48 protein-coding genes and 2 pseudogenes (1 of these 50 running past the window's edge) are annotated in these 57,671 nt (G+C 71.5%); 21 read left to right on the top strand and 29 right to left on the bottom strand.

Translation table 11 applies throughout. The annotated features are described in order from the left end of the window. The first annotated feature begins 251 nt into the window (after positions 1–251). From ACZ7KF_RS39955 to ACZ7KF_RS39975, 5 genes are all read left to right on the top strand, one after another. Entirely contained in the window at positions 252–1,034 is a 783-nt protein-coding gene (locus tag ACZ7KF_RS39955; protein WP_471087071.1) for a TIGR03084 family metal-binding protein, read from the top strand. A gap of 136 nt (positions 1,035–1,170) precedes the next feature. Next, entirely contained in the window at positions 1,171–1,494 is a 324-nt protein-coding gene (locus ACZ7KF_RS39960; RefSeq protein WP_471087074.1) for a hypothetical protein, read from the top strand. A gap of 580 nt (positions 1,495–2,074) precedes the next feature. Continuing rightward, positions 2,075–2,920, top strand: a complete 846-nt coding sequence (locus ACZ7KF_RS39965) for an ANTAR domain-containing protein (RefSeq protein WP_471087077.1) — start codon at positions 2,075–2,077, stop codon at positions 2,918–2,920. A 503-nt stretch (positions 2,921–3,423) separates the two neighbouring features. Beyond that, the gene (locus ACZ7KF_RS39970; protein ID WP_471087080.1) at positions 3,424–3,825 is read left to right on the top strand and encodes a hypothetical protein; all 402 of its coding nucleotides are present in this window, start codon (positions 3,424–3,426) and stop codon (positions 3,823–3,825) included. 428 nt (positions 3,826–4,253) lie between these two features. Beyond that, the gene (locus ACZ7KF_RS39975; RefSeq protein WP_471087082.1) at positions 4,254–5,900 is read left to right on the top strand and encodes a M4 family metallopeptidase; all 1,647 of its coding nucleotides are present in this window, start codon (positions 4,254–4,256) and stop codon (positions 5,898–5,900) included. A gap of 274 nt (positions 5,901–6,174) precedes the next feature. Here ACZ7KF_RS39975 and ACZ7KF_RS39980 read toward each other — a convergent pair whose 3' ends face one another. Then, the gene (locus tag ACZ7KF_RS39980) at positions 6,175–8,112 is read right to left on the bottom strand and encodes an AfsR/SARP family transcriptional regulator (protein WP_471087085.1); all 1,938 of its coding nucleotides are present in this window, start codon (positions 8,110–8,112) and stop codon (positions 6,175–6,177) included. 111 nt (positions 8,113–8,223) lie between these two features. Between ACZ7KF_RS39980 and ACZ7KF_RS39985 the strand changes: the two genes are divergently transcribed. The 3 genes from ACZ7KF_RS39985 to ACZ7KF_RS39995 all read left to right on the top strand — a co-directional run bounded on the left by ACZ7KF_RS39985 (position 8,224) and on the right by ACZ7KF_RS39995 (position 10,182). Beyond that, positions 8,224–9,102, top strand: a complete 879-nt coding sequence (locus tag ACZ7KF_RS39985) for an alpha/beta fold hydrolase (protein ID WP_471087088.1) — start codon at positions 8,224–8,226, stop codon at positions 9,100–9,102. Between the two features lie 115 nt (positions 9,103–9,217). Further along, the gene (locus ACZ7KF_RS39990; RefSeq protein ID WP_471087091.1) at positions 9,218–9,502 is read left to right on the top strand and encodes an alcohol dehydrogenase catalytic domain-containing protein; all 285 of its coding nucleotides are present in this window, start codon (positions 9,218–9,220) and stop codon (positions 9,500–9,502) included. A gap of 95 nt (positions 9,503–9,597) precedes the next feature. Further along, positions 9,598–10,182: a hypothetical protein gene (locus ACZ7KF_RS39995; RefSeq protein ID WP_471087094.1), complete on the top strand. Its 585-nt coding sequence runs from the start codon at positions 9,598–9,600 to the stop codon at positions 10,180–10,182. 115 nt (positions 10,183–10,297) lie between these two features. On the opposite strand, the gene ACZ7KF_RS40000 is transcribed toward ACZ7KF_RS39995, so the two are convergent. Further along, positions 10,298–10,507 (bottom strand): hypothetical protein, encoded by a 210-nt coding sequence (locus ACZ7KF_RS40000; protein ID WP_471087097.1) that lies wholly within the window; start codon positions 10,505–10,507, stop codon positions 10,298–10,300. Between the two features lie 704 nt (positions 10,508–11,211). Between ACZ7KF_RS40000 and ACZ7KF_RS40005 the strand changes: the two genes are divergently transcribed. From ACZ7KF_RS40005 to ACZ7KF_RS40015, 3 genes are all read left to right on the top strand, one after another. Next, a complete protein-coding gene (locus ACZ7KF_RS40005) occupies positions 11,212–11,487 on the top strand; it encodes a DUF3253 domain-containing protein (RefSeq protein WP_471087100.1) in 276 nt (91 codons plus the stop codon). Between the two features lie 377 nt (positions 11,488–11,864). Beyond that, positions 11,865–12,476: a TetR/AcrR family transcriptional regulator gene (locus ACZ7KF_RS40010; protein ID WP_471087103.1), complete on the top strand. Its 612-nt coding sequence runs from the start codon at positions 11,865–11,867 to the stop codon at positions 12,474–12,476. 47 nt (positions 12,477–12,523) lie between these two features. Then, positions 12,524–13,195, top strand: coding sequence for an enoyl-CoA hydratase-related protein (locus ACZ7KF_RS40015; RefSeq protein ID WP_471087106.1), 672 nt, complete (start codon positions 12,524–12,526; stop codon positions 13,193–13,195). Positions 13,196–13,408: 213 nt separating this feature from the next. Here ACZ7KF_RS40015 and ACZ7KF_RS40020 read toward each other — a convergent pair whose 3' ends face one another. After that, positions 13,409–15,328, bottom strand: coding sequence for a hypothetical protein (locus tag ACZ7KF_RS40020; RefSeq protein WP_471087108.1), 1,920 nt, complete (start codon positions 15,326–15,328; stop codon positions 13,409–13,411). A 136-nt stretch (positions 15,329–15,464) separates the two neighbouring features. After that, complete coding sequence (locus ACZ7KF_RS40025) at positions 15,465–17,129, bottom strand: ricin-type beta-trefoil lectin domain protein (protein WP_471087111.1); 1,665 nt, start codon at positions 17,127–17,129, stop codon at positions 15,465–15,467. Positions 17,130–17,673: 544 nt separating this feature from the next. Between ACZ7KF_RS40025 and ACZ7KF_RS40030 the strand changes: the two are divergent. The 3 genes and pseudogenes from ACZ7KF_RS40030 to ACZ7KF_RS40040 all read left to right on the top strand — a co-directional run. Then, positions 17,674–17,902, top strand: a pseudogene (locus ACZ7KF_RS40030) (telomere-protecting terminal protein Tpg); the annotation flags it as partial. A gap of 82 nt (positions 17,903–17,984) precedes the next feature. Continuing rightward, entirely contained in the window at positions 17,985–19,061 is a 1,077-nt protein-coding gene (locus ACZ7KF_RS40035) for a hypothetical protein (RefSeq protein WP_471087114.1), read from the top strand. Between the two features lie 237 nt (positions 19,062–19,298). Further along, positions 19,299–19,730: a helix-turn-helix domain-containing protein gene (locus ACZ7KF_RS40040; RefSeq protein WP_471087117.1), complete on the top strand. Its 432-nt coding sequence runs from the start codon at positions 19,299–19,301 to the stop codon at positions 19,728–19,730. 77 nt (positions 19,731–19,807) lie between these two features. Here ACZ7KF_RS40040 and ACZ7KF_RS40045 read toward each other — a convergent pair whose 3' ends face one another. Next, positions 19,808–20,410 (bottom strand): ClpP family protease, encoded by a 603-nt coding sequence (locus tag ACZ7KF_RS40045; RefSeq protein ID WP_471087120.1) that lies wholly within the window; start codon positions 20,408–20,410, stop codon positions 19,808–19,810. A 1-nt stretch (position 20,411) separates the two neighbouring features. Further along, positions 20,412–21,050, bottom strand: a complete 639-nt coding sequence (locus ACZ7KF_RS40050) for an ATP-dependent Clp protease proteolytic subunit (RefSeq protein WP_471087123.1) — start codon at positions 21,048–21,050, stop codon at positions 20,412–20,414. Between the two features lie 248 nt (positions 21,051–21,298). Between ACZ7KF_RS40050 and ACZ7KF_RS40055 the strand changes: the two genes are divergently transcribed. After that, positions 21,299–21,778: a hypothetical protein gene (locus ACZ7KF_RS40055; RefSeq protein WP_471087126.1), complete on the top strand. Its 480-nt coding sequence runs from the start codon at positions 21,299–21,301 to the stop codon at positions 21,776–21,778. Positions 21,779–21,835: 57 nt separating this feature from the next. On the opposite strand, the gene ACZ7KF_RS40060 is transcribed toward ACZ7KF_RS40055, so the two are convergent. The 5 genes from ACZ7KF_RS40060 to ACZ7KF_RS40080 all read right to left on the bottom strand — a co-directional run bounded on the left by ACZ7KF_RS40060 (position 21,836) and on the right by ACZ7KF_RS40080 (position 25,160). After that, entirely contained in the window at positions 21,836–22,369 is a 534-nt protein-coding gene (locus ACZ7KF_RS40060) for an STAS domain-containing protein (RefSeq protein ID WP_471087129.1), read from the bottom strand. A 185-nt stretch (positions 22,370–22,554) separates the two neighbouring features. After that, a complete protein-coding gene (locus ACZ7KF_RS40065; RefSeq protein ID WP_471087132.1) occupies positions 22,555–23,073 on the bottom strand; it encodes a hypothetical protein in 519 nt (172 codons plus the stop codon). A gap of 12 nt (positions 23,074–23,085) precedes the next feature. Beyond that, entirely contained in the window at positions 23,086–23,346 is a 261-nt protein-coding gene (locus ACZ7KF_RS40070; RefSeq protein WP_471087135.1) for a hypothetical protein, read from the bottom strand. A gap of 197 nt (positions 23,347–23,543) precedes the next feature. Continuing rightward, a complete protein-coding gene (locus ACZ7KF_RS40075; protein ID WP_471087206.1) occupies positions 23,544–24,104 on the bottom strand; it encodes a CAP domain-containing protein in 561 nt (186 codons plus the stop codon). Positions 24,105–24,329: 225 nt separating this feature from the next. Next, positions 24,330–25,160 carry a dienelactone hydrolase family protein gene (locus tag ACZ7KF_RS40080; protein ID WP_471087137.1) on the bottom strand — a complete coding sequence of 277 codons (831 nt, stop codon included), beginning with the start codon at positions 25,158–25,160 and terminating at the stop codon, positions 24,330–24,332. Between the two features lie 135 nt (positions 25,161–25,295). Here ACZ7KF_RS40080 and ACZ7KF_RS40085 point away from each other — a divergent pair, with 135 nt between their 5' ends. Beyond that, the gene (locus ACZ7KF_RS40085) at positions 25,296–26,345 is read left to right on the top strand and encodes a GlxA family transcriptional regulator (RefSeq protein WP_471087140.1); all 1,050 of its coding nucleotides are present in this window, start codon (positions 25,296–25,298) and stop codon (positions 26,343–26,345) included. A 373-nt stretch (positions 26,346–26,718) separates the two neighbouring features. After that, positions 26,719–28,140 (top strand): DEAD/DEAH box helicase, encoded by a 1,422-nt coding sequence (locus ACZ7KF_RS40090; protein ID WP_471087143.1) that lies wholly within the window; start codon positions 26,719–26,721, stop codon positions 28,138–28,140. Positions 28,141–28,295: 155 nt separating this feature from the next. Here ACZ7KF_RS40090 and ACZ7KF_RS40095 read toward each other — a convergent pair whose 3' ends face one another. The 18 genes from ACZ7KF_RS40095 to ACZ7KF_RS40180 form a co-directional block, all read right to left on the bottom strand. Further along, positions 28,296–28,790: an LGFP repeat-containing protein gene (locus ACZ7KF_RS40095; protein ID WP_471087146.1), complete on the bottom strand. Its 495-nt coding sequence runs from the start codon at positions 28,788–28,790 to the stop codon at positions 28,296–28,298. A 324-nt stretch (positions 28,791–29,114) separates the two neighbouring features. Continuing rightward, positions 29,115–30,059, bottom strand: a complete 945-nt coding sequence (locus ACZ7KF_RS40100) for an aldo/keto reductase (RefSeq protein ID WP_471087149.1) — start codon at positions 30,057–30,059, stop codon at positions 29,115–29,117. 38 nt (positions 30,060–30,097) lie between these two features. Further along, entirely contained in the window at positions 30,098–31,588 is a 1,491-nt protein-coding gene (locus tag ACZ7KF_RS40105; RefSeq protein WP_471087152.1) for a GMC family oxidoreductase, read from the bottom strand. Positions 31,589–31,673: 85 nt separating this feature from the next. After that, positions 31,674–33,614, bottom strand: coding sequence for a radical SAM protein (locus ACZ7KF_RS40110; RefSeq protein ID WP_471087155.1), 1,941 nt, complete (start codon positions 33,612–33,614; stop codon positions 31,674–31,676). Between the two features lie 22 nt (positions 33,615–33,636). Then, positions 33,637–34,566, bottom strand: a complete 930-nt coding sequence (locus tag ACZ7KF_RS40115) for an SDR family oxidoreductase (protein ID WP_471087157.1) — start codon at positions 34,564–34,566, stop codon at positions 33,637–33,639. After that, a complete protein-coding gene (locus ACZ7KF_RS40120; protein ID WP_471087160.1) occupies positions 34,563–35,591 on the bottom strand; it encodes an ROK family protein in 1,029 nt (342 codons plus the stop codon). Before ACZ7KF_RS40120 ends, ACZ7KF_RS40115 begins: the two co-directional genes overlap by 4 nt. Continuing rightward, entirely contained in the window at positions 35,588–35,953 is a 366-nt protein-coding gene (locus ACZ7KF_RS40125) for a cupin domain-containing protein (protein ID WP_471087163.1), read from the bottom strand. The genes ACZ7KF_RS40120 and ACZ7KF_RS40125 overlap by 4 nt, the downstream gene beginning before the upstream one ends. Next, complete coding sequence (locus tag ACZ7KF_RS40130; RefSeq protein WP_471087166.1) at positions 35,946–37,154, bottom strand: sedoheptulose 7-phosphate cyclase; 1,209 nt, start codon at positions 37,152–37,154, stop codon at positions 35,946–35,948. The genes ACZ7KF_RS40125 and ACZ7KF_RS40130 overlap by 8 nt, the downstream gene beginning before the upstream one ends. Then, positions 37,135–39,210, bottom strand: coding sequence for a 4-alpha-glucanotransferase (malQ, locus tag ACZ7KF_RS40135; protein ID WP_471087169.1), 2,076 nt, complete (start codon positions 39,208–39,210; stop codon positions 37,135–37,137). Before malQ ends, ACZ7KF_RS40130 begins: the two co-directional genes overlap by 20 nt. Beyond that, positions 39,207–42,224 (bottom strand): Cof-type HAD-IIB family hydrolase, encoded by a 3,018-nt coding sequence (locus ACZ7KF_RS40140; RefSeq protein ID WP_471087172.1) that lies wholly within the window; start codon positions 42,222–42,224, stop codon positions 39,207–39,209. Before ACZ7KF_RS40140 ends, malQ begins: the two co-directional genes overlap by 4 nt. An 11-nt stretch (positions 42,225–42,235) precedes the next feature. Then, entirely contained in the window at positions 42,236–43,183 is a 948-nt protein-coding gene (locus ACZ7KF_RS40145; protein ID WP_471087175.1) for a carbohydrate kinase family protein, read from the bottom strand. Continuing rightward, the gene (locus ACZ7KF_RS40150; protein WP_471087178.1) at positions 43,180–44,286 is read right to left on the bottom strand and encodes a sugar phosphate nucleotidyltransferase; all 1,107 of its coding nucleotides are present in this window, start codon (positions 44,284–44,286) and stop codon (positions 43,180–43,182) included. Before ACZ7KF_RS40150 ends, ACZ7KF_RS40145 begins: the two co-directional genes overlap by 4 nt. After that, positions 44,279–46,372 carry a glycosyltransferase gene (locus tag ACZ7KF_RS40155; protein ID WP_471087181.1) on the bottom strand — a complete coding sequence of 698 codons (2,094 nt, stop codon included), beginning with the start codon at positions 46,370–46,372 and terminating at the stop codon, positions 44,279–44,281. The genes ACZ7KF_RS40150 and ACZ7KF_RS40155 overlap by 8 nt, the downstream gene beginning before the upstream one ends. Continuing rightward, positions 46,369–47,832 (bottom strand): hypothetical protein, encoded by a 1,464-nt coding sequence (locus tag ACZ7KF_RS40160; protein WP_471087184.1) that lies wholly within the window; start codon positions 47,830–47,832, stop codon positions 46,369–46,371. The genes ACZ7KF_RS40155 and ACZ7KF_RS40160 overlap by 4 nt, the downstream gene beginning before the upstream one ends. Beyond that, a complete protein-coding gene (locus ACZ7KF_RS40165) occupies positions 47,829–48,629 on the bottom strand; it encodes an ABC transporter permease (protein WP_471087187.1) in 801 nt (266 codons plus the stop codon). The genes ACZ7KF_RS40160 and ACZ7KF_RS40165 overlap by 4 nt, the downstream gene beginning before the upstream one ends. Beyond that, a complete protein-coding gene (locus tag ACZ7KF_RS40170; RefSeq protein ID WP_471087190.1) occupies positions 48,626–49,489 on the bottom strand; it encodes an ABC transporter permease in 864 nt (287 codons plus the stop codon). Before ACZ7KF_RS40170 ends, ACZ7KF_RS40165 begins: the two co-directional genes overlap by 4 nt. Next, the gene (locus ACZ7KF_RS40175) at positions 49,486–50,529 is read right to left on the bottom strand and encodes an ABC transporter ATP-binding protein (RefSeq protein WP_471087193.1); all 1,044 of its coding nucleotides are present in this window, start codon (positions 50,527–50,529) and stop codon (positions 49,486–49,488) included. The genes ACZ7KF_RS40170 and ACZ7KF_RS40175 overlap by 4 nt, the downstream gene beginning before the upstream one ends. After that, positions 50,526–51,818, bottom strand: coding sequence for an aspartate aminotransferase family protein (locus ACZ7KF_RS40180; RefSeq protein ID WP_471087196.1), 1,293 nt, complete (start codon positions 51,816–51,818; stop codon positions 50,526–50,528). Before ACZ7KF_RS40180 ends, ACZ7KF_RS40175 begins: the two co-directional genes overlap by 4 nt. Positions 51,819–52,064: 246 nt before the next feature. Between ACZ7KF_RS40180 and ACZ7KF_RS40185 the strand changes: the two genes are divergently transcribed. From ACZ7KF_RS40185 to ACZ7KF_RS40200, 4 genes and pseudogenes are all read left to right on the top strand, one after another. After that, positions 52,065–53,132 carry a glucose-1-phosphate thymidylyltransferase gene (locus tag ACZ7KF_RS40185; RefSeq protein WP_471087199.1) on the top strand — a complete coding sequence of 356 codons (1,068 nt, stop codon included), beginning with the start codon at positions 52,065–52,067 and terminating at the stop codon, positions 53,130–53,132. After that, entirely contained in the window at positions 53,129–54,106 is a 978-nt protein-coding gene (gene rfbB, locus ACZ7KF_RS40190) for a dTDP-glucose 4,6-dehydratase (RefSeq protein WP_471087202.1), read from the top strand. Before ACZ7KF_RS40185 ends, rfbB begins: the two co-directional genes overlap by 4 nt. Before the next feature lie 466 nt (positions 54,107–54,572). Next, a complete protein-coding gene (locus tag ACZ7KF_RS40195) occupies positions 54,573–56,273 on the top strand; it encodes a carbohydrate-binding module family 20 domain-containing protein (RefSeq protein WP_471087204.1) in 1,701 nt (566 codons plus the stop codon). A gap of 148 nt (positions 56,274–56,421) precedes the next feature. Further along, a pseudogene (locus ACZ7KF_RS40200) lies at positions 56,422–57,671 on the top strand (alpha-amylase family glycosyl hydrolase); its annotated part runs 1,846 nt beyond the window's last position; the annotation flags it as partial.

Here is a 57,671-nt window from a genome sequence, read left to right on the forward strand (position 1 = left end):
AGTGGAACCCTGCTCCTCCTGTCTGCGGGGCCGCTGCGCACGGCTCGTGCGTGACACACCGGCCGGACGGGCCCCCGACGGCGTCCTGCCCCGTGTCAGGGCACCGGGTAGGCAACGCGCCCTCCGCCGCCGTCGAGGAAGCACGGTGGTCCCTTGGTGCCACGGGCCCCACCACCGAGTGGGCTGACTCCGGCGGCATCGGAATTGCCCGCACACTTCGTCTCCGCCGTTGGTCAGGAGGGAGTGGCACCATGGCGCACATGTTGAACTACAACCTCGCCGTCCCCGATGTAGACGACGCCGGTGTCCTGTCCGCGCTGGTGGCTGAGGGCGACGAACTCGACGTCCTGGTCAGCGCGGTGGACGACTGGTCCGTGCCGACACCGGCACCGGGCTGGACGGTCGCCCACCAGATAGCCCACCTCGCGTGGGCGGACGCGAACGCACTCATCGCCTTACGCACTCCGGACGCGTTCGGCTCCGAGCTCAGGCGGGCGGAAGCCGAAGGCAGAGGGTACGCGGACAAGGCCGCCGCCGCGGGAGCGGCCAAACCGCGGTCGGTACTCCTGGACGAGTGGCGGGCCGGCCGAGCGGAACTGGCGGCGGCACTGCGCGACACGCCATGGAACCACGCATTCCCCTGGTACATGTCGAAGGTGACCCCGGCCCTGATGACGCCCCTTCGTCTGATGGAAACCTGGGCACATGGGCAGGACGTCTTCGACGCTGTGGGCGTGCCGCACCGCCCGACGGATCGACTGCGGCACGTGGCGGCGCTGGGGGTGTTGGGACGGGCGTTGTCCTTCGCCGCCGTCGGACTGCCTGAGCCGGAGGACCCCTTCCGCGTCGAGCTGGCAGCACCCGACGGACGGACCTGGGTGTGGGGCCCCGAGGCTGCCGCGCAACGGGTACAGGGCGGCGCTATCGACTTCTGCCTGTGTGTCACCCGGCGGCGCCCCTGGTCCGAGACCAACATGACGGCGACCGGCGAGGACGCTCAGAAGTGGCTGGAGGTGGCGCGCGTCTTCCTCTGAAAGCGTGGCGGAGTGCGTGGTCACACGAGACGCGTGACGGTTGCGTGTCGGCCGATGAAGAAAGCCGGCACTGCCCCGTGCCGACTTCTGCCTTGGCTTCGCGCCGGGACGGACTCGAGTGGTCAGAATCGTTCGCGTGGGAGCACACCAGTCACCGGAGAGAACTCCCGACGGGCACTTCGTCGTCATCAGAGGAAGGAAATGGCGCGCAACCGATCCGGCTATCCCAGAGGAAATCGTCGCTCGCCTTCGACGTCACCTCATGGCGGCTCGTCGCGCGGTGCGCTCCGCGACGACTGCAGGCGATGCGCGGGCCGAGCGGGCAGCGCGGGTACGCGTGAACCGGGCAAAAATCGCGCTGGGCGAACGGGGCACCCCCTGGTGGGACCAGACTGAGGACGAGCGCCGACGACGCTGGGAACAGGGGCTTGCACGCCTCGACACGGAGGCGCATGGCTGAGGTCGTGGGAAGACAACGAGCCAGGCGGACGATTTCGGGACGGCAGGGCCGCGCTGGACGGATCCCGACGGCTTGTTCACCGTACTGCTCGCCATGGGCGGGTCCACCCGGAAACGATGGGAAGACCGATGGCGTCGATATGCCGGGGGCAGGGGTGGTGAGCAGGTCGGCGGCATAGTCGGTGAGGCCCCTGATCGGCGCCGTCGCGTCGCGAAACCGAGGCGTGTAGCCCGCCCGTACGCGGGCAGCAGTACCTGGCCGGCACTCGCCGTGTTGTTCGAACGCCCGGAGGCACTGCGCGCAGCTGTCGTGCTCGTCCTCGCGTACGGCGCTGCGCACCACCGGCAAGGCCTCCTCCGGTGCCCGGGGGAGGAAGGAGCCATTCGGGCCGGCCAAGCCCACATGCGCCGCCGCGCCGGGTGGCCGCCCGTGGAATGCCCTCTGGCGGGCGTGGGGTGGGGCGTGGTTAGGGTTGGGGGGTGGTGCTTCGGTCGGCAGGCACCGCAGTGCTCCGCTCGTGCGCACACGCGCCGCCACGCGCTGGCGTGGAGGTGTTGCCATAAATCGGGGAGGCCCGTCAATGACCGAACATCAGCACGTGCCCGCCCCGTCGGCTGCCGCGGAATCTGGGCTCGAGACGCGGGAGGTGGCAGGGGCGGCCGTCGATGAGCGCAATCGTCGGCTGGCCCATGCTGGTGTCGCCCGCGCCGAGGAACTGCTCGTGAAGCACTACCGGCTGTCCTCGCGGCAGGAGGCGTTCGACCTGCTCCGTGACTCGTCTCAGCAGTGCAACATCAAACTGCATACCCTGGCCGACGTCGCCGCGCATCTCCCCGTCCCCAGCCCGGACGCCCCCGCCTGGGTACCCAGCCGTCCGTACGGTGCCGCACCGCCGGTGCCGGCCCTGCGAGCGGTCGGAGCGAGGTTCGACAGCCCCGGCGCCGTCCTCACCGCTGCCCTGCGCCGGACTCTGTCCGTGACCGGCGCCCGCATGGGCAATGTGCAGTTGGTGGAGAACGGCATGCTGCGCATGGCCAGGCACGTCGGGGTGAACCGCTGTTTCAGCGACTACTTCGCCTTCGTCGGCGCCTCGACGACCTCGTGTGCCCAGGCGGCATTGGACCGCCGCCAGGTGACCGTCAAGGACGTCGCCGCCTCGGACACTTTCGACGACGGTTCCCGTCAGGTGATTCTGCAGACGGGCAGCCGCGCATGCCACAGTGTTCCCCTGCTCCGCCCGAACGGCACCGTGATCGGGATGATCTCCTCCCATCACGAGCATCCCTTGCACGACTTGGCCCCCGCCCAGCTGAGCGCGCTGCAGGACATCGGCGGTCAGGTCGGCAGGTGGCTGGGGTGGTACCGCAACACCGCGGTCGTGACCGCCCTGAACCATCTCCACGCCAGGGCGACCAGCCGGTCCTGACCGGGGCGGTCTTGGCGCCGCCGACGGACGAGAGCAGGGCGGCGTTCACGAGCGCAAGAGATGCAGGGCGGCGTTCACGAGCAGCAGGAGCAGCCGAAGCAGCCGAGCGGCGACCCCTGTCTCGGGCGTCGGTGCTTTGAGCGCCCCCACCGGAGAGCGGCTGCGGGATGCAGAAGCCAAGGCCGATCCCGGCGAGGGCTTACAGCGTGGCCGCCCTGTTGGACAGCCACCACGTGGACGCCTCGGTGCGCGTCCGTTGATGGCGGAAACCTCACATCGGGAGAGGACAGGGGGCCGAGGCGCGCGGCCGGCCGGTGCACGGGGCGGCGATGACCGTCGGGTGAAGGTCACGTGGGGGAGTTGTCACATCTCGTCAACGCGCGTGGCGCACCACGGGGCAAGTGCGGTTTCCTCATGCACACATCTCCAACCCCCCACACCACTTGGAGACTTCATGCGCCGCGCAGTCTTTGGCCTGCCCGCAACCGCTTTACTCCTGATCGGTGCCGGCTCGGGCCCCCGCCCTGGCCGATCCGCCGTCGACGGCGATCGCCCGGCAGGAGCCGGCCGCGCTCACCGTGGACGCCCCGCACTCGATGGACGGCCACGCCCGGGACGCGTTCGACATCCGGTCCACCCAGCCGGACGGATGTACCACCCGGCAGACGGTCCGCGCCCGCGACGGCAAGGACGTGCAGGACAAGCCGAGCAGCTGTCGGCCCGCGTCCGGCTGCCGGTACTCGGCGTATGACGGCGCCACGGTCACCGAGGTCGCCAAGGCGGCATCGACCGCATGGTGCACCTATGCCGAGGACTGCACGCACATCAACTCCACCTGGAGACTGACCACTACCGGCCAGGAGAGGACGGCCCTGTCGTCCATGCTCGACACCTGCGCAGCCTGACACCCACGCGTCCGCCGCTGGCGGACAGCCGCAGTGACGCGACGCAGGCGTCGGCCTTGGCGTGCCGGTCACCGGCGCGAAAGAGCCGATGGTGCGCGGCGGTGGGGTCCCGGCCCCTTGAACCGCCGGCCGTGCGCACGATCCTGCGCCGCTGACGCGGCACGTGTCGAGCAGGGCAGTCAGGCCGGTTCACGCAGAGCCGACTGCCGCTGGCCGCGCCGACGCGCGCGGCGCCTTCGGCATGCCGTTTTCCCTGGTGGGAGTGGTCGGCCGATTCTCGATAAACATCACCCAACGGGTAGTGACATGGGCATGTCATTCATGTCAGTCTCTGTTCACCCGCTGTACGAACCACCCATTCCACAGCTGTTCGGGCCGGCCCCATACCGGCCCGGCATCGTTCCCCCCACAACAAGGAGCTTTTGTTCGTGAGCCTCCTCAACGCGCGTCACCAGCGCACCACTTTGGCCATCGCGACCGCGGTGGCGGCCGGAGCCCTGCTGTCCACGGGCCTGGCCACCAGTGCCTCGGCCCAGATCCCGGCCGAACCCGCGGCCGCGAAGCCGCTCGGCGCGGCCCCGACCACCCTGTCGGCCGCCGCCCGCACCACCCTGATCCAGACGGCGCAGGCCGGCTCCGCCACCACGGCGCAGCGAATAGGTCTGGGCACGAAGGAGAAGCTGGTCGTCAAGGACGTCGTCAAGGACGTCGACGGCACCGTCCACACCCGCTACGAGCGCACCTACGCCGGCCTGCCGGTGCTCGGCGGCGACCTGATCGTCCACACGGCGAAGTCCGGCAAGTCCGAGGGCGTCACCAAGGCGAACAAGTCGGCCATCAAGGTCGCCTCCCTCAAGCCGCAGATCACCGCCGCCAAGGCCGAGAAGCAGGCGGTCTCCGCCGCCAGAACCCTCGGCTCCGCCAAGGCCGCCGCGGACGGCGCCCGCAAGGTGATCTGGGCCGGTTCCGGCAAGCCCGTCCTCGCCTACGAGACGGTCGTCGGCGGCCTCCAGGACGACGGCACCCCGAACCAGCTGCACGTCATCACCGACGCGGCCACCGGCAAGAAGCTCTTCCAGTACCAGGGCATCGAGACCGGCGTCGGCAACACCCAGTACAGCGGCAAGGTCGACCTGACCAGCACCCAGTCCGGATCGTCGTACGCCCTCACCGACGGCACCCGCGGCGGCCACAAGACCTACAACCTCGACCACGGCTCCGACGGCACCGGCACACTGTTCTCCCAGGACAGCGACACCTGGGGCGACGGAAAGGTCTCCAACGCGGCCACCGCCGCCGCGGACGCCGCCTACGGCGCCCAGGAGACCTGGGACTTCTACAAGAAGACCTTCAACCGCAGCGGCATCAAGAACGACGGCGTCGGCGCCTACTCCCGCGTCCACTACGGCAACGCCTACGTGAACGCCTTCTGGGACGACAGCTGCTTCTGCATGACCTACGGCGACGGCACCAAGGACGCCGCCCCCCTCACCTCCCTGGACGTCGCCGGCCACGAGATGAGCCACGGCGTCACCTCCCACACCGCCGGCCTGGAGTACTCCGGCGAGTCCGGCGGCCTCAACGAGGCCACCTCCGACATCTTCGGCACCGGCGTGGAGTTCTACGCCGACAACTCCACCGACGTCGGCGACTACCTCATCGGCGAGAAGATCGACATCAACGGCGACGGCACCCCGCTGCGCTACATGGACAAGCCCAGCAAGGACGGCGGCTCCGCCGACTACTGGTCCGCGGACGTCGGCAACAAGGACGTGCACTACTCCTCCGGCGTCGCCAACCACTTCTTCTACCTCCTCGCCGAGGGCAGCGGCGCGAAGAAGATCAACGACGTCGGCTACGACTCACCCACCCAGGACGGCTCCAAGGTCACCGGCATCGGCCGCGACAAGGCCCTGCAGATCTGGTACAAGGCGCTGACCACGTACTTCACCTCGAAGACCGACTACAAGGCAGCCCGCGAAGGCACCCTGAAGGCGGCAACGGACCTGTACGGCGCGGACAGCACCGAAGCCAAGACGGTCGCCGCGGCCTGGACCGCGGTCAACGTCAGCTGACAAACGCACCGCGCCGGGGGCGGCACCAGGGACTCACCCCCCTGCTGTCGCCACCGGCGCACGTCCCCACCGCACGCCGTCTTGCGTGGATCGCCGTCTCTGGCGTTCGACTGTCGACGTCGCCGCGGTGGTGTGCGTGCGGAACGACGGCGGCCGGTTCCACCGTCGGCGCCTGCTCGCCGAAGCGCGCAGCCACCTCGCCCTCGTCCTGCGCGACGGCCACCGCGCCCCCGGCCTGGACGACCGGATCATGGCCGCTGCCCTCTCCACTGGCTTACCCCGCTCCGGCGCACGCTTCCGCCTCTGCCAGGTACCGGGCCACCGGGCCCAGGGTCAGCATTCCGCTAGCGGCACCGGCGTGTTCCGCGCAGGCATCGCGCAGGACAGCCGCGGCGTGCGCGGCGATGGTGCGCTCGTCAAGGCGTACAGCGGCGCGGGCGGTCAGGCACCACATGGCCTCCTGCATGTGGTCACGCGGTGGTTCCGGCACCGCGGCGAGGGCTGTTCGGGCCTCCTCGCCCCGGTTCTGAGCGAGGAGCACGAGGGGTCGCGCCCAGGGTCGGTACGGGCCCCAGTCGAGGTGCGGGTCGACGGGCGCGGGCCGGTCGTGCAGCAGGCGCAGGCCCAGTAGGGCGAGTGGGAACAGGCCGCGGTGCAGCCCTGCCATTCCGGCCGTCCGGAGGGCGTCTTCGGGAGCGCGGTACTGCGCTGCGGCCGTGGCGGCGGTCGGTCCGCCGGGTTCGGTGCTGCGGGCGGCCGTGGCCCGCGCCCTGAACCACCCGGTGAGGACGGAGACAAGAGGCGCCTCGGTGGTGGCGGCGAGCTGGTCGGCTGCACGGGCGTGCGAGGTCGCGGCGTCGAGGTCGCCGAGGGCCGAGGCGGATTGCAGGCGGACGAGTCGGCCGAGTACGGCGAAGTTCGGCAGCTCGTGCCGGGTGGCCAGGTCGAGGATCTCGGCGCCGGTCCTGTCTCGTGCGGCCGCGAGGCCGAGGCGGGTGAAGGACTGCAGGAACACCCCGTTGAGGGCGAAGGCCAGCAGGGCAGGATCGGCCAGGTCCCGTGCCAGCTCCTCGGCTTGACTCGCCGCCTGCTGCGCGCGCTTCCGCTCGGTCTCGGACAGATCGGCGCTCCGGCTCTCGGTGGCGATCGTGGCCAGGAGGCGGGCGCGCAGGTCGGCGGGGCCGTCTGAGCCGAGCGCGGTGAGCGTGCGCTCGGCAGCCGCGACGACGGCGCGGGACTGCTCGGGGTCGTCGGCCCGGCTCCAGAGGGCGGGCACGTCGTAGGCGCCGATGACTCGGGCGGTCAGGGAGAGGTCTCCCGTGCGTTCCGCCGCCTGGATGGCGGCGAGGCGGTCGCGCCGCGAGTGGACGAGGGCGTCGCCACCCGCCAGTGCGAGGGTGCGGGCCAGATCCACGGTGGTGCGCGGGCCGAGCCGGACACCATGGCCGGTCCACGTGGTACGTGTTCCTTCGGGGGGCGCGGCCCCTTTGAGGATGTCCGTCTCCAGACGCTGAAGGCCGGCACCGGGGTCGAGTCCGAGTTGGTCGACGAGCATCGCGCGGGCGCGGCGGAGGGTGGCCAGCGCGTCGGCCTGGCGGCCCGCGCGGTACAGCGCGCGGGCAAGCAGCCCCCAGGCCGGCTCGCGCCACGGCTGTTCGGCGACGTGGGCACCCAGTTCGGCGACGAGATCGGCCCCTTCCCCGGAGTCGAGGAGGATGCGGGCGCGCAGTTCCACCCCCTCCAACCTCAGCTCCTCCAGCCGGGTCCGCTCGCGCTGCGCCCATGCGGAGCCGTTCACATCGGCGTAGGCGGGCCCGCGCCAGGTCGCGAGTGCCGTGCCGAGGTCGGTCACCGCGTCGGGGTTGCGGCGGGCTCGGGTCAGGGTGTCCTGGAACCGATGGACGTCCACGTCCTCGCGCGGCAGACGCAGCGCGTAGCCGGGACCTTCGGTGACGATGACGCGTGGCGGATTGCGGGGCGGCCGTTCGGGTTCGAGGGCGCGGCGCAGCGCGGCGACGAACGTACGCAGAGCGCCCACGGCGCGGGCCGGCGGATCGGTCCACAGGTCATCGACCAGGGTGTCGGTGGTGACCATCCGTCCCTCGGCGGCGACGAGCCGGGCGAGTACCTCACGATGGCGGGGTCCGCCCAGGTCAACCGGGCTGCCGTCGTCATGGAGGGCCCGCACCACACCGAGCACGTCGATTCGCATGTCCCCATCCTCCGTGCCGGGGCCGGCTGTGCCCAACCGTACTGATCGGCTGCTGATCGCCGTCGCCCAAGCTGAGCCGGTCGCGTTCCCGACCCGAAAGGACGATCCCTCATGACGCTCACCATTCCCGGCTTCGATCACATCCGCCTACCCGGTGCGGACGGTGTGGAGCTGGCTGCCGCCGTGGGAGGCAACGGCATCCCGGTCGTGCTGCTGCACGGATTTCCCCAGACTCATCTGATGTGGCGACACGTCGCCGAGCGGCTCGCCGACGAGCACACCGTTATCTGCCCCGACCTGCGGGGCTACGGCGCCAGCGACAAGCCGACGGCCACCGACCCCGATGTGTACGCGAAGCGCACCATGGCCGCTGACGTCGTGGCTCTGGCGGCGGCGCTCGGCCACGAGCGCTTTGCCCTCGTCGGCCACGATCGGGGCGCCCTGGTCGCCTTCCGAGCGGCATTGGACCACCCTGAAACCATCACGCACCTGGGCATCCTCGACATCGTGCCGACGCTCGACATGTGGAATGTCCTGCATGGCGCTTCGGCGGCGGTCGGCTACCACCTCTTCCTGATGGCGCAGCCGCCGGGCCTGCCGGAGACGATGATCGCAGGCAGTGCGGACGCGTTCTTCGGCTCGTTCCTCGACGCCTGGGCCAACGACCCGACCGCCATCCCCGAGGATGTGCGTGCCGCATACCTGCGGGCGAGCGCCTCGGCAGTGACGTCGATCGTCGCGGACTACCGGGCCTCGGCGGGCATCGACGTCATACACGACCAAGCGGACCTGGATGCCGGATCGCAGCTGGCCATGCCCGTGACGGTCGTCCAGCAGGACTGGGGCGCGCAATTGGGCTACGACGCTGCCGAGGTGTGGAAGGCGTGGGCGCCGGACCTGGACCACCGGCTGACCCGAGCGGGGCACTTCATGGCCGAGGAGGCACCCGACGAGATCGCAGCGGCGATCCAGGGCCTGCTGGCCCGCTGAACCTCCTGTCCCGACTCGTCGGCTCCGATCAGGTGCCCCGCTCAACGTCCTCTCCCGCCCCGCAGTCGGCGTCCGAGGCGAGTTCCACCTCAACCCCGACGGTGACGGCACACTCATGCGGTGGACCTACGGGTTCGAGGACGTCGAGCAGTCCGTCCCCGGCACCGGGCAGATTCTGATCCGGGTCGCCGCGACATCGTTCGGCGGTGGCGACGGCAACATCCGCGGGGGCTTCACGCAGAGCCCCATCCCGGTGGCGTTGCCGCACACTCCCGGCATCGACGTCCCCGGCACGGTCGCCGCGCTGGGTGAGGACGTGGCCGGCCTCGAAGTCGGCGACCGGGCTGGTCGACGTCGTGAAGCAGGCGGTCTCCGCCGCCAGGCACGTATCCAGGCGTAACAGATGAAAACGACCTCTCGAGGTCATCTCGATCGGTTCAGCTGAGCACCGAAATGGGGGTGTCAAGCGACCGGGGCGTGCTGCATGATCGCGTCATGCCGAATCCTGCCTCATTCCGTGACCAGACCAACTGGTCCGGCGGCTATTACGAACTGGCGATCGAGATCGGGTCAACTGATGACGCGGAGATACAGGCAGTCCTGAGCGCTCTGTGGTCCGCAGCAGGTGTGCAGGGGTCATTCGCGTTCAACGACCGTGAGCCCCAGGAACAGGAGCCCGTGCCATGCACGGTTGCCTCCCTCGCCGAATTCGGCCACCTCCACGGTCAGGTCCGCTTGCCGACCGGCCGGCTGGCCGTGTGCGGTTGCGTGGCGGTCCGCGGAGGTGACGACAGCAGTGACTGGCTGGATTTCTACGTCCCCCTCGGAGCGCTGGACAAGGCGGGTATCGCCTACTGGGACGGCCGACCGTTCTTCAGGTCCGCTGTCATGGACGACTGGCTCGCGGTCATCGGGACCCAGACCTTCAAGCAGGCGATGTTCAGCCTCGGCGTGATCGGCTGGGAAGTCTCCGGATGCACCGATGCGGCGACGCTGGCAGGCGAGCTGCCGGAGGAGCGCGCGATCGGCTACCTGCTTCCGCAGGAAAGTGTCCTGCACTACGGGGCGGCCAACACCTGAGTGCGGCCTTCTGGAGCCGGTGGGGCCCTGCGGTGGCAAGGGCCACGTCACATGGTCATGCCTTCCACCGCGGCCGGCTTCCGTTCGGGTGCCGGCTCGTACGGCCCGGCGCGCGTCAGGAGATCAGCTTGATCGAGTTGTACGGCGTGAGCGATCCGTGGAACGCCTGGCCGGCGGGAATGGTGACGGTGCAGTTGGTGCCGTTGTAGCCAAGGCACAGCAGCGCGCGGGCTCCGCCGGTCTGGTTGTTCCACACGGTGTGATCGTCGAACTCATTCACGAAGTTGTACGAGCCGTAGTAGTAGTACCGGTGTTCGGGTGCCATGCCGACTGGGATCAAAGCGGCATAGACGCAGACGTTACCGGGCGCGCAGTTGTCGGGTGCAGGTCCCGGGTTTGGGTCGATCCACATGGCTGCGGCTGGAGACGCAACCAGCATCGAAACGGCCATAGCGGCTCCGACGGCCACCGAAGCAGTGGAAGCCCGCACTTTCAGACGCCCTGACAGGTCGGCCAGCTTCATTGTCTTCCCCCGTGTCGCACGATATGCGTGGGCCGAACCTAGGGCTGACCGTTCGGGGATTCAACACGCATTCCAGCCACCTCGCTCACGTGTGCTCACCACCCCGTCTCGTGGCGGGACCGGCCGGAGACGAGAACGCTCCCTCACGCAACAGACGGAGAGCTTCCCCGTTGACCTCGCCGCGGCCAGGCCGTGGCGGGCTGCAGAGCGAGGGGCGGGGAGCGCCGGCCTTCCTCCACCGTGTGCAGCTGCTCCCAGCCGACCTCGGGGTGGGCGGCGAACACCGTGTCGACGGTTCCGTGGTGCAGAGCGCGGCGTCGACGGCCACGGCTGGCGAGGTGCCGAAGCGGACCTCGACCGACTGCGGGGAGTGGACCCGCCGGAGCCGCACCATGCAGTCGAGGCGCTGTGGGGACGTAGGTGAGGAAGCCCAGGGGGCGCCACACCGGTACGGGGCCGCCTGGGCCGACCTCATCAGCTGGGCAAACGGTGCCACACTGGATTGCGTGGCGGAGACGGATCGACAGCTCACTCGGCGACTGGAGCGGGTCATTATGAGCCTGCTGGAGCGCCGCGCCGACACTGCTTCGATCTGTCCGTCCGACGCCGCGCGCGAGGTCTACGAGGGCGACGACGAGGGCTGGCGAGCTCTGATGGAACCAGCCCGTCGAGCAGCCTGGCGGCTGGTGGCGGCCGGCAAGGTCGAGGTGACCCAGGGCGGGCGGCCCGTCGTCGAGACCGAGGCGCGCGGACCCGTACGCATCCGTCGCGCACGTCAGTAGCGCGGCCCGGCGGTCCATCCCGGCACCACGGTGGATGGCGGGCAGCGCCTCCGCCACGCCGGCGGCGAGCTTGATCGAGGTGTTGACCTGAGCGCGTGCCCCTCGACCGAACGTATCGGCGGGAAGCCCGTCATGCGCAGGGAGCGGCGCGCTATACGCCCGGCCACCCGACGCCGTGAGGGCCGGAGGCTGCGGTCGTGCGCGAAGCCTCGCCGGCCGGCCCGCTCTTTTCGAGTGCGCTGCCTCGCCGGAGCGGCATCTGTCCGCACTGACGAATGACTGCCGCAACCTCCTTGCATGTTCTATGCCATATCCCATAAGTTACCGGCAGGTAGCCCGCTTGGTGGGCCGCCCTGTCGACGGGAGGGTGGTGGCGCGTGAGTCCGCGCAAGAGCCGGGAGCGGATGGTCCTCAGTGCCGCTGCTCTGCTACGTGAGTACGGGGCGAGCGCGACCAGCGTGGACCGGGTGCTCGCGCACAGCGGGGCTCCTCGGGGCTCGGTGTATCACCACTTCCCTGGTGGGCGGGCGCAGCTCATCGATGAGGCGGTGGCGCTGGCGGGGGACTTCATCGCGGGTCTGATCGATGCCGCGATGCAGGCGGACGATCCGGTGGAGGCCGTCGACGCGTTCTTCGTGCTGTGGCGTGACCGGCTGGTCGAGAGCGGTTTTCGGGCCGGCTGCCCCATCGTGGCGGTGGCCGTCGAGACGAACGACGACGCGCCGCAGCTGGCCCGCTCCGCCGCCGCCGTGTTCGCCCGCTGGCAGGAAGCCCTCGCGGGCCTCTTCCTGCGGCACGGCCTGACCGAGGAACGCAGCCGCCGGCTCGGTGCCTTCGTCATCGCGGCGGTCGAAGGCGCGGTGATCATGTGCCGGGCCGAACAGAGCACCGCCCCGATCGAGGCCGCCGCCGCCGAGATCCACGACCTTGTCCTGTACGCCCTGCGGGACCGCCCAGGCGCCGACTCCGGACCTCGGTCCGGGGCCTAGCCCGCAGTCCTTCTCGCCCCGAGCCAGCTCAGTCCGAAGGAGTCGCCATGCCCTCGCTCGACCGTCAGGACAACGTCTTCGTCCTCGACCTCGGAGACGGAGAGAACCGCTTTCACCCCGACTGGCTCACCGCCGTCAGCGCCGCGCTCGACGAGGTGGAGAAGGCGGAAGGCCCCCGCGCCCTGGTCACCGCCGCCACCGGCAAGTTCTACTCCAACGGGCTCGATCTGGACTGGCTGTTCGCCCATGCCGACCAGCACCAGGACTACGTCGTCTTCGTACACGAGCTGTTCGCGCGGATGCTGTCGCTGCCGGTCGTCACGGTGGCCGCGCTGCAGGGGCACACCTTCGCCGCCGGCGCGATGTTCTCCCTCGCCCACGACTTCCGCGTCATGCGCGCCGACCGCGGCTACTGGTGCCTGCCCGAAGCGGACATCAACATCCCCTTCACCCCCGGCATGGCCGCCCTGATCCAGTCCCGGCTGGCGCCGCAGACCGCGCACGAGGCCATGCTCACCGCCCGCCGCTACGGCGGCACCGACGCAGCGGCTGCCGGCATCGTCGACCAGGCGGTCGCCGAGGACGCCGTGCGCTCCACCGCGATCGAGATCGCCCAGGCTCAGGTGAACAAGGCCGGCGACACCCTCGGCACCATCAAGGCCCGCATGTACGCCCCGGCCCTGGCCACCCTGCACGACACGGCCAACCCGCTCGGCTGAGCCGGCATCTCGCCGACCGCACCACCCCGCCCCCGGACGTTTCCGCCCGGGGGCGGGCCGCCCCATCCCGGCCACCGCATCCCGCTGCCCATCCCCGAGCTCCTGGTCCTCCTCGCCGAGCTGGACAGCCCCGGCCGTCCACACCACCGAGGACTTCCCCATCGTCCTGGCCGCCGGCCAGCGCCGGGCCTTCACCGCGAACACGATCTTTGGTCACCGCCGGGCGGCCACCGCTGCCGCGGCCGCGTCCAGGATGCGGTGCAGGACGGGGACCGGGATCGCCGGGTTGGTGACCGCCACGCAGGCCGTGTCGCGGTCGTGCAGCAGCCCGGCCAGGACGCGGGACGGCAGGTGGGGATGGCGCGTCGCGGTCCCGCGCACGTGGTCCGCCGGGTCGTTCAGCAGCCGTACCGCGTCGCCGGGGGACAGCCGGGGGTCCTCGGCTGCGCGTTGACGCACTTCGGCCTCGGGGTCCCGGGCGAGGCGCGCGACGTCAGCGGCGCTGGACTGCGGATCGTCCAGGGCCAGGCGGCGCATTCGTCCACTGGGGTCGTCGACATGGCGCAGCAGCCCCGCGCGGGGGAAGTGGGGGTGGCTGCGGGGGCGGTCGGGGTGGCTGAAGCTGCCGTCCCACCAGCGCCAGACCTCCAGCAGCAGGTCGGCGGGCGCGTCGTCGCACGATTCCGCGAGGAACAGGTGGACCACCCGGTCCTCGTCCCGCGACAGACGCTCCATGACGTCCGGTGGAAGATGCCGGGCGCGGGCCACGCTGCGGCGGATGAGCGGATGGGACGAGGCGGCGAGGCGGCGCATGGCGTCGGGGTCGCTGTGCAGGTCCTCGACCCAGGGCAGGGTGTGCGACATCAACGTCTGGTCGAAGTCGTAGCGCACCGCCCCGCGTTGCTCTTCGGTGAGGTCGGGGCGCAGCGCCACCGCGGACCGGACGTCGTCGTCGGGGTCCTGTGCCAGGACGGCGACGCCGTGCGCGCCCAGGCCCGGGTTCCCGGCCAGCGCCCGGCGTACCTCCGCGTCCCCGTCGCGGACCAGTTCGGCCTCCAACTCGGCCTCGAAGCAGCACTGTTCGAGTGCTCGCCGTCGGGCGGGCAGCGAGGCGAAGACCTCGCGGGGCATGGGGACAGCGGTGTGGTGGGCCAGGAGCGCCGCCGTTCGGACCGTGTCGTCGGTGTCGGCGAGCAGCCGCGCTCGGAGGGGAGCGGCAAGGTCCTCCCATCGTTTGCAGGCGGCCGCCCGGACAGCGGGGTCGGCGTCGGTCGCGAGGCCGGGTAGGTGGTGTGCGGGGAGTCCTGGGAGTTCGGCGGCCTGGGCACGGGAGGGGCCGGCGAGGAGGTCGTCGTACAGGTCCTCGGGGAGTTCGGCGCCCCAGGTGCAGGCTCGCTCCGCCCAGAGGACGCGCTGCCTCGGTGAGGGTTCGGCGTGGATCAGGCGTATCCACTGTTCGGCGGTGAGCTTGGGCCGGAAGGTGTCGGCAGTTCTCGCGCGCACCCGCGGGTCGGGGTGCGCCACGGCGGCGTCGAGGACGGCGGGACGGTCGCAGCCGTGCAGGAAGCCGTCCGCTACGTCCAGCAGCCCGATCAGCAGCTCGTCCGGTGAGGCCGGATTGGACCCGATGCCCTCCGCCCAGTGCAGCGGCCAGGCCGGCAGGCCGGGCACGGCCGCCCACACCTGGGCGCGCTCGGCCTCCGTCTCGTGTCCGGCGGCTGCCGCGGTTTCCTCCAACCGCTCCGGCAGCCGGTCGAGGGCCGTCACCCGCGGTCCGTCGGGGCCTGGGATCTCCGCCAGCAGCACCTGTCCGTCGAGGGAGAGGGCCACGTAACCGGGATCGCCGGTCAGTTCCGGTACACCGTCGCCGGTGGTGCGGACCCGGGTCCACCAGGAGTCGTTTCCGCCGATCCGATGTCCGAGCACGGCCACCAGGAACTCGCCGTCCCCATTGACGAGTTGGCTCCACCACGTGGCGTCGGGCGCCTGCTCGGCCGCGCCGTCCGGGGCTGCGATCCCACGCGCGATGCGCCAGCCGGCCTCCGGCGGGAACAGGCTGCCTGGGGTCATCTCCTCGACGACCGCGAGCCCGGCGCGTTCGAGCAGTGTGTGGAGCTTCTCTCGGCGTTGCACGCGGTCATGATCCCGGCAGGCTCGCGGTGGGGCAAGGCCTCAGCGGATCACCTGCGCGGCGACACACGGAAGGGCCGCACCGGTGAGGTGCGGCCCTTCGACGCCCCCGCCTCATTTCAGGCAGGGCGTTCCTTGCTCATGCCGGCGAGAACTTCTGGGCCGCGGAGCCGTTGCAGTCCCAGATCTGCAGGCGTGTGGCGTTCGCGGTGGCACCCGAGGGTGAGTCGATGCACCGGCCGGTGGCCGGGTTGGACATCGAGCCGTCGGCGTTGGCGACCCAGTTCTGGTAGCCGCCGCCGTTGCAGTTGGCCAGCTGGAGCTTTGTGCCGGCCGCGTTCACACCGCCGGCGATGTCCAGGCACTTGCCCAGCGTGCGCAGGGTCTGGCCGTTCCAGGTCCACTTCTGGTCGAGCGAGGTGGCCTGCTGGCAGTCCCAGAGCTGGACCGCGGTGCCGTCGCCGCCGGTGTCGTCACCCGCCACGTCCACGCACTTGCCGCCGGGTCCGTAGATCGGGGTACCGATGGCGAACTTCTGGGCTGCGGAGCCGTTGCAGTCCCAGATCTGGAGCCGTGTTCCGTTCGCGGTGGCACCCGACGGTGAGTCGATGCACCGGCCGCTGGTCGGGTTCCGCAGCGAGCCGTCGGGCTGGCGCACCCATGACTGGTAGCCGCCGCTGTTGCAGGTGGCGAGCTGCAGCTTCGTACCGGCGGCGCTGTTGCCGCCGGCGATGTCCAGGCACTTGCCGAGGGTCTGCAGGGTCTGGCCGCTCCAGGTCCAGTGCTGGTCCTTGGCCGCCGCCTGGCAGTCCCAGAGCTGGACCGCGGTGCCGTCGCCGCCGGTGTCGTCACCCGCCACGTCCACGCACTTACCGCCGGGTCCGGTGATCGTCTGGCCGCTCACCGAACCGCCGCCGCCACCGCCTCCGGAGCCGGGCGCCTTGTTGTAGACGGCCACCGAGTCGATGACCAGCTTGCCGCCGGAGACCGTGGACGCGTTCGGGCCCCCGCCGAAGGCGTCCGGGAAGCCGCCGCCGATCGCCAGGTCGTAGATGATGAAGAAGGGGTGGTCGACCGCGTCGGACCAGGTCGTGGCGTCCACCTGGTTGGCGTTGACAGTGAAGAAGTTGTTCCCGTCGAGGTAGAACCTGATCTGCTCCGGCGACACCGAGCGGTCGATCTCCGCCGCGTAGTCGTGGAAGCCCGTCTGGCAGCCCGAACAGGCGCGTTCACCGGAGCCGATGCCGGTCGACTCGTTGCACGGTCCACCCGGATTCACCCCGCAGTGCAGGGTGCTGAAGACGGAGCTGCGGCCGTTGATGTCCTCCATGATGTCGACCTCGCCGGACTTCGGCCAGGTCACACCGTCGCGCAGCGGCGCGCCCAGCATCCAGAACGCCGGCCAGTACCCCGCGCCGTTGGCGGTGGTGACGTCGGGCTGCTGGAGGACGGACTCGATGCGTACGACGCCGCCGGCCGGGGCACCGAAGCCCGCCGACTGGGTCTCCACGCGCCCGGAGGTCCATCCGCTGCGCGCGTCGGAGCCCGAGTGCAGGGCCTGGAGCACCAGATGACCCTGACCGTCGTGGTAGACGTTCGAGGTGCTGTTGGTCATTGTCTCGATCTCACCGGTGCCGAAGTTGCTGCCCGGCCCGGTGTCGTACTTCCACACGCTCTGATCGATGCCGGTGCCGGACGCACCGTTGAAGTCGTCGCTCCAGGTGAGCGTGAAGCCCGACGGTGCCGGGGGCACGGCCGCCTGGGCGTTCAGTGTCGTGGTGACGGTGGCCGCCACCGTCATCATGACGACGGGAATCAGAGAGAGCGCTCTCTTCCACCCGCCGCGCTGTGCCCGTGCAGGGGGTGATTGCATAGGTTCGACCTCCGAAGAAGGACATGATCGCGTGTATCCGCCGTGCCGCCTCTGGTGATCTCCATCAACGGTGAGCAGTGCACGCGCCCTTGCGGGTCCGGATGACGACGAACGGGGCGGCGGCCGGCGCTTGGGGTGCCATCGGCAGGCGGACCCACAGCGGACGGTCGGGTTCTCGTCCCTCCACCGGCGGATGCATCGTCAACTCTGATGAATGTCTATGGTGTTGAGTGATGTGGAGTTCTGTGCGAGGCAGACGGTATTGGCCCAGACCAATACCGTCAAGGCTGTGCAACAGACCGGGAACGGCTTGGGTGCCGGCCCGTTCGGCTGGACGAGGTTGCCCGGCGGACGGCCCCGCTGGTGCCGCCCGGCACGAAGGTGCTGGCCGGCCTCGAGGTGGGCGGCATCCCGGTAGGAACGGCGTTTGGCAGGAATGTGGGGCTGCAGGCGGGATCCCCATGGAGGCCCGGATCGGTTCGGCCGCGCCGCGCCGGTGGGCACGACCGACGACGGGCGGTTCCGGCGACTCACCGTGCACCTCCCCCCGAAGTGCGCCCGCCGCCTGTTCGAGGCCCGCGACGCGGGTGCCGGCGACCGGCAGAGGCGTGGCACGTCGCCGACGGGTGCAAGGACGTGGAGGTCCAGGACGGTGGCGGCCGTGCGTCAGGGGACTGTCGGACGTGGCCGTCAATGACATTGACGGTGGGAGTCGCAGCCGGTTGAGCGCTGACGCGGGTCGAGGTGGCAGGGGGACTGTCGGTGGCTGGTGGCAGGATCACCGTCATGGGTTTCTTACGTACTACTCCGCCGCGGCCCGTGGATGTGACCGCCGTCTTTCCCGAGCTGGCTCCCCTGGCGCGACCTGCGATGCGGCTGCATCCGCGTCCGGGCTCGCCCTCGGTCGGGGACAGCTCGGTCGGTGGGCCGCTGCTGTGGCCGGCTGAGGAGCCGTGGCCGCAGTGCGAAGACGCGCACCTGCACGTGGACACGGGATTCCGCCAGTCACCGACCGAAGTACGGCTCCAGCGACGCTTGCAGTCCCGGTGGCGCCCTGACGACCGACCTCCCGTGTTCACGCCCGAGGAGGAGGCGCTCAAGGAGCGCAGTGCCGCGCGGCTCGCTGAACGGCTCGACGCCGGCCCTCCCTGGCCCGCCGAGTGCCCGGTCCCGATGTTGCCCGTGGCTCAGCTCTTCCTGCGTGACATACCCCTGTTGCGGCCGCCCGGGCAGGCCGATCTGCTTCAGGTTCTCTGGTGCCCGTACGAGCATGAACCGGATTACAAACCGTCGACCGCACTGTTCTGGCGGTCGGCCGCGGAGGTCGGCGACATCCTCGCCACACCACCGGAACCGTACGAGGCGGACTATCCGGGTTACGTGCCAGAAGCGTGCCTGCTGGCACCTGAAGCGATCACCGAGTACCCCAACAGCCTGGATCTGGGTCCGGAGCTGCAGCGGATGCTGGAGGACCGGAACAGATGGCAGGCGGCCGGCGCCGACGTGGACAGCTCCTACGCGGAGTATCCGCGCGACTTCTACTCCCTTCATCTGGGCAACGCACCCGGCTGGAAGGTCGGCGGCTGGCCCCCTTGGGGCCGCACCGACCCGAACCCCCGGTACTGCGCTGTGTGCGAGGTGCAGATGGTCCCGCTGCTGACGATCGCTTCCTGGGAGTGGGACGGCGGTGAAGGGCGCAGCTGGGCGCCGCAGGAGGACCAGGCCGCCGCCCTCGCCGACTCCCACTACCCGGGCCAGGACCCCTCGCAGCCGACGAGGGTAGAAGTAGGCAGCGCGGACAACATGCAGATCTATGTCTGCCCGACCTCCCCCGAACATCCACACACCGACCTGATCCAATGATCGCCCCGGGAGGATCCACCGGATCGCATCGTCGAGCGGGCAGACGACGTGAGCCCATCCCGCCTTCGCGGCCGGCGTGCGCGGGGCCCAGGCGCAGCGCGCCATGATGTGCCGCACCGTCCAGCCGGCCCCGCGGCTCTCCGGGTAGGCCACCCGCAGCGAGGGCACCCGCACGGCTTCACCCAGGGCAGAACGCCGCTCCCTTCCCCCGGCGCCCCACATCCATAGGCTGAAGGGGTGAGCACTCATGCGCCGAACGAAGCCCGTGTCATTCCCTTGCGCCCGCAGACCGCGCCGCCCGGTTCCGGCGGGACGCCCCGCGCCCCGCAGCAACCGGCGGGAGCCCCGCAGACGTCCGCGCCGAGGGAGCCCCTGTGGCGGGACCTCGTCGGCGATGTGCTGCGGCGCGAACGGCTCGCCCAGGAGCGGACGCTGAAGGACGTCGCGGAGGAGGCCCGGATCTCGATGCCGTACCTGTCGGAGGTGGAGCGCGGGCGCAAGGAGGCATCCTCCGAGGTGCTCGCCGCCGCAGCCCAGGCCCTCGGGCTCGGCCTCGCCGACCTGCTCTCGCTCGCCCAGACCGAGCTGGCCCGGTATTCCAGGAGCCGGGTGGGCCGGGGCCGCACGTCGCCCACGGCGCGGTACGACGGACTCTGCCTGGCCGCCTGACAGGGCCGACGGCCGGTACGACGGGTGCACCACCGCCGTACCGGCCCGCTCGCCGGCCCCGGTCGCGGACGCGCGGGTCAGACGAACGCGAGCCGTCGGCTCAGCACCTCGTCGGCGAGCCCGTAGGCGACGGCTTCCTCGGCGGTGAGTACCTTGTCCCGGTCCATGTCCGCGCGCAGCGCCGCCACGTCGTGGTGCGTGTGCCGGGACAGGACCTCCTCCACCTGCGAGCGGATGCGGACCATCTCCTTGGCCGCGAGGCTGAGGTCGGAGACCGTGCCCTGCCGGCCGCCGCTGGCCGGCTGGCCGAGCAGCACCCGCGCGTGCTGGAGCACGAACCGTCGCCCGGGATCGCCGCCGGCCAGGAGCACCGCCGCCGTAGACGCCGCCTGACCGACGCAGAACGTGGAGATCGGGGACCGCACGAACGTCATCGTGTCGTAGATCGCCATCAGCGAAGTGAACGACCCGCCCGGCGAGTTGAGATAGATCGAGATCTCCTGCTCCGGGTTCGCCGACTCCAGATGCAGGAGTTGCGCGATGACCACATTAGCGACCCCGTCGTCGATCTCGGTGCCGAGGAAGATGATCCGCTCGTTCAGCAGCCGGCTGAAGACGTCGTAGGACCGCTCACCCTGTGCGGTCCGCTCGATGACGTAGGGAACCGTGTACGACCCCATGTCACAGCCCCATCCGTCGGCGTGACGAGGCCGGGCGGATGTCGGTGAGCGACTCCACCACCCGGTCCACCATCCCGTACTCCTTGGCCTGCTCGGCCGTGAACCAGCGGTCCCGGTCGCCGTCCCGCGCGATCGTCTCCTCGCTCTGCCCGGTGTGCTCGGCGGTGATCCGCTCGATGGCCTGCTTGGTGAACTGGAGGTTCTCCGCCTGGATCTCGATGTCCGCGGCGCTGCCGCCGATACCCGCCGAGGGCTGGTGCATCATGATCCGCGCGTTCGGCAGCGCGAACCGCTTGCCGGGCGCCCCCACGGTGAGCAGGAACTGACCCATGCTGGCGGCAAACCCCATCGCCAGCGTCGAGACGTCGTTCGGGATGAGCCGCATGGTGTCGTAGATGGCGAGCCCCGCGGTGACCGACCCGCCGGGGCTGTTGATGTACAGGCTGATGTCGGTGCGCGGGTCCTCCGCCGACAGCAGCAGCAGTTGCGCGCACACCCGGTTGGCCGACACGTCGTCGACCTGGGTGCCGAGGACGACGATCCGCTGGGCGAGCAGCTGTGCCGCGAGATGGTCGTCGAAGCGGCTGGGCGGTGTGTCGCCCTCCTCCGCGCGGGGAGAGAGCGTCGTGAGTGCAGTCATCTGGTCTCCATGTCGAGGGGGATGCCGTCGACTCCACTCTTGACCTCGCCGGACCCCCGGATGCGATTTCTCTGCCCGCCGCAGATTCGCCGCGGGCAGAGACGGCGGCTCAGCCCTTCTGAGCGGCGCCGGCCGCACGGTGGAGGCTGTGGCCCATGACGAGCCACTCCTGGACGGGGTCCGTGATCACGACGCCGGCGCGTGGGGGCCGCTGGTGTCGCGGCAGCGATTGAGACAGCATGCGGCGCATGGACTGGATGCCTCTGCTCTCCACGCTGGCAGGCGCCGCTATCGGCATCGCCGCCACCCTGATCACCGACCGCAACAGGTGGCGGCGCGAGGAAGAACGACATGCTCTGGAAGTGCGGCGCGCCGTGTACACGGAGTACGCCTCTGCCCTCAAGGACGCGGGAGAAGAGATACGGGCTGTCGCCCTGGGCGATCACATGTCCGGGTCGGCGCGAGACGCGGCGGTGCGCGAAGCCTTCCGTGGGACCGGGCTGCACACGGCGAGCGAGCAGCTCTGGCTCGTGGGGCCGCCGCTCGTAGTCGCGGCCGGGAACGAGGCGTTTCACAGCCTGCGTCGGATGCGCGACGCCTATGCCCGCGGAGTCGCAGTCGGCTCCGCCGAGGACAGGGCCTTCATCCAACAGCGCCGCACGGCCATGGCCGAGATGCGCCGCCGCATGCGTGAGGATCTGGGCATCGGCCCGCTCGGGATCGAATAGCCCCGGTGCCCTTATGCGGTCTCAGTGCCGGGCGGCAGAGAACGACGCGGGCACGGCTCAGGATCGCGAAACCTGGCGGCGGCCCGTCGGATCCATCCGGCCCCGGGAGGACAAGGCGCCTGATGACGTGTCCGCCTTCGGTGAGGGAACGGCGGCCGGTGCCGGGTGGCGCAGTCCGATGTCGCGGGGACGTGGTGGTGCGAACAGCTCTCGGGCTCCGACGAGATGGAGCAGCCTGTCGACCGCGGGGCTGCCGGCATCGATGACGACCGTCTTGGCCTGGCTACGGGCGCGCTGCCGGAGCTCCAGCAGTACGGTCAGGCCGGCGCAGTCGCAGAAGTCGAGCCGACTCAGGTCCAGGTCCAGGCCGCTGACCGACCTGGCGAGCGCTGCGCGCAGGTCGTGGCGGAGCCGGGTGCCGGAATCGAGGTCGAGTTCACCAATGACCTCCACGCGGATCCGTTCTCCGCTCGATGTGCAGCGGGCGACTGCCAGGCCGGCCCGTGGCGGCCCCTCGACGTCTCTTCCGTCCCCCGAGCAGGCAAGGTCCGAAGTGACGAGGGGCTGGGCCCGATGGGCGGAGTCGTGCATGGCTCACTCCCTCATCCGCATGCGATCTGCCTCCACGTTCCCCCGAGAACCCAAATTACGTCAACCAATGCACGAAATTTATTACGTGTTTCTGGTTGCGTGAAAGTTGAATCAGTGGAAGGGGCAGCGCATGGACGGAGTGCTCGAGCCGTGCGGAGGATCATCGTCGCCCTGAAACGGGACGGTTACCCCTCCCGCGCCTGCAGTGCCGCGCGCATGGTGAGCAGCCGGCGGTTCTGAACGGTGCCGTGGTAGGCCATCCACCCGGTGAAGGCGACGGTGAGCACGGCCAGGCCGACGGTCTGCCGCAGCCCCGCGGTGAGGGCTGTCAGCACGGTGATCGAGGTGAAGAGCACCACGAGGAAAACCAGTGCCGCCACGCGGTGCCGACTCCGGTGCAGACGCTGCTCGACCAGGTCGTGCATCGCCCGGCGCTCCTGCGGATCCGACGGCACCTCACCGGTGCGCAGCTTCCGGTCCAGCGACACGAGACCGTCCGTCGTGCCGCCCGCGGCCCGCTTCTCTTTGCGGCGCGCGGCCAGCGCGACGCCGATCCCGCCGACGGAGATGACGGCGGTGCGCAGCACTACGGAGAGGAACGAGCGCCCCGGATAGATCAGCGTGATCAGCGCGCTGGCGGCGAGCACGGACAGGGCGATCTGCACCCACAGGTGCTTGCTGAGGAAGGTGTTGATCCTTTCCATGCCCGGCCTCCCTCACAGCCGCTTTCTGCGCCGGGCGGCGGCGAGCCGCATCGCGCACGCGACCGCCAGGAGGATCCAGGCCACCGCGCAGTACGCCCAGGCCGTCATCCCCCGTGCGGCGCCGACCGAACTCGCCACCGCCCACAGAGCCAGAACGACACACAGGGCGGTCCACGCGATATCGGCGACGCGGACCCGCAGTTGCGAGCGCTGTCGGGTGCCGGGCGGCAGCGTGCCGAGTGTGGATATGCCAGTCTTCTCTCGCGGGTTCACGAGCCGTCGCTCCTCTCGTCCGGATGGGACTTCCCGACTACCCGGGCCGTCACGGCACACGCGTCAAGCACGCTCGCAGATACGGAAGTTGGCAGTCCGGATGGCTGTCCGGGAGCGGGCAGGCCGGCATCGCGCCTGCCGGGGCGGCAGCGTCCGACCTGCGCACGCAGGTCCGCCTCGGCCTGGCCGGAGTGACTCTACTCAGCGGCTGCGCTCCCACCGCAGTCCGCTGCGCGCGTCGTCAGACGCCGGTGTGGCCCCAGCAGGTCGACGTCCCAGTACCGGCTCTCGTAGCCGAGGCCCAGCGCTACGACCTCCGGGCCCATGAGGACCTTGTAGAAGCCGTTCTCGGAACCGGGATCGGTGGCCATGTCCGCGAAGTACGCGTCGTGTTCGTACCCGAAGAACATGAACTCGTGGATGAAGGGCGAGAAGATACCCGCGTCGCTCAGTCGGGTGCGCAGGTCCCTGCCGTCGCTTCCGACGGACGTGAGCTTGTTCTGCTGGGACATGTCCCGGGCGTGGGCCTGGGCGACATCGCCGGCCCTGTCCGAGATCAGCAGCGCGGGCAGCCCCAGGTCGGTCCGTTCCTTGTTGATCTCGCAGACGATGCGGTCGACGTTCGGGTAGTACCCCGCGGGCGACGCCACCCCTGCCGGTTCCGCCTGCCGCGCGGTGCCCACCGTCGCGTTGGACTGCCCCGGCACCAGCAGCCCGAACACTCCGGCCGCCGCGACGGCAACCATCGACCTCACCATGTGCTTCACGCCTGGCCTCCTCAACAGGACGGTCCCTGGTCGGGGACGACGTGCTCACTGTCCCGGTGCCTGCACCCCGCGCACGTCCGCGACATGCCGGGATTCCCTCGCATGGATCAGCCGCCGACGGTGCGCTGCCCAGGGCTTTCGGGGGCCGTCTCGCCGGGTCGCCGGGTGAACCGTGCCGGCGAGTCCGGGAGTCGCGTCCAGCGGACCGAGGGCCGATCAGCCGGCGGGCAGCGGCCGGCTCCCGCGCGGGTGCAGGCGGTCGGCGAGGAAAGCGAGGATCTCGTCGCGGGCCCGGACCGTGGGATGGCCGGCCTCGTCGACGAGATGGGCGGTGACGACGCTGTGCGGGGTGCCGACCAGATCGGCGAAGAAGGGCGGCGGGGCCGGATGGGCGGCGCTGTCCGGGAGGACGCGCCCGTCGAAGGCGTCACCGAGCAGCGCACGGTAGGCGGCGAAGCGCTGCCCCGTGCACCAGCGGTCGCCCTCGAAGCGGTAGGCGAGCACGGTGAGCCCGTCGCGGTCGAGCCGGTCGCGCACCGCGCGCGCGTCCGCCGCGGCGAGTTCCAGTCCGCCGGGGTCGTCGAGCGGGAGCGACGGGTGGTTGACCACCGGGGCGATCACCGCAGGCTCCAGGGCCATGGTGAGGGCGAAGTTACCGGTGAAGCACAGACCGATCGCGCCCACCCCCGGCCCGCCGCACGCGCCGTGGGCCTGGCGCGCCAGGCCGCGCAGCCAGAGCGTCACCGGGCTGGTGCCGCCCCCGGCGAAGGCACGGAACTCCGCGCTGACACAGGCGCGGCGGACGACCTCCCGGCCGCCCTCGACCGTGGGAAAGGCACCGTCCGTCCCGAACAGGGAGGGCACATGAACGGTGAAGCCCGCGTCCCGCACCCAGCGTGCGAGTCGCAGGACGTCGGGACTGATGCCCGGCATCTCGGGCAGCACCACGACCGCGGGCCCGGCCCCGGCCACGTACACCGTCTTCTCCACCCCCTCCACGGTCACGCTCCGGCGGATGAAGTCGGTGATCGGATCGTCGTCGCTCATGGGGCCAGCCTGGTCCGGGGGCCGGTCGCCGGGTGAGGGGCGGGATCGCCGAGGCCAAGGGTAATCTCGCCACAGGCGAGGGGCGCGATCGGTACGGGTCCGCGAACCGGGGCCGGGGCCCCTGGGGAGGGAGCGATGACGGAGGCGGCGCGGCGGGCGGAGGACGGTTCGGGTCCGGGCGCGGGACCGGGGGCGCTGCGGATCGGCGTCCTGGCGTACCCGGGCTGCTTCGCGTCCGAAGTGTTCGGCATCCCCGACCTGTTGACGATGGCCGGGCATGTCGCCGGCCCGGGAGCGCCCGGTTACCTGGTGTCGGTCGTCTCGCCCCGCCGCCATGTCACGGCCTCGGGCGGCGCGCGCCTGGACGTGCGTCCCTTGCGCGAGGCCGATGTCCTCGTGGTCCCCGGCTTCGAACTGCGCCCGGACACGGACCTCGACGCGCGGCTCGCCCGGCTCGCCCCCGAGATCGCGGCCATCCGCGCGCAGGCCGCCGCCGGCACCGCCGTCGTCTCCCTCTGCGTCGGCGCGTTCCTGCTCGCCGAGGCCGGGCTTCTCGACCGGCGCCGGGCCACCACCTCCTGGCTGCACGCGGGCGAACTGGCCAGGCGCTGCCCGGACGCCGACGTACGGCCCGAGCACCTGGTCGTCACCGACACGGGGGTGACGACCACGGCCGCCTTCAGTGCCATGTACGACTTCGCGCTGGACCTGATCCGCCGACACGACGGCGCCCGGGTGGCCCGCACCACCGCACGGCTGGCGCTCGTCGACGACGCGCGGAACTCCCAGACCCCGTACGTCGACCCGCGGCTCCTCCCACAGCCCGGCCGGGAGTTCTCCCAGCGGGTCATGCGGCGGCTCGACCAGCACCTCGCCGAACGGTACGACCTCGCCGCGCTCGCGGAAGCCTTCCGCGTCAGCACCCGCACGCTGCTGCGCCGCTTCGCCGAAGAGACCGGACGCAGCCCGCTGGCTCATCTCCAGGAGTCCCGCATCCGCCGCGCCCGCCATCTTCTGGAGACCACCGACGGCACCGTCGCCGCCGTCGCCGCGGCCGTCGGCTACCAGGATCCCGGCACCTTCGCCGCTCTCTTCGCCCGCCACACCGGCCACCGCCCGAGCGCCTACCGTGCCGCCTTCCGCCGCACGGAGCGGGCGTCGGACCCGGACGACGGCGTCCGGTAGCACTCCGTGCCGCCGGAGGCGCGGAGTACCGGCGATCCGGTGGAGGTGACGGTGTGGGATGGCGGCCTGGTGCTGCCGGGGGAGAGGGCCGCGGATGCCGCGCGGGGCCGGTCGGCGCGGTGAGCGGAGAAAAGAGTGAAATCGCCGCAGGGGAAGCGACGTTGGTCCACTCCTGGTCCGGATCTCGGTTGGCCGGGGGCCGCGCCGGGCGTCGGTGCTGTTCGCGCGGCCAGGGGAGGCCCGGGCGGCATGCTTCGTGCTAATGTCGATTTTTTGCAGCGTCGCTGTGCCGGTGCCCCGCACGGGGCCCCCGGCCGGTGGCCGCGTCCCCGCCGCGCCTTCCTCGGTACGGTCTTTCGGAGGAAGGCTTTCTGTGAGCGAATCGACACGTGCCGATGCCCGGCGGCAGGAAGATGTGTCCGCGGCGTCGGGTGCCACTTCGGCACGGCCCACGGCGGCGTCGTTCGCACAGCTGGGGCTGCCCGCCGAGGTTCTGCGGGTGCTCGGCGAGCACGGTGTGACGGTCCCCTTCCCCATCCAGGCGGCGGCGCTGCCGAACGCGCTCGCGGGACGGGACGTCCTGGGACGGGGGCGTACGGGATCCGGTAAGACGCTCGCCTTCGGGCTGGGGATGCTCGCCCGGACGGCCGGGCGGCGCGCGCAGCCGAAGGAGCCGCTGGCGCTCGTCCTGGTGCCCACCAGGGAGCTGGCGCAACAGGTCGGTGAGGCGCTCGCCCCGTACGCCGAGGCACTGCGGCTGCGGCTTGCGACCGTGGTGGGCGGAGTGTCCATCGGACGGCAGGCCGCCGTGCTGCGCGACGGCGCCGAGATCGTCGTCGCCACACCCGGTCGGCTGCACGACCTCGTCGAGCGCAAGAGCTGCCGGCTGGGACGGGTGCGCATCGCGGTCCTGGACGAGGCCGACCAGATGTGTGACATGGGGTTCCTGCCGCAGGTCACCGAGATCCTGGACCAGGTGCGTCCCGACGGGCAGCGGATGCTGTTCTCCGCCACCCTCGACCGCGACGTCGATCAGCTGGTGCAGCGCTACCTGCGCGATCCCGCGGTCCACTCCGTGGACCCCTCGTCCGGCGCGGTCTCCGCGATCGAGCACCACGTCTTCGTCGTGCACGGCCCGGACCGGTACGCGGTGACCACGGAGATCGCCGCCCGGGACGGCCGCGTCCTGCTGTTCCTGGACACCAAGCACGGCGTCGACCAGCTCACGCGGCATCTGCGGGCCAGTGGCGTGGCCGCCGCCGCCCTGCACAGCGGGAAGGCCCAGCCGCAGCGCACCCGGACCCTGGCCCAGTTCAAGAACGGGCAGGTCACCGCGCTGGTGGCGACGAACGTCGCCGCACGCGGCCTGCACGTCGACGACCTCGACCTGGTAGTCAACGTCGACCCGGCCACCGACCCGAAGGACTATCTGCACCGCGCGGGCCGCACGGCCCGGGCCGGCCGCTCCGGCACCGTCGTGACACTCGTCCTGTCGGGACAGCGCCGCGAGACGAGCCAGGTCATGGCGGACGCCGACGTCGTACCCAAGGTCACCAAGGTGCGGTCCGGCGAGGCGGAGCTGAGCCGGATCACCGGCGCCAAGGCCCCCTCCGGAGAACCTCTCGACGGCGGGCCGGCCGTACCGCGCCCCAGGAACCACAACGCCCCGTTCCGCGGCCTGGGCAGTACCAAGGACGCGAAGAGCGGCTCCGGTGGCAGGTCCTCCCGCAAGAGCGGCGAGGCCCGCAAGCTCGCGGAGGCCCGCAAGGCGGCCCGGGTGCGGCGCGGCGGCTGAGCCGGGCTTCCCGGACCGGCCGCGGGCGGCATGGTCCGCTGCCACCGGGCAGTCCCAGGAGCCTGGCGGCGTCCGTCGGTGCCGGCGAGGGCGGTCGGCGGTGCGCCGACCGCCCCTGGAGAAAGATCGTGCAGAGCTGTGGCCCGTGCCGGGTGTCAGACGCAGGTGTTGGGGTCCGACCAGGTCTTCGTCGCCCCTCCGCCCAGGGCCTGGAAGTGAATCACCGTGCACTGGAAGTTCTGGCGGATCTCGTCGCCCACTCTGTACTCGTAGCCGGTGGGGTAGCCCGGCCATCCCGCCTCGCACCCCTCGTTGCACCAATAGTCGCCGATGGCCCCCCACACCGGCCAGGCACCACTGCGCGCGGACCAGTAGATCGTTCCGTGCTCGAACTGCGTGCGTCGGCCGTGCCCGTCGGGGTTGGCCAACTCGTCCGTGAGCGGGCAGCCGAGCGCCCCGCCGGACCCGCCCATCTTGATGTATCGCTGCTCGATGTCCCCCACGACCTCGTGCGTCCCGCAGTAGGTCGTGGCCTGCGCGGGCGCCGCGGCTCCCACCACGGACATGCTCGCCAGCAGGGCCAGCAGACCTGATGCCGCGGCGATCCGCCTGCGGACCGCCGGCCGGGCAACCGCACCCCGGTGCCTCACACGACCACCTTCTTTCTCACCAGCGCGGATTGCGCCCACCTCCTCGCTCAGCAACCGTCTCGGCAGGTACGGCAGCTCCGGGTCCGGGCCCGGGGAGCGGGCGGTGATCCGGGACGCATGACGTAGTCGGAAACCCGCCGACGACAAGGAAGTTACGGGGGCTGTGCGCAGGATCGTCGTGTTGCCGGCGCGATCTCACGCTATCGAGTGAGTCGGCTTCCAGGGCACCGCCTTCCGTGAGGTGCCGTCCCGGCCGGTCGGAGCGGGAACGAGACCGCGGGGACCCCGTTACCCCGCGGACGCGGGGTCCGGCGGCCGGTCCGTTCAGGGCAGGGGGACGCCGCGCGCGGCGACCCACAGCTCGTACCACTCCTCGTGCGTGAGCTCCGGCTCGCGGCGTACGGCGTCCGCGCAGGCGCCGATGCGCTCGGGACGGGTGGTGCCCACGACCGGGGCGACGCCCGCCGGATGGCGCTGGAGCCACCACAGGAGGATGGTCTCGGGTGTGGTGCCCTTGCGCCGGGCGAGCGCGGCCACGAGCCGGTTCACCTCCGTGTCCTCGTGGGAGGTCAGGCGGCCCTGGGCGAGCGGGCTCCACGCCTGGAGCCGGACGCCGTTGGCCGCGCACCACTCCAGCGTGCCGGGCGCGAAGCCGTTCCGCGCGGCGGCCGCCGTGTTGAACAGGACGCCCGACTCCACCCAGTCGCGCCGGTCCAGGCTCATCTCCAGCTGGTTGACGACCAGCGGCAGCTCCATGTGGGCCTGCAGGGCGGCGATCTGCGGGCCGCTCATGTTGGAGACGCCGAACTGCCGGACCAGCCCCTGGGCGTGCAGGGAGGTCAGCGCGGAGGCGACCTCCCGTGGATCGGCGAGGGGGTCGGGCCGGTGCAGGAGGAGGACGTCCAGGACGTCCGTGCGCAGCCGGGCCAGACTCTCCTCGACCCGCCGCACGATGCCGGCCCCCCGCAGGTCGTAGTGCCCGGGGCGGTCACCGTCGGGCAGCCGGATACCGCACTTGGTCTGCAGGACGATGCGTTCCCGGAGCCCGGGGCTGCGGGCGAGAACCTCCCCGAACACGGCCTCCGACTTGCCGTACCGGTAGATGTCGGCGTGGTCGAAAGCGGTGATGCCGGCGGCCAGGGCCGCTTCGATCGCGGTCTGCGCGCGCCCGACGTCCTCGGGTGTGTACGGCTTCGTGTCCCAGCCGCCGCCGAGTCCCATGCAGCCGTACACCAGCTTGTGCGCGCGTATGTCAGTCTCTGCCGCCATGGCGGTCTCCCTGGTGAGTGCGGTCGGTGGAAGGCCGGTCAGGCGCGAAGGGTGTCGGCGAGCATCTCGGCGACGGCCAGGACCGGAAGTTGTGTGTTGGCGGCGGGCACGGTCGGCAGGACGGAGGCGTCGGCGACACGCAGTCCCGCCACACCGTGGACGGCGCCCAGCCCGTCGACCACCGACTGCGGGTTCTCCGCCGGACCCATGGCGCAGGTCCCCACGGGGTGCCAGTAGGTGCCCACCCGGTCCCGGAGGACGGCATCGGCGAGGGCGTGGACCGGTGTGCCGTCCGCCGGGTGCGCCAGCGGCTTCATGGCCTCGGCCAGTTCCGCCACCTTCTCCAGCCCCGCCCGGACCACGGCGACGTCACGGCCGTCCGGATCGGTCAGGAAGGCGGGATCGATCTCGGGGGGCTCCAGAGGATCCGCCGAGCGGAGCCGGACGCGTCCGCGCGAGACCGGCTTCATCAGGAAGGCGGAGATGCCCGCCTCGTACTGCCCCTGCGGCAGCTTCCCGAACAGCGGCGGCCCGGCCGTGGGCAGAAGGTGCAGGTCCCACCCCCCGTCCGGACAGTACTCGCTGGCCGCTCGGACCAGCATGCGGCTGACGTACAGTTCCCCGGCCGACTCCTTGGCCGCCAGCTCCTTGTTCAGCCGGTCCGTGGGCACCAGGGGCACGAAGACACCGGGCTGGTCGGACAGGTTGGAGCCGACACCCGGCAGATCCACCTCGCAGCGGATCCCGTTCTCCTTCAGGTGCGCGGCGGGACCGATGCCGCTGCGCAGCAGCACGGCGGGGGAGCCGAAGGTGCCGGACGCCAGCACGTAGGTGCCGGCCTCCAGGGTCACCGGTGCCCCGTCGAGGACGACGTGCACGCCGGACACCCGGCCCGCCCGGACCGAGAGCCGGTCCACCAGGGCGTTGCCGAGGATCGTCAGGTTCGGCCGTGACCGGGTCGCCGGGTCCAGGTAGGCGAAGGCGGCGTTCCAGCGCACCCCGTCGACGGCGTTGAGCAGTGGCCGGCCGTACCCGGGCGAGCCGGGGGCTCCCATGTCCACCTCCCGGTAGCCCAGTTCGCTCGCCGCCGTCAGCGCGGCCGAGGCCCAGGTGGAGAGCTCCTCGTCGGGCACGGCGTGCAGCCCCATGCGTGCCACGGCCCGCAGCCGGTACGGCTCCAGCGCACCGGCCGACCACCGCTCACCGCCCGCCCGCGTCCACTCCGCGTGGTCGGCGTGCGACCCCCACGTGTTCCAGGCACCGTTGATGCACGACGATCCGCCCAGGATCCGGGCCCGGATGCGGTAGAACGCCGTGTGCCGCTCCCACACCTCGTCGCGGGGCAGGGCACGGGCGTTCAGGACCTTCTCGGGCCAGTTCCGCCGCCGCGGCCCGTAGTCGGGGCCCGCCTCCACGAGGCACACGGATGTCCCGGGGTCCTCGGTGAGGCGGGCCGCCAGCACGCAACCGGCCACTCCGCCACCGAGGATGACGACGTCATGGCCGGACTGGATGGATGAACTCGTCATGGTCACTCCATGGGGAGGTGGCCGCCGGAGGTGCGGCGGGAGGGGACCGGTCGTGGGGGACGGGGCGGACGACGGCCTCGGGGGCTCACAGGGCTGCGGCCCCGAGTTCCGCGAGCAGCAGACGCCGGTCGATGTCCGTGGCCGTCGCCGGATCGGCCGCCGCCTTCCAGCGCCGCAGTGCCGTGCGGACCGTGCGGGTGTCGGCGTGGCGCAGCGAGGCCACGAACCGCTGAAGTCCTCGGCCGGCGCGCGCCTCCTCGGGCGTCGGCACCGGACCGGCTGCCGGTGGCGCCGTCGTCAGCGGCTCGCCGCCGAGGGCGGGCCCGAACTCCGGTGAGAACAGGGAGGCCAGTTCCGTGCGGCGCCCGGGACTCGCCAGGGAGCGCAGCAGCTTGACGGTGAGGGGCTCCTCGGCGTGTCCGCGCGGCGAGCCCCAGGCGGCGATGTCCGCGGCGGGCAGCGTGCTGAGGGACGCCAGCAGGGCCAGCGCCGCCGCGGGGCGACGGCCGCCGAGCACCGCTCCGGCGCGGGCGCACCAGTGCGCCAGCCGCTGCCGTGCCGAGATGTCCGGCGCGCCGCTCCCGGGCAGCAGCGCGAGCAGGATGTGCCAGCAGTCGAGGTGGACGTCCAGGACGTCCGCGCAGAGCGCGGCACCGTCCGCGGCCCCGTCCTGTCCGGCGGCGGCGAGGGCGGGCAGGATCTCGGCGTACAACAGCCGGACGATCCGGTGCGGGGTCCGCTGGACCCGCCAGCAGTCGTCATGGGCGTGGTCGGCCAGCAGTTCCTCCAGCGTGACCGGCTTCTCGGCGAGATCGGTGCGCACGAGCCCGTCCACGGCCTCGAAGTGGTACAGCTCGTCGAGGTGCTCCCCGGGCCGCAGCGGCGCGGACGCCCGCTCCACCTCTGCCAGCAGCGCGTCGCTCCGCTCCAGCAGCGCCGCACGGCTCTGCGGCGTCAGGGTCGCCGCGTACGGCTTGAGCCGGTCCAGTTCCCGCGAGAAGGCCTGCAGCAGGAAGGGCGTGGTGAGCCGGTGGCTCATCGGCAGTCCCAGGTAGGGGAAGACCGCGCAGCTGCGGCACCCCGGGCGGTGGCCCACCTCCTGCTCCCGCACGCGGATCAGCTCCGGGTCCCGCACCAGCTCCCGGTACGGCCGTTCCCAGGCGAGCGAGGCGTCCCACTCGTGGTAGCAGGGCAGCATGACCCGGCCGTCCGGACCGATGGTGAGGATCCGGGAGTTGGCGCCGCAGGCGGTCACGGCCGACGGATCGAGGGTGCGCAGATGGTGCAGGAAGGCCAGGTTCACCACGGTGTACGGCGTGTACCGCTGCTCCGCGACCCGGCGCAGCAGCGGCGACGACGGAACCCGGGCAGGCGCCTCGGCCTCGGCGGCCGTACTGCTGCGTCCGTTGACGGCGGCCAGCTTGAGCATCCGTACCGAGCCGGCCGGGCGGACCTCGCTCTGTGCGGCGAAGTAGCTGAACATGGGGGCCAGGTAGACCGGGACCCGGTGCCGCTGGGAGTAGGCGACGACACTGTCCAGTTCCGCCACGTTCTGGTCGGTCACCACGCAGATCAGCTTGAGGTTGGCCGCCCCTTCGGCCCGGAGCCCCTCCACCAGGGCGAGGGTGCGGTCGAGCGTGTCCGTCCCCCGGATGCGGTGGTAGCGCTCGGCGCTGAGCGTGTCCAGCGAGATGTTGAGCGTGTCGACGAGCGGCACGATCTCGGCCGCCAGCGGGGCGAACCGGATGGCGTTGGTGGTGAGCTCCACGGTCATGCCCAGATCGCGGGCATGCCGTACCGCCGTGACCAGCTCGCGGTGCAGGGACGGTTCGCCACCGGTGATGTCGAGGTAGGTGACGCCCAGCTCCGCGAGCTCGTCGAGGCAGCGGCGCAGCCCGTCGGACGTCAGCTCCTGGTGTCCGTCGAAGACGGGGTCCTGCCATACGTTGCAGTACCCGCAGCGGGAGTTGCAGCGGAAGGTGAGGTACATCCGGGCATGCCGGAAACGGGTGAGTGCTGTGGCCACTGGGCTCCTCGCAGAAACGGAATCAGACGGCCGGTGGTCCGGCGAACGCGGACGCCAGCAGGCGCGCTCCCTCGCGCACCCCCCGGACCGTGATGTTCTCGGTGGCGGGCAGGGTCGCCAGCACCTCACTGGTGAGGCAGGCGTTCACCGGGCGGGAGGCGTAACGGGTGCGGGCCCGCGGAACCGGTGACACCAGGTCCGTGGGCGCTCCGAGGGTCCGCGCGATGACGGTGGCCCACTCGGCGCGTGTGACGCGGTCGGGGCCGCCCAGGTGCAGCACCGGCGGCAGCGGGTGCCCGGCGTGCAGGAGCGCCGCCGTCACCTCCGCCACGTCGTCCAGGAGCACCGGCGTCGTCCAGTGGTCGTCGGGGGCCTCGACCCGTTCCCCGCACCGCAGCCGGTGCGCGCAGGCGGAGAAGAAGTTCAGCCATTTGCCCGCGTCGGCCGGCTCGTGGCCGTAGACGAGGCTGACCCGCAGGGCCACCGCCCGCGCGGCCTTGGCGAGCAGTGTCTCCTCTGCCTGTCGCTTCGCCCGGCCATAGGCGTTCGCCGGTGACACGGGAGTGCTCTCCGTGTTGCGCGCACCGGCGCCGTCGAAGACGTTGTCGGTGGAGATCAGCACGATCAGCGCGTCCGGTGCCAGGGTGGCGAAGGTGGCCGCCGCTCCGGCATGCGCGGCCCGCGCCTCCTGCGGGTGTTCCTCGCACCAGGTGACGTCGGAGGGTCCGTGCACGAGGACGACGCGTCCGGGCCGCAGCCGGTCGAGCAGCCGTCGGCAGGCTTCGGCGTCGGTGATGTCGAGGGCGGCCCAGCGGGCTCCGTACCCTTCGGGCGGCAGCAGGGGAGGGCGGCGCGAGACGAGCGTCACGGCATCGCCCGCCGCCGCCAGACGCCGGGCGATCCCGGCGCCCACCAGACCGCTGCCCACGACGAGAGCGGGCTCACCGGTCATGACGCCCCCTGGGAGAGCACCGGAGTCCGCTCCGCCAGCAGCCGGCCCACACCTATCAGCCCGTGGTCGTCGTCGGAGACCCCGAGCGACACCATCGCGTCGATCTGCCCGGGTCCGAGGCCGAAGCAGCCCAGCCGCACCAGCTCGCCGACCAGCAGGCGCCGGTACGGCTCACCGACCGCCAGCGCGAAGCCGCCCATAAGGATGTAGCGGCACACGCCGATCGACGTGAACACCCCCGACAGCGCCTGGGCCAGGGGCGTCAGGGTGCCGCGCAGCACCTCCGTGCTGAAGGGATCACCCGCACGGACCGCCTCCGCGATCGCCCGGTTGCCGATGCGCTCCGCGCGGCCCTCGCACAGCGCGGCCAGCCCGGAGCCGCGGAACGCGGCCTCGTCGGTGTGCGCGGCCCGGCGCGTCGCGGCCAGCACGCCCCGCCCGGACGCGAGGGCGCCCAGGTGGCCGCGGGCACCGCAGTCGCACAGCGGTGCGTCGGGGGAGAGATCACAGACCCAGTGGCCCAGCTCGCCGCCGTGGCCGTCGGCGTCCACCAGGACCTCGCCGCCGCGGAACACCTTGTTGCCGATGCCGGAGCTGACCGTGATCAGGCAGAAGTCCCCGGGTTCGGTGGCGGCGTACCGCCAGGCCGCCGCCGTCAGGTCGTTCACCACGACGGACGGCGTCCCGGTCTGCTGTGTGAGCAATTCACCGAGCGGCAGCGGGTCCCCGCGCCGCCCCCAGACAGTGGGAGCGGCGAGCACGAGTCCCGCTGCCGTGATCGGCCCCGCGAAGGCGACACCCAGGGCCCGTGGCCGTTGCCCGCCGGTGTGCGCGGCGACCTCGCGCACGATCTGCTCCACGACCCTTCGCTGCAGCACCGCCACGGGCGCACCGGGGTCGCGGTGCATGCCGTCGACCGGCACCCGGTGCACCCGTGAGAGGGTGCCGGTCGCGGGTGCGTAGGAGCCCACCCGCAAGGTGGTGCCGCCTACGTCGAGCACGGTGAACACGTCGTCGGCCGTCACGTCGTTCCTCCCAGCTCCTCCTCGAAGACGAGCAGCCGCAGGTCCTGGTCACCGTCGTTGAGCAGGCCGTGCTCCCCGTGCGGGCCGTTGACGACGACGTCGCCCGCGGCCACGCGGAACTCCTCGCCGTCCCGGTACATCAGGCCGGTGCCGTCGAGCACGACATAGGTCTCACGGTCGGCGCCGTGCCGGTGCCTGCCGATCGACGTGCCCGGCGGCAGCACCGCCAGATCGACGAAGTCCGCGCCCGGCGAACCGGGCCGGCGTGCGAAGACCCGATGGGCGAGGATCGTGCCGAGACCGCCGTGGTCCCGCTCCTTGCCGGCCAGCAGATCCCGCAGGTTGACCACGGCCTCAGGCATCGCGCCGCTCCCCGTCCGCGGCCAGCGCGTCCAGCGCTGCCTCCAGCACGTCCCCGGGCACGTCCTCCAGTTCCTGCACGAAGGCCGCCTTGCCGATCCCCGTCGGCACGACGAGGTGCAGTTTGCGGCCCCGGCGCTGCCAGGAGGCCCGCAGCGCCTGCGTCATCAGCTCCGGTGTGCAGGTGTCGGGGTCGAACACCGGCAGTCCGATCCGCCGCAGCAGCCCGACGACGCGCTCGCAGGTCTCGTCGTCGGCCAGCCCGAGCAGCCGTGCGAGGTGCGCCGACAACGCCATGTCCACGGCGACGGCCTCGCCGTGCTCCAGACGGTGGCCGCCCGCCGTCTCGACGACCGGGCTGAAGGTGTGGCCGAAGTCGACCAGCCGGGCCAGTTCGTGTTCCTGGAGGTTGGGGCAGAGTTCCTCCATCATCAGGCGCATCGACGTGCGCAGGACGTAGGTCTCCAGCTCCCCGTGCGAAGCGGCCGGGGGGCCGTCGCCGTCCGCGCGCCGGAACGCGTCCGGGTGCGCCTCCAGCGTCCGGAACAGGTCCGCGTCCAGGATCACGGCCATCTTCACGATCTCGGCGAGCCCGCAGCGGATCTCCCGGTGCGGGAGCGTCGCGAGGAAGACGGGGTCGTTCAGGGAGGCGTGGGCCGGGTGGTAGGCGCCGAACATGTTCTTCGTCTGCAGGGCGTTGACGCCGGTCTTGACGCCCACGCCCACGTCCACCTGACCGACCAGGGTGGTGTTGACCTTGATGTAGCGGATGCCGCGGGCGTAGATGGAAGCGGCGAAGCCGACCACGTCGGCGACGATGCCACCGCCCACGGCGAGCATCACTCCGTGCCGGTCGAGCCCGTCCGCCTTGGCGAGGGCGCAGACGTGCTCCGCCGCGGCGAGCGTCTTGTGGTGCTCACCGCCGGACATCACGTGCAGGGTCCATTGGCCCGGCCGGATGTGCGCCTCCAGATAGGCGCGCAGCCGGTCGCCGTAGAGACGATCGACGGTCGGGCTGACGAAAGCCACGACCCGGCGGCCCTCCAGATAGCCGGCGAGCAGGGTGTTGCGCGGGTCGAGCACCCCGGTGGCGAGGTCGACCCGGTAGCGGGTGCCGTCCGGTGCTCTCAGGTCGAAGCCGCCGGAATCCTCGCGGACCCCCGCCGACGGATGGCCGACCCGATCAAGAACCTGGCCTGACATCTCTCTCCTCAAGTGATTCACGGTGCCGCCGGAGTTCCGCGAACACCCGGGACACAGCGGCCACGAGCGGCTGTCCGGGAAGCTCCTCCAGCGGTACGGGACGGCCCTGGCCGTCGCTCACGGGCAGCCGCCAGTTGGGGTGCACCGTGGACGTGCCGGGAATGTTCTGGGGGCGGCGGTCGCCGGTCGCGTCCGGCAGCCAGACGCCGAGCAGACGTGCCGGGGTGCGGCACAGGAAGCGGTGCAGCGCGACGACGTCACCCTCCGGGTCGGGCAGCAGTCCGAGCCGCTGCAGTTCCGCCAGCCAGCCGTCGCGCTCGGCCGCGGCCTCGGCCTTCTCCTCCGCCTCCGGACGCGTGAGCAGGCCCAGGCGGGCGCGGAGTTCGACATGCTCGCCACTGAGCCAGGACGCGGTCGTCGGCAGGTCGTGGGTGGTCAGTGTGGCGAGGCAGTCGCGCCGCCACCGCTCGGGCGGCAGCGGACCGTGGCGTCCCTCCGATCCCCCGAGGTACTCGAACCGCTGCACGGACGTGCCGAGGATCCCCCGCCCGTCCAGCGCGTCGCGCACGCCGGCCTCCACGGTGCCGAGGTCCTCGCCGATCACCGCGGCGCCGGCGCGGTGGGCCTCCAGCACGAGCACGCCCAGCATCGCCTCGGCGTCGTAGCGGACGTACGTGCCCTCGGACGGCGGCCGCCCCTCGGGCACCCACCACAGCCGGAACAGGCCCATCACATGGTCGATGCGCAGCGCCCCCGCGTGCTGCAGCCCGGCCCGCAGCAACCCGGCGAGCGGCCGGTAGCCGGACGCGGCGAGACCGTCGGGACGCCAGGGCGGCTGACCCCAGTCCTGGCCGTGCGGGTTGAAGTCGTCCGGTGGCGCGCCGACGCTCATCCCCGCGGCCAGGCAGTCCTGAAGCGCCCAGGTGTCGGCGCCCTCCGGGGCCACGCCGACCGCCAGGTCGTGGATGAGACCGATCTCCATGCCGGCGCCGGTGGCCGCCGCCTGGGCCGCGGCCAGCTGTTCGTCGGTGACCCAGGCGAGCCAGCGGTGGAAGTCGACCTCGGCGGCCAGCTCCTCGCGGGCCCGGGCCACGGCCGGGGATCGCGGGTCGCGCAGCGTGACCGGCCAGGAACGCCAGGCCCCGCCGTGCACACCGGCCAGCGCGCACCAGGTGGCGAAGTCCGTCAGGTCGCGGCCCTCGCGCGCGGTGAACTCCGCGAACGCCGCGGCCCGCGCGGGCGACAGCGGCACCCGGTGCACCGCCCGCAGCGCCTCGTCCTTGAGGTGGCGCACCGTCTCCCGGTCGATGGTCAGATCGCCGCGCAGCACGGCCTCGTTCACTGCCCGGGCCCGCGTGACGCACCGGTCGGCCGAACGGCGGGCCTCGTCCGTGAGGTACGCGTACTCCGGTATCGCCTCCACCCTGAGGTGCATGGGGTCGGGGTACCGGCGGGTCCCGGGCCGGTACGGCGACGGGTCCGGCAGCGGACCGGGCTCCATGGCGTGCAGCGGACCCAGTTGCACGAAGTCCGCCCCGAGCGCGCGCCCCGACCAGGACGCCAGCTCCGCCAGGTCGCCCAGGTCGCCCATGCCCCAGGAACGGCGCGAGAGCACCGAGTACAGCTGGACGAGGAATCCCCAGTGCCGTTCGGCCGGCACGGGCAGCCGCTCCGGTACGACGAGCAGCGGTGCGGACCGACTCCGCCCGGGCGTGCTGACGTGCAGGGTGTGCCGGCCGGCCGGCAGGGAGCCGGACAGGTCGGCGGTGCCCCCGTCCTCGAGTTCCACCTCCGCCGTGGCGTCGCCGGGCAGGCCGAGCGAGGGTACGCGGCCCCCGCGCACGACGACGGTCTCGGGCAGCAGCCGGGTCGCCGCACGGTCGCGGTGGGCCGCGAGGGCGGCGCGGGCCGCCGCGTTCGTGGACGCGTCGACACCGCACGCGGCGAGCACGGCCACGAGGGTGTCCGGGGCCACGGACATCCGCTGCCCCCGGTCGGTGGTGTAGGCGGTGGCGATCCGGTGGGCGCGGGCCAGCTCGTGCAGGATCTCGGTCATGACGCCTGCTCCGCGGTGCCGAAGAGACGTTCCAGGACGACGGCGACGCCGTCCTCGTCGTTGCCGGGCGCGATCTCGTCGGCCATCGCCCGCAGTGCCGGATGGGCGTTGGCCACGGCCACGCCGTGCGCGGCCCAGGCCAGCAGCGGTATGTCGTTGGGCATGTCACCGAACGCGACGGTCTCGGCCGGGTCGCAGCCGAGGAGCCGTGCAGCCCGTTCCACGCCGGCCGCCTTGGTGGTGCCCGGGGGCAGTACCTCCACCATTCCCTGCACCGAGTGCACGACGGTGACCATGTCACCGCACAGCGCCTCGGCCACGGACTCGAGCTCGTCCTCCGGCACGCCCGGGTGGTGCAGGACCAGCTTGTCGATGGGGTCCGTCCACAGCAGACCGCGGTCGGTCGTGACGTCCCAGCCGTGGCGGACACGTTCACCGAAGCGGGGAGTGACCTTGAACCGGCTCTCGGGCGGTGCCGTCACGACGCCCAGTTCCAGCGGTCCGAGCGCCGCCTCGACGCGTTCCACGACCTCCCGTGCGACGTCGAGGTCGAGCGAGGCCGAGGTCAGCAGCCGGTCGGCGCCGGCGTCGTAGAGCTGGGCGCCCTGCCCGCACACGGCGAGCCCGCGGTAGCCGAGTGCGGCCAGATACTGCTTGCAGGCCGCGGCGGGTCTTCCGGTCACCACGAGATGGGCTGCTCCCGCCCGGGCCGCCCGGGCGAGAGCGCGCAGGGTGCGTTCGGAGACGGTCTGGTCGCTGCGCAGCAGGGTTCCGTCGAGATCGGTCGCCACGAGCCGGAAGGGCGGCGCCTTCGCGAGGCCGTCGCACGGGACGGTGTCCCAGGTGACCCGGCCCGAGGCCAGGGTCAGCATGACGAGCAGACGGCCGTCGGCGGCGGAACCGGGCAGGGCGCCGCGGAAGACGCCTTCCCCGGCCGGTGCCAGCGGCGTCAGCACCATGCCGCTGTCCGCGGGCACGGCCTCGTCGGAGGCGGCGGCCTCCGCGCAGGACTCCAGGGCCGCCCGGGACACACCGGTACCGGGCACCGCCATCTCCACGTGCCGCGCGTGCGGGTGACGGTATTCCAGATGCCGGCGGCCGTCCGGGCCCCGGAACACCCTGTACCGCCCGCTCACCCGCGCCGCCCAGTCGTCCCGACCGGCCGCGCGGGCGGTCTCGGCGCACCGGGCGAAGTCGGCCCGGGCGTAGGCGGCTTCGAAGAGACGCTCGTACGCCTCCTGGTCCAGAGGTGCGCAGCGCCCGTAGGCCGCGGTGTCCCCCATGGCCGCGGCGGACCGTGCGATGAGCTGCCGGTGCCGGATCCAGGCGGCGGCGGGCAGGACGTCGAACCAGCCGTAGCGGATCGCGTCCTGGACGGGGAAGGGCCTCGGCCGGCCGCTCAGGAGGCCCGCGAAGGCCGCCAGACGCCGGTCCGCGCTCCGCGCCCAGGTGAAGGAACGTGCCGTCGCACGGGAGTTGGCCGACAGCCGGGCGTATTCGTCGGGGGCCGCGCGCCGCAGCGACGCGGCCTGGCGTATGCGCTCGGCGAGCGCTTCGGCCAGGGCCGGGTCGTCGTCGCGGAACGAGCCGGGCAGCGAGAACCCGGTGGCCCGCGGATCGTCCGCGGGCAGCGCGTGCCCGAAGTGCGCGGTGACGCTCTGCGCGGTCGCGATCGGCACCGCACCGCACGCCATCGCCTCCGCCTGCGCGATCAGGAACCCGTCGAGCTCGAACTTCGAGGGGAAGACGCAGAAGTCGGCGCACGCCGCCTGCTCGAACAGGGTGTCCTCGTCGGCCAGCTGCCAGTCCAGGTGGACCCGGCCCGGGTACAGGTCGGCGACGCTCTGGAAGTAGGCGTTGCCGACGGGTGCCGCCTGGCCGCCGCCTCCGCTGGTGGCGAAGCGCAGCACGAACACCGCCTCCGTGCCGCTCGCCAGGACGTCCTCCACGGCGCGGACCAGCTCCAGCTGCCCCTTGTGGTGCACCGCGTAGCGGGCGGCGTGGTAGAAGACCGGCAGCGACGGGTCGAGGCCCAGGCCGCGCAGGACCGCCTCGCGGTCCACGGCTCCCGCGTCCCGTGCCAGCCAGCCGTCGGATATCCCGCAGCCGCCCATGAGGAGTTTCGCCGCCTGCTCGCGCAGCGTGCGGGACACCGGAAGGGTCTGGAACAGAGCCTCGAACGGGGTGTCGCGGAAGGTGCTGTAGTAGTCGCGCTGGCCGGGTGAGACGAAGTCGACCAGATCGGCGTGTGCCAGGATCAGCGGCAGGAAGGCGATGTGGTCCGGGCCGTGCTCGGCGTGCATCCGGGTGCCGGCCAGCACCCGCGCCATGGTCGCCTCCGGGCTGCCCTCGACGGGCAGCGGATCCTCGAACGCGGCGAGGTCCGCGTCGACGCCGAACATGCCGAGCAGCCGTTCCACTTGCGGGCGGTACACCGACTGCGTGACGGGCGCGTTGGCCGCGACCGTGCTCACGGTCCGCAGGGACGGGTCATCGGCGAACAGCGGCGGCAGAAGGTAGTGGTAGTACGGCTCGAAGCCGTGGACCACCGCCTCCTCGCCCTTCAGATACCGCCGGATGAAGTGCGCCCCCGCCACCTGGAACACCAGCGGCTTGAAGTGCGCGAGATCCCTGCCCTCGGTGCCGGGAGGCGGGTACAGCCGATCGGGGAGCAGGTCCAGGCAGGCGTCGGAGAGGAAGTACACGTCCACCCCGTCCTTGTGCAGCCGGTGAGCCCGGACGGTCAGCTCCAGGGTGATCTCGGCCGGCTGGTCCGGCCACACCTTGGGGTCCGGCACGAGCGGGACGCGGTACTCGTGGACGTAGGGCAGGTCCTCGATCGGATGATCGCGCCGCAGCGTGTCGAGGAGGCCGTGCGCCGGAGTGACCAGCGAGACGCGGTGGCCCCGCGCGGCGTACTCCCGGGACAGGTTCCACACCAGCGGGGACAGTCCGCCGCGCATCAGGCGGTTGTCGAACCCGCCGCACTCGAAGGCGAAGTGGATGATGTGCATGCGGGCGCCCCTCACCAGTCCACCGCGGCACGCGCGCCGGCCGCGCGCAGCCCCGGCAGGTCGATGAACTCGGTGTGGGTGCCGACGCTGCCGCACACGAACGCGCCGGCCACCGATCCGCTCAGCACGCAGTCCGCCAGTGGGCGGCCCTCGAAGTAGGAGTGCAGGAACGCGGTGACGAAGGCGTCCCCGGCCCCGTTGGTGTCCACCACGGGCCGTTCGGGCCGCACGGCAGGGAAGTGGCGGATGTGGGTGTCACCGCGCTCCAGCAGGTAGCAGCCGTCGGCGCCGTCGGTCGCGACCACGAACCTGGCCCGGCCCTCGTCCACGACGTCCCGCAGCACGGTGTGCAGCCGGTCGTGGATCGCCGCGGCGCTCAGGAACACGTAGTCGGAGTTGAGGGCGTAGTGACGGTGGTGCGGGTTGTGGCCGTCCCAGTCGTGCAGATCGGTGGAACTGGTCACGCCGAGGCGGTGGATGTCCTCGTACACGTCCTGGTTGTGACCGATGATCGACAGGTGGACGTGGGCCGACCGCTCCAGGAAAGGCAGGTAGAAGTCGCGCGGCAGCCTCAGGTCGGCGGGGTGGCGTCCGTCGTAGAAGGAGAAGCGGCGGCCCTGCGGGTCCACGAGGTTCGCCGAGCGGGGGGTGCCGTGGGGCGAGACGAGGTGGCTGAAGTCGAGGCCGTGACGGGCATAGTGCTCCAGCACCATGCGTCCCTGGGGATCGTCGCCGAGGAAGTCGATGAACTTGGTACGCAGTCCGAGCGCGTGCCAGCCCAGCGCGACGCCGTTGCCGGTGTGCCCGACGTAGTCCTTCAGCGGCTCCACGAAGACCGAGTCCCCGGGCGGCACGCGCAGTTCGTCCACGCGCACGATCGTGTCCACACCGACCCCGCCGACCACCAGGACGTCGTAGTCGCTCGGACGCTTCTCGCTGTGGGATCCGGGCAACGTCATGCGCTCACTCCTTCGGTAACGTGCTGAACGCGTCCGTCCTCCAGGACGACCGCCCCGTCGATGTCGGCGCCGGGCGGTATCACCGCGCCGGGCAGCGCCACGCTGCGGCGCACCCGGGCACCCGCACCTACCCGCACCCCGGGGAAGAGCACGCTGTCCTCCACGAGCCCGGCGTTGACGAGGTCGGAAGGGACCACCGACGTGCGCACTCCCGGGGCCTCGGCGACCCATCTCCGCCCGACGTCCGGCCGCACCGTCCGCGGCATCCGTCCGACGGGCAGAGGTGCCCGCGGCCCGGCCGCGAGGGCCAGGTGCGCGCGGTGGTAGCGCTCGACGGTGCCGATGTCCTCCCAGTGGCCGTGCACCTCGTGGCCGCGGATGTGCTCTCCCGCCGCGAGCATCGCGGGGATCACGTCCCGGCTGATGTCGTGCTGCCAGCCGCTCCCGTCCAGCTCGGTCAGGTACCGGCGCAGCACGGCGGCGTCGAAGACGCAGAACGCGGCGAAGACCAGGTCGGAGGTGGGGTTCTCGGGTTTCTCCGTGAACTCGGTGAGCCGGCCGCCGCTGTCGAAGCGGACCATGCCGAACAGGTGCACCCAGCGCATGTCGATGCGCTGGTAGGCGACGGTCAGCGCCGCGCCCGAGGCCCGGTGCGCCTCGACCAGCGGACGGTAGTCGTAGCGGTAGACGTGGTCCGCGTGGAGGACGAGGACGTCCTCGGTGCCTTCCGTGAAGACATGATCGGCCTTGCGGATCAGGGCGTCGGCCGTGCCGCGCTCCAGCGGCCAGGTGCGCCGCGGCAGTTCGGTGGGCAGCTCCCGGCCCGCGTAGGCGACGTCGTAGGGGCCGAAGTGCACCCGGAAGCCGGGTTCGGCGTTCCACGTCCGGTGCAGGTCGTCCATCAGCTGCCGCTCCTCGTACTGGGAGAGCAGCAGCACCTCCGGCAGGCCCGAGGCGCGGGCGTTGGCCAGGCTGAAGTCGATGAGCCGGCAGGTGCCCCCGTAGGGGACCAGCGGCTTGAGGCGTCCCGTGCCGAGCGGGCCCATCCGGCGGCCCTCCCCGCCCGCCAGCAGCACCGCGCGTACCGTGCTCAGATCAGCCATGACGCACCTCGTCCCAGGTCACCCGGCCGGAGGACAGGGTGAGCAGCAGCCGGCCGTCGGCGCTCGGAGCCTCGCCCACGAAGATCCCCGGCGCTGTGCGCTCCAGAGTGCGGACGTCGGGCAGGGCTCTGGACGAGCTACGCCGCGCTTCGACGATTTCCACCCGTTCGGCGTGCGGGAGCCGGTACTCCAGCCGTCCGTCGCCGAGGAACCGGGCACGTTCGCGCAGCCGGGCGGTCTCGTCCGCGGGCACTGCTTCGGGGAACCGGTCGAGGACCCGCTCGCAGACGGCGAAGTCGGCGCGCCGCCACGCGGCACGGAACATCGTCAGTGCCGCGTCCGCATCGAGCGGTGCGCGGCGTTCGTAGGCCTCGATGTCACCGTGTCCGAGCGCGGCGGAGGCGGTGACCGCGTCGTCGGGGAGCAGGTCGAACCAGCCGTGGCGCAGCGCCAGTTCGGTGGACAGGACGGCGGGCCGGCCCTCCCACAGATCGGTGAAGGCGGCCAGGTGCAGGTCGGCGCAGTGGTCCCAGGTGAAGACCCGGGCGACGGCCGAGGCGCGCTCGGAAAGCTCCCGGTAGCGGCCGGGCTCGTCCGACCACAGGGCCGCCGCCTGGCGGATGCGCTCCGCGAGCGCGGCGGTGAGCAGTTCGTCGTCCTCCGCGAAGGAGCGGTTCACCGCGAAGCCGGTGGCCGTCTCCGGGCCGTCGGCGTGCCGGAAGTGCTCCATGCCGCGCTGGTCCGTGGCGATCGGGACCGCGCCCACGGCCATGGCCTCGCCCTGGGCGATCAGGAAGGTGTCCATCTCGAACTTGGAGGGGAACAGGGCGAAGTCGCAGGCGGCGGCGTAGGAGAAGATACGTGCCTCCTCGACGCGCTCCCACTCGAAGTGGAGCCGGGCCGGATGGCGGGTGGCCACCTCGTGGAAGAACGGGTCGTCGATGCCGTTGCCGGAGATGCAGCGGATGACGAAGTTGGCCTCCAGTCCCTCGCTCAGCACCCGGTCCACGGCCCGCATCAGCTCGATCTGACCCTTGTGGTGCACCGCGTAGCGGGCGTTGTGGAAGAACGTCGGCAGCGCGGGATCGAGGCCGAGGCCGCCGAGCACCTCCGCCCGGTCCACGCCGGCCGGGTCCCAGGCCAGCCACTGGTCGGAGATGGCGCAGCCGCCGACGAACATCTTGTGGGCGTTGCGGCGCACCACCTCGGCGATGGGCAGCCGCCGGAACAGCACTTCGAAGGGGGTGTCGCGGAAGCCCGCGTAGAAGTCCAGCTGGCCGGGCGACAGGAAGTCGACCAGATCGGCGTGGTCGGCGGTCAGCTCGTAGATCGCCACGTGGTCCGCCGGGTAGGTGTAGTGCAGGTGGGTGAGCTGCTGGTACTGCACGACCGCCGGGGGCGCGTCGGTCTCGGGTTCGGCGCCGGGGAGCTTGACGTCCACGTCGAGCAGCTCGAACAGACGCTCCACCTCCGGCGCGTACACCTTCTTGGCGATCGGCATGTTGCTCTGCACGTTGCTGACGACGAGCTTCGTCGGGTCCTCGCGCAGGGCGGCCGGCAGCAGGTAGTGGTAGTACGGCTCGTGCGCGTGGACGACGGCCTTCTCGTCGCCGAACCAGCCGCGCAGGAACCGCACGCTGTCCACCTGGAAGACCAGCGGCTTGAAGAACACCAGGTCCCGGCCCTTGGCGGAGTACGGAGGGTAGAAGGTGTCGGGCAGCCGGTTCAGGTACTCGTTGGCCAGGAAGTACAGGTCCACGCCCTCCAGCCGGATGCGGTGGGCGGTGGTGCGCAGCGACAGGTCGGCCTGCGCGGGGAAGCCCTCCCAGACCCGGGGGTCGAGGGCGACGGGCAGCGTGTAGGTGTCCTCGTAGGGCAGGTCCTCCACCTCGTAGCGCTGCCGCAGGTCGTCGAGTCTGCCGTGGGCGGGCGTGACGATGGAGACCCGGTGTCCCCGGGCGGCGAAGGTCCTGGAGAGATTCCACAGGTACACGGACGTGCCGCCCTGCAGGAAGGTGTGGTCGAATCCGCAGCACTCGAAGTACGTCTCGATGATGTGCATCCGGGGCGCGTTCACGACGGTCATGTCCTCGCGTAGGTCGTCGGGGCGGGAAAGGCCAGCGCGAGCGCGTGGCGCAGGTCGATCGCGGCGTGGTAGGGACGGGCGTGGTCGTGGTTGTAGCCCAGCTCGTGCAGGAGCCGGCGCAGGTACAGCAGCCGCCGCAGCGGACTGTCCGAGGCGGGGCCGAGCAGCAGGCGCAGCACGCGCTCGCGCCAGATGTCGGCGGTGCGGAAGACGTTCGCCAGCACGGCGCGGTCCGCGGGCGGCAGGCCGGGTGCGCCGTCCAGGGAACCGTTCATGGTCTCGGTCGAGTCGATGCCCAGGCGGCGGGCACTCTCGAAGGCGGCCTCGTCGGCGGCGAAGTACTCCAGGGCGCGCCGCACGGCGACGAGGTCCTGCAGGGGCGACTGGGCGGCGTGGGCCGGGTCGTCCGGTGACAGGGCGGGCGTGGACAGGTCGATGACGCTCATGCGCCAGGTGCCGTCGGCCGTGTCGGAGCACAGCAGGTGCGACAGATGCAGGTCGCCGTGGCAGGGACCGGCGCCGGGAGCCGTCGCCCGGCCGTGGAACTCCTCTGACAGCAGTTCCAGTTCGGTCGCGAGGGCGTCGAAGGCGGCTCTCCGGGCGGCCTCGGGCAGGGGAGCGTCGGCGCGGGCCAGCTCGGCCAGCCGTGCCGAGGACCGCGCGAGGGCGTCGGCCACCGGATAGCCGGTGGCGGGAGTGCCCAGGCGTGCCGCCAGCTCCTGGTGGAAGCCGCGCAGGAATCGCCCGGCGCTGTCCAGCTTCGGCTCCAGCGGCAGCAGATGGGAGTGCACGAGCTGGTCCGGTGCGGTGCCGTCCGTGAGCCGCGGCCACAGCGAGCGCAGGTTCTCGCGCAGCGGAGCGTCGATGCCGTGCCCCGGAGCGTGCCGGTAGAGGACGCCCACCGGATGCCGGGTGCCGTGGACGGGGTCCGTGTAGGTGTAGTCCCCGGCCCACTCGGGCGTGTGTCCGGAGCCGCTCATGAGCCGCAGCAGTTCCGGTTCGTGGACCGTCTCGTCCAGGCGGCGGTAGGTCTTGTGGATGAACGGGGAGCCGTCGACTTCCACCAGGGACAGGGAGTTGGAGGACCAGCCCTGGTCGAAGGGCCGCCACCGCACCTCGCCGGCCGGCACCGCGGGCGCGCGGCGGAAGTCGACGTGTCCGCCGCGCGTGGTGCGCAGCCGTGCGCCGGTGAGCACACGGCGCACGGCTGCGAGTCCGTGCGGTCCGTCGCCGCCGATCCCGGTCACGCCGCCCGACGGTTCCCCGCGCGCGGTCACGAACACCCGCTCGCCCGAGGCGGGTCCGCCGACGGCGGTCACCACCAGCAGCAGCTCGCCGGAGCCCAGCTCGACGTGGTCGACCGCTTCGTATCGGTGGGCGGCACGCAGGTCGCGCGGCATCCAGGGCGCGGTGCGCAGCAGGTGTTCGAGGTGTTCGTCACGGATCACGTGCGTGCTCAACTCCCGGTCATTTCGTAGGCGTCGACGCCGCGCCGCCAGACGGTCAGGGCGACGGCGAGGGTCCCGGCCGTCACCACCGGCAGCCAGACCACCAGCCCCGTGGCGCCGGTCAGCAGATAGACGCAGGGCACGTACGAGGTGAAGGCGAAGGGGAGTACCCAGGTCAGGACGGCGCGCAGCGAGGGGTGGTAGATGTCCAGCGGATAGGCGGCGAACTCGGACACCTGGTTCGCCGCGTACATCGACGGCAGGCTGGTCACGGTCCAGAAGGACAGCGAGGCGAACAGCAGCTTCACCGAGGTGTGGATCAGGGCGCCGCACAGGACGAGCAACGGGGCGACGAGCCATTGCAGCACGGTCGGGTGAAGACCGAGCCGACTGCCGGACCAGCCCACCAGTGCGGCTCCCAAGGCGAGTTCGCCCAGTCCGTCGGGGTGGAAGAAGCGCTCCGACAGCAGGGAGAACAGCGGGTTCACGGGACGGATGAGATAGCGGTAGAACTCGCCGCGCTGGACCAGCTTGCGGCCCAGTTCCCACAGCTGGTCCGTGAAGAGGTGGTCCAGGCCGCGGGGGAGCAGCGAGAAGCCGAGCAGGAACAGCACTTCGTGATAGGTCCAGCCGTCCACCGCCGGCACCTGCCGGAAGACCAGGCCGACCACGGCCGTCTGGAGGCCCACGCGGACCAGGAAGGCTCCCGCCCCGAGGGCGAAGTCCATGCGGTACATGCTCAGCCGGTGCAGCCCGACCCCGCCGAGGAAGAAGGCCAGCCGCACATGGCGCCACACCGTTGCGGTCATCCGCCGAGCACCTCCAGACGGCTCAGCGAGGCCCGCCACAGGACGCCGCTGAGCACCGTCAGACCCGCCACCCAGCCGACCTGACGGGCCAGCACGTCGGTCGCGCCGGCCACCCCGTCGTAGCGGCCGAGCAGCAGGGTGAGCGGGCCGTCGACCATGCCCCGGAAGGGCAGCGCGGACGCGAGGGCCGCCAGGGGCCCCGGCATCAGTGCGAGGGGCACCAGCTGTCCGGCGAAGAAGGCGACCACGCTCTGCTTCACCATCCGCACCCCCCACGTGTTCGTGGTGACGAAGCCCGTCATCCCGGTCAGCAGGTTCACGAGGAAGGCGAGCAGCACGGACAGCGCGGTGGACACCGCGAACAGCAGGACGTCCACGGGCCGCGGCGTGCTGAGCGGCACGATCAGCGCGAACAGGACGAGCACGGGTACGCCGACCAGGACGGCGTTGGCCGCGACCACCGGGAGACAGGCGAAGAAACGCATCACCGGGTAGCTGACGGGCCGCACCAGCATGACGGCGACGTCACCGCGGTAGACCTCGGCGGCGACCTCGTCGTCCACCCGGTTGGCGTGCAGGATCTGCAGCACCTGGGCCACGAGCAGATAGGTGGTGATGCTCTCGGCGGTGAAGCCGCCCGGGCCGCCGCCGGGCGGGGCGCCCGCGTACACCGCCCGCCACAGGAAGACGGTGATCGCCGCGCCGGCGGCGGCCGTGATCCCGGTCGTGACGAACGTGGAGCGGTACTGGAGCAGGGACTGGAGTCCTCCGGTGGCGAACGGCAGGTAGTGCCGGGCTCGCACGGGCAGGGGGAGGGGCGGAGCGGGCTCCTTCCGCTCCCGGCGGGGCGAGCGGGTCATGCCGCACCCTCCCGGCTCGCACCCGGGACCCCGGCGGGCGCCGCCTCGCGGTGCCCGCCGTAGATCCTCCGCAGGACGTCCTCCAGGTCGGGTTCGGGCGCGTAGCAGTCCGCGAGGTCGAAGCGTTCGAGCAGGAAGCCGAGCACCTGCCGGGAGGTGAACCGGTCGGCCGGGTAGTCGATCCTGATCCGGCCGTCCTCGGCGGACGAGGCGTTCACCCCGGGCAGCCCCCGCTCGATCTCCGCGCAGGCGGACCCGGGATCCGGGCCGTCCCGATGGTCGAACACGACCGAACGCCGGTCGGCGGTGCGCAGCAGGTCCCGGATGCTGCCCTGGTGCACCACCCGTCCCCGGTCCACGACCAGCGCGCTGTCGCAGATGGCGGCGATGTCCGTGATGTCGTGGCTGGTGAGCACGACGGTCGTGCCCAGCTCCTCGTGGACGCGGTTGACCAGCTGCCTCACCGCGTCCTTGAGCACCATGTCCAGGCCGATGGTCGGCTCGTCCCAGAAGACGACCGCCGGATCGTGCAGCAGACTCGCCGCGATCTCGGCCCGCATCCGCTGCCCCAGGCTCAGCTGGCGCACGGGCGTGGTGCCGAGGGCGTCGATGTCCAGCAGTTCCCGGTAGAGGGCGAGATTGCGGTGGTACACCGGGTCGGGGATGTCGTAGACGCGGCGCAGGATGCGGAACGAGTCGGGCACGGACAGGTCCCACCAGAGCTGACTGCGCTGGCCGAAGACCACGCCGATGCCGCGGGCGTTGGCCTGCCGGTGCCGGTAGGGCTCGATGCCGCGGACCAGACAGCGCCCGCTGGTGGGCGTCATGATGCCGGTCAGCATCTTGATCGTGGTCGACTTGCCCGCCCCGTTGGCACCGATGTACGCGGTCTTGGACCCGGCCGGGATGGTGAAGGACACGCCGTCGACGGCGCGGACGATGCGGTGCTCACGGGTGAAGAGGGTGGCCAGACTGCCGGCGAGACCCGGTTTGCGCTCGGTGAGCCGGAACTCCTTGACGAGGTTCTCCGCGACGATCACGACAGCACCCGTCCCAGGGCCTCTTCGAGGATGCCGACGCCCTCGTCGAGGAGCGGCTCGTCGATGGTGAAAGGCGGCGCCAGGCGCAGGATGTGTCCGCCCAGGGCGACTCTGAGACCCAGGTCGAGGGCGGTGGTGTACACGGCCCTCGCGAGATGCGGCGCGGGGGTGCGGCTCTGCCGGTCGGTGACGAACTCCAGCCCGTACAGCAGACCCAGACCGCGCACGTCCCCGACGTTGTCGAAGCGGGCCGGAAGGGCGGACAGCCGCTCGTGCAGCAGCTCGCCCAGGACGCGGACACGCTCGATCAGGCGGTCGCGCTCGACGACCTCCAGCGTCGCCCGTGCCGCCGCGACGCCGAGAGGGTTGCCCGCGTACGTGGACGCGTAGGCACCGGCCCCGGAGGCCGCCGGATGGTGCATCAGGTCGGCCCTGCCCGCCAGCACGGCGAACGGGAACCCGCTGGCCAGCCCCTTGGACAGGGCGACCAGGTCGGGCTCGACACCGAACTGCTCGCTCGCCAGGAACGTCCCCGTCCGGCCGCCGCCGGTGAGCACCTCGTCGGCCACGAGCAGCACGCCGTTGGACCGGCAGGCCTCGGCGATCTGCTCCCAGTAGCCCGGGGGCGGCACGACGACGCCGGCGGCACCGAGGACGGGTTCGAAGACCAGCGCCGAGACGTTGGGCTTGTCGGCGATGTGCTTGCGCACGAGAGAGGCGCAGCGTACTCCGCAGGAGGGGTACGTCAGTTCCAGCGGGCACCGGTAGCAGTAGGCCGCGTACCCGAGGACCGAGTTGCCGGCGAAGGCCTGGTGGCCCACGTCCCAGTGCACGAGCATCCGCGCACCCATCGTCTTGCCGTGGAAGCCCCCGCGCAGGGCGCCGATCCGGTTGCGGCCCGGTTCGGCGGTGGCCTGGACCACGCGCAGCGCGGCCTCGACGACCTCCGCGCCCGTGGAGAACAGGGCATAGGTGTCCAGCCGTTCGGGCAGCAGCCTCGCCAGCAGCTCCAGCAGCGCGGCTCGGTCGGGCGTCGCCGAGTCGTGCACGTTCCACAGGCGCCGGGCCTGCTCGGTCAGCGCCGTCACGACCTCCGGGTGACCGTGCCCCAGGGACTGGGTCAGGGTGCCCGCCGCGAAGTCCAGATACTGGTTGCCGTCGAGGTCCGTGAGGACCGGGCCGCGCCCCTCGGCGAACACCCGGCGTCCGACGGCCGCCTCCTCGGAGGCGCCCGGAGCGAGGTGCCGTGCCTCCCGCTCCAGCCGCTCCCGCTGGTGCCGAGCTGTCACTGCTGCTCACACCCTTCCGTGCGAACTGCTCTGTCGGGCAGCGCCGTTGGGCGATGCCGGAAGCGAGTCAAACACCAACGCGGCGTCCCATGCAAGAACTTGCTGAAAGTTGCTGAACGACCTTGCGGCGCATGTCCGGCTTCTGCTTGAGTCGAGATCAGTTCCACCGGTGACACCGCGACTTTCGCTCGAGGAGACATCCGTGAGACCACAGACCCAGTCCCTTCCGCGACACCGGTGGCCGCTATGAAAGCCCTGGTCCTTGCCGGTGGCACCGGCAGCAGGCTGCGGCCGTTCACCCACACGCGCGCCAAGCAGCTCCTCCCCATCGCCAACAGACCGGTGCTGCACTACGCCCTGCAGGCGATAGCCGGGGCCGGCATCGAGGAGGTGGGCGTCGTGGTCGGCCATCACGGCGACGACATCCGCCGTGTGGTCGGCGACGGTTCCGCCTTCGGGCTGGACATCGCCTACCTCGACCAGCCCGAACCCCTCGGCCTGGCCCACGCGGTGGCGATCGCCCGTGATTTCCTGGCGGACGACGACTTCCTGCTGTACCTCGGGGACAACCACCTGGAGGACGGCGTGACGGGATTCGTCCGGCGCGCCGCCGCCCACCGGGACGCCGCCCGGCTGCTCGTCACCCCCGTGCCGGACCCCACCGCCTTCGGCGTCGCGGAAGTCGACGGCGACGGGGTGGTGCGGCGGCTGGAGGAGAAACCGGAGCAGCCCCGCAGCGACCTGGCCCTCGTCGGCGTCTACGCCTTCACGCCGGCCGTGCACGAGGCGGTGCGGGCCATCCGCCCCTCGGGGCGCGGCGAGCTGGAGATCACCCACGCGGTGCAGTGGTTGATCGACCGCGGACTGCGCGTGCGGGCGGAGACCACCACCCGGCCCTGGCGCGACACCGGCAGCGTCGACGACCTGCTGGAGGCGAACCGGCACGTCCTGGACCGGATGGAGGGACGCGTCGACGGCAAGGTCGATCCGCACACCGTCCTGGTGGGCAGGGTCCGCATCGCGGAGGGAGCCGTGGTGCGGGGATCGCGCATCGTCGGCCCCGTGGTCATCGGGGCGGGTGCCGTCATCAACAACTCCAGTGTCGGGCCGTACACCGCCATCGCGGAGGACTGCCGGGTGGAGGACAGCGCGATCGAGTTCTCGGTGCTGCTCCAGGGAGCGTGCGTGGAAGGTGCCGCACGCATCGAGCGCTCGCTCATCGGCCGCGAGGCCGTGGTGACTGCCGCCCCCCGTCCTCCCCAGGCCCACCGTCTTGTCATCGGCGACCACAGCAAGGTGCAGCTCACCTCATGACGTCACGCATCCTCGTCACCGGCGGAGCCGGATTCATCGGATCCGCCTACGTCCGCGCACTGCTCGGCCCCGCGGGGCCGAGCAGCGTCACGGTCACGGTTCTCGACAAACTCACCTACGCGGGCAGCCTCGCCCGCCTCGACCCCGTGCGCGACCACCCCGGTCTGACCTTCGTGCACGGGGACGTCTGCGACGCCGCGACGGTGCGGCGGCTCGCGGCCGGCCACGACGAGATCGTCCACTTCGCGGCGGAGTCGCACGTCGACCGCTCCATCGAGGACGGCTCCGGCTTCACCCGCACCAACGTGATGGGCACCCACACCCTGCTGGAGGCGGCGCTGCGGCACGGGGTGCGGACGTTCGTGCAGATCTCCACCGACGAGGTCTACGGCTCGATCCCCGAGGGTGCCGCACGCGAGGAGGACCAGCTCAGACCCAGCTCGCCGTACGCGGCGTCGAAGGCCGCGGCCGACCTCGTCGCACTGGCCCACCACCACACCCACGGCCTGGACGTCCGGGTGACCCGCTGCTCCAACAACTTCGGTCCGTACCAGCATCCGGAGAAGGTGATCCCGCGCTTCGTCGCCACCCTGCTGACCGGCGGTGATCTGCCGGTGTACGGCGACGGGAGGCAGGTCCGCGACTGGTTGCACGTCGACGACCACGTCAGGGCGGTGGAGTTGGTGCGCACGGCGGGACGGCCGGGGCAGACGTACAACATCGGTGGTGGCACCTCGTTGACCAATCTGGAACTCGCGCACCGCCTGCTCCGGTGGTGCGGCGCCGGTCCGGAGCGCATCACGCACGTCACCGACCGCAAGGGACACGACCGCCGTTATGCGGTGGACCACGGCAAGATCACGGCGGAGCTGGGGTACCGGCCGCGGGTCGACTTCGAGGCGGCGCTGGCCGCCACGGTGGACTGGTATCGCTCCCGCCGGTCCTGGTGGGAGCCGTTGCTGGAATCCGTCTGAAGGCTGTCCGAGGGCGGCGCGGTGCGTCCGGGGTGACCGCGGCGGCGCTCTGCCCGAAAGCGGATCGGCGCGTCCGGGGGTGACCGCGTCGGCCGTGTCAGGGGTTCCACACGGCCCGGCTGCGCACCCGGTGGGGAGCGCACTGCCGCCGGAGCCGCGCGGACACTCCGGCCCGATCGGCCGGGCGCGTCGGGGACACGCCAGGCGCGAACCCCGCGGCCGACGGCCGGAGTTGGTTGAACGTAACACCCTGAAAACCGTTGCGAAAGGCTTTGCACGCGGCGCGTTCAAATATTGCCTGATGAACTGCCTTTACATCGCGAGGGGTTGACCTGCGGTAAGCGGCGCCGTACGGTCTCGACCGCAATTTCTTGCAGCAAGAACCAATGAACGGCCTTGCTTGGCATGGCGTGTTGTCAACCGAGGCTGCCCTCCGGTATCACCCCACTTCCCCACTGGAGCAACCATGGCCAGAAAGACCGTGGCCGCTGCACTCGCCGTCCTGGCGGGAGCCGCTGTGGCCGTCACGGCACCGACGCCGGCGCAGGCGAGCGCGCCCGGCGGCAAGGACGTCACCGCGGTGATGTTCGAATGGAACTTCACGTCCGTCGCGAAGGCGTGCACGGACGAGCTGGGCCCCGACGGGTACGGCTACGTCCAGGTCTCCCCGCCGAACGAACACATCCAGGGCGCCTCCTGGTGGACGGCCTACCAGCCCGTCAGCTACAAGATCGGCACCAAGCTGGGCGGCCGCTCGGACTTCAAGAGCATGGTGGACACCTGTCACGCGGCAGGCGTCAAGGTGGTCGCCGACACGGTGATCAACCACATGGCGAACGCCGCCGGGACGGGCACCGCCGGGTCGTCCTTCAGCAAGTACGACTACCCCGGCACGTACTCCGCCGCGGACATGGACGACTGCACCACGAAAATCAGCAACTACGCCGATCGCTGGAACGTCCAGCACTGCGAGATGGGCGGCCTGCCCGACCTCGACACCGGCGAGGAGTACGTCCGCAAGACCATCGCCGGCTACCTGAACGACCTGCTCTCCCTCGGCGTCGACGGCTTCCGGATCGACGCGGCCAAGCACATACCCGAGGACGACCTCGCCAACATCAAGTCCCGCCTGTCCAACCCGGGCGTGTACTGGAAGCAGGAGACGATCGGGGCCTCCGGCGAGGCGGTCCAGCCGCCCGAGTTCTACAACACCGGGGACGTCCAGGAGTTCCGTTACGCCTCCGACCTCAAGCGGGTCTTCAACAACGAGAAGCTCGCGGAACTGAAGAACTTCGGCGAGGCATGGGGCTACGTCTCCAGCGACAAGGCGTCCGTCTTCGTCGCCAACCACGACACCGAACGCAACGGAGGCAGCCTCACCTACAAGGACGGCGCCAACTACACCCTCGCGCACGTCTTCATGCTGGCCTGGCCCTACGGCTCGCCCGACGTGCACTCCGGCTACGAGTTCAGTGACACCGACGCCGGCGGGCCCGACAACGGCCAGGTGAACGCCTGCTACACCGGCGGCTGGAAGTGCCAGCACGCCTGGCGCGAGATCGCGAGCATGGTCAAGTTCCGCAACACGGCCGCCGGCGCCGCCGTGACCAACTGGTGGGACAACGGCAACAACCAGATCGCCTTCGGCCGCGGTGACAAGGCGTACGTCGTCATCAACCACGAGGGATCCTCCCTCACCCGCACCTTCCAGACCTCCCTCCCGGCCGGCGGCTACTGCGACGTGCAGAGCGGCAAGGCGGTGACCGTCAACTCGTCCGGTCAGTTCACGGCCAGCCTGGGCGCCAACTCGGCCCTCGCCCTGCACACGGGCGCGAAGAACTGTGACACCGGCACCAGCCCCGACCCCGATCCGGCGACCGGGGCCTCCTTCCACGTCAACGCCACCACCCAGTGGGGTCAGAACGTCTATGTCGTCGGCAGCACCTCCGCCCTCGGCAGCTGGAACACCTCCAACGCCCTGAAGCTGGACCCGGCGAGCTACCCCGTCTGGAAGCTCGACCTGTCCCTGCCCGCGGGCACCGCATTCGAGTACAAGTACCTCCGCAAGGACGCAAGCGGCAACGTCACCTGGGAGAGCGGCTCCAACCGGAAGGCCACCGTCCCGTCCAGCGGCGTGATCACGCTGAACGACACCTGGCGCAGCTGACCGCCGTACCCGGAGACGAACACCGATCACCGTGGAACGCACGGCGATCACCGACACGACCGCCCGGCCCGTGCCACCGGTGCCGGGCGGTCCCGCGCCCCGCCGCACGGCGGTGCCCGTCCTTGCCCGCACCCGACACCCCGAGGAGATGCGTCACGTGGTCGGCAGACCCAGACACTACGCAACCGCCCTGGCCGTCGCGCTGTTCGCAGCCGTGTCGCCACCGCTGACGCCCCCGGCGACGGCCGTCGGGCCGCCCCCGCCGCCGACGGACGCGGCGCTCGCGCACCAGCCGGCCCGTCCGGCCGTGAGCCGGGAACAGTTCTACCTCCTGCTGCCCGACCGCTTCGCCGACGGCGACACCGGCAACGACCGCGGCGGGCTGACCGGCGACCGCACCGCCACCGGTTACGACCCGACCGACAAGGACTTCTTCCAGGGCGGCGACCTCAAAGGCGTCATCGACCGCCTCGACTACATCAAGGGCCTCGGCACCACCGCCATCTGGCTCGCACCCGTGTTCAAGAACAAGCCCGTCACGGTCCGCGACGGCAGGCCCACCGCCAACTACCACGGCTACGCCATCACCGACTTCACCCGGGTCGACCCGCACTTCGGCACCGAGGCCGACCTGTCGGAGCTGATCGACAAGGCCCACGCCAAGGGCATGAAGGTCTTCTTCGACGTCATCACCAACCACACCGCGGACACCATCGACTACGCCGAGAAGCGGTACGGGTACCGCAGCAAGGGCGCCTACCCCTACCTGGACACCGAGGGCCGCCCCTTCGACGACAGCACCGGCATGCGGCGAACGGACGCGGACGGTGCCCCCTACACCCCGCAGGTCTCCACCGACCCGCAGGACCGCAAGGTGCCCGACTGGCTGAACGACCCCTCCCTGTACCACAACCGCGGCAACTCCACCTTCGCCGGGGAGAGCGCCCTGGACGGCGACTTCATGGGCATGGACGACCTGTGGACCGAACGACCGGAGGTCGTCCGGGGCATGGAGCGGATCTACGAGAAGTGGGTCCGGGACTTCGGTGTGGACGGCTTCCGGGTCGACACGGCCAAGAACGTCGACATGGCCTTCTGGACCCAGTGGGCCACCGCGCTCGACCGCTACGCGGCACGGCACGGACGCCGGAACTTCTTCCTCTTCGCCGAGGCGTTCTCGGCCGACGCCTCCATCACCGCCCCCTACGTCACCCAGGGCCGGCTCGACGCGACGCTCGACTTCCCGTTCCAGGCCGCCGCCCGCAACTTCGCCTCGCGCGGCGGTCCCGCGGACGACCTCGCCCACGTCTTCGCGCAGGACTACCGCTACACCACCGACAAGACCGACGCCTACAGCCAGGTCACCTTCCTCGGCAGCCACGACATGGGGCGCATCGG

The sequence above is a fragment of the Streptomyces sp. NPDC038200 genome, assembly GCF_055600785.1.

Bases quoted from the DNA above. Each gene is read 5' to 3' on its own strand.
- ACZ7KF_RS40195 (WP_471087204.1), top strand. From the start codon at position 54,573: ATGGCCAGAAAGACCGTGGCCGCTGCACTCGCCGTCCTGGCGGGAGCC.
- ACZ7KF_RS40025 (WP_471087111.1), bottom strand. From the start codon at position 17,129: ATGATGACGGTGGCGGCCACCGTCACCACGACACTGAACGCCCAGGCG.
- ACZ7KF_RS40015 (WP_471087106.1), top strand. From the start codon at position 12,524: ATGCCCTCGCTCGACCGTCAGGACAACGTCTTCGTCCTCGACCTCGGA.
- ACZ7KF_RS40105 (WP_471087152.1), bottom strand. From the start codon at position 31,588: ATGACGAGTTCATCCATCCAGTCCGGCCATGACGTCGTCATCCTCGGT.
- ACZ7KF_RS40100 (WP_471087149.1), bottom strand. From the start codon at position 30,059: ATGGCGGCAGAGACTGACATACGCGCGCACAAGCTGGTGTACGGCTGC.
- ACZ7KF_RS40170 (WP_471087190.1), bottom strand. From the start codon at position 49,489: ATGACCCGCTCGCCCCGCCGGGAGCGGAAGGAGCCCGCTCCGCCCCTC.
- ACZ7KF_RS39955 (WP_471087071.1), top strand. From the start codon at position 252: ATGGCGCACATGTTGAACTACAACCTCGCCGTCCCCGATGTAGACGAC.
- ACZ7KF_RS39990 (WP_471087091.1), top strand. From the start codon at position 9,218: ATGCGGTGGACCTACGGGTTCGAGGACGTCGAGCAGTCCGTCCCCGGC.
- ACZ7KF_RS40165 (WP_471087187.1), bottom strand. From the start codon at position 48,629: ATGACCGCAACGGTGTGGCGCCATGTGCGGCTGGCCTTCTTCCTCGGC.
- ACZ7KF_RS40080 (WP_471087137.1), bottom strand. From the start codon at position 25,160: ATGAGCGACGACGATCCGATCACCGACTTCATCCGCCGGAGCGTGACC.
- ACZ7KF_RS40155 (WP_471087181.1), bottom strand. From the start codon at position 46,372: ATGACCGTCGTGAACGCGCCCCGGATGCACATCATCGAGACGTACTTC.
- ACZ7KF_RS40000 (WP_471087097.1), bottom strand. From the start codon at position 10,507: ATGGCACCCGAACACCGGTACTACTACTACGGCTCGTACAACTTCGTG.
- ACZ7KF_RS40115 (WP_471087157.1), bottom strand. From the start codon at position 34,566: ATGACCGGTGAGCCCGCTCTCGTCGTGGGCAGCGGTCTGGTGGGCGCC.
- ACZ7KF_RS40060 (WP_471087129.1), bottom strand. From the start codon at position 22,369: ATGCACGACTCCGCCCATCGGGCCCAGCCCCTCGTCACTTCGGACCTT.
- ACZ7KF_RS40125 (WP_471087163.1), bottom strand. From the start codon at position 35,953: ATGCCTGAGGCCGTGGTCAACCTGCGGGATCTGCTGGCCGGCAAGGAG.
- ACZ7KF_RS40145 (WP_471087175.1), bottom strand. From the start codon at position 43,183: ATGACGTTGCCCGGATCCCACAGCGAGAAGCGTCCGAGCGACTACGAC.
- ACZ7KF_RS39980 (WP_471087085.1), bottom strand. From the start codon at position 8,112: ATGCGAATCGACGTGCTCGGTGTGGTGCGGGCCCTCCATGACGACGGC.
- ACZ7KF_RS39985 (WP_471087088.1), top strand. From the start codon at position 8,224: ATGACGCTCACCATTCCCGGCTTCGATCACATCCGCCTACCCGGTGCG.
- ACZ7KF_RS40035 (WP_471087114.1), top strand. From the start codon at position 17,985: ATGGGTTTCTTACGTACTACTCCGCCGCGGCCCGTGGATGTGACCGCC.
- ACZ7KF_RS39965 (WP_471087077.1), top strand. From the start codon at position 2,075: ATGACCGAACATCAGCACGTGCCCGCCCCGTCGGCTGCCGCGGAATCT.
- ACZ7KF_RS39995 (WP_471087094.1), top strand. From the start codon at position 9,598: ATGCCGAATCCTGCCTCATTCCGTGACCAGACCAACTGGTCCGGCGGC.
- ACZ7KF_RS40150 (WP_471087178.1), bottom strand. From the start codon at position 44,286: ATGGCTGATCTGAGCACGGTACGCGCGGTGCTGCTGGCGGGCGGGGAG.
- ACZ7KF_RS40045 (WP_471087120.1), bottom strand. From the start codon at position 20,410: ATGGGGTCGTACACGGTTCCCTACGTCATCGAGCGGACCGCACAGGGT.
- ACZ7KF_RS40050 (WP_471087123.1), bottom strand. From the start codon at position 21,050: ATGACTGCACTCACGACGCTCTCTCCCCGCGCGGAGGAGGGCGACACA.
- ACZ7KF_RS40130 (WP_471087166.1), bottom strand. From the start codon at position 37,154: ATGTCAGGCCAGGTTCTTGATCGGGTCGGCCATCCGTCGGCGGGGGTC.
- malQ (WP_471087169.1), bottom strand. From the start codon at position 39,210: ATGACCGAGATCCTGCACGAGCTGGCCCGCGCCCACCGGATCGCCACC.
- ACZ7KF_RS40185 (WP_471087199.1), top strand. From the start codon at position 52,065: ATGAAAGCCCTGGTCCTTGCCGGTGGCACCGGCAGCAGGCTGCGGCCG.
- ACZ7KF_RS40140 (WP_471087172.1), bottom strand. From the start codon at position 42,224: ATGCACATCATCCACTTCGCCTTCGAGTGCGGCGGGTTCGACAACCGC.
- ACZ7KF_RS40085 (WP_471087140.1), top strand. From the start codon at position 25,296: ATGACGGAGGCGGCGCGGCGGGCGGAGGACGGTTCGGGTCCGGGCGCG.
- ACZ7KF_RS40065 (WP_471087132.1), bottom strand. From the start codon at position 23,073: ATGGAAAGGATCAACACCTTCCTCAGCAAGCACCTGTGGGTGCAGATC.
- ACZ7KF_RS40055 (WP_471087126.1), top strand. From the start codon at position 21,299: ATGGACTGGATGCCTCTGCTCTCCACGCTGGCAGGCGCCGCTATCGGC.
- rfbB (WP_471087202.1), top strand. From the start codon at position 53,129: ATGACGTCACGCATCCTCGTCACCGGCGGAGCCGGATTCATCGGATCC.
- ACZ7KF_RS40075 (WP_471087206.1), bottom strand. From the start codon at position 24,104: ATGGTGAGGTCGATGGTTGCCGTCGCGGCGGCCGGAGTGTTCGGGCTG.